The sequence below is a fragment of the Litorivivens sp. genome (assembly GCF_041624475.1).
Taxonomy (GTDB): domain Bacteria; phylum Pseudomonadota; class Gammaproteobacteria; order Pseudomonadales; family Spongiibacteraceae; genus Litorivivens.
This window is the reverse complement of record NZ_JBFJUX010000019.1, coordinates 1-45458: the sequence shown is the minus strand read 5'-3', so window position 1 is coordinate 45458 and position 45458 is coordinate 1. Positions and strand designations below refer to the sequence as shown.

The window sequence follows — 45458 nt, the reverse complement described above, 5'->3', positions numbered from 1 at the left end:
TGGTGCAGCCAGCGTTTGCGTTTGGCTGGCATCTGGTCAACATGAAACAGATCAATGACGTCCATCACCGGCAGGTCGGTGGCCCACTGTTGGGTGACGAAGGCGGCGCGCATGGCGAACTGGTCTTCTTCGGAGTTCCACAGGCTCATATCGTGCATGTGGCGGAAGGGGCCAAAGGTTTTTTCGTCCCAAGCCTGGAGTTTTTTCAGTAGCGGGCTGCCAAAAAGGGCGTCGAGTTTGCCCAGCAGGCGAATGGTTTTTTTCTGCAGCAGGGAGGGAAAGAAGGTCTCCCAGTAGAGAAAGTAGCTAAAGCGATCGCCGTCGGCGGACATCAGGCGGTGCATCAGGGTCGTGCCACTGCGGGCATGGCCGACGATAAATACCGGGGTTTTGATCTTTTGAGCCCACAGACGCGGAAACAGCAGATAGTCCAGCATAAAGCACAACGCGTTGAAAATAGTCACGGGCGGGGTGATAACCAGCAAGCGGAACAGCAGCTGGCGGCGTTTGGGCCATTGCTTTAGCCCCCAGACGTAGCGGGTAACGCGCCAGTAATAGTCAAAGTCGAAGTACATGGTTTACCTTAGTGTTGAAGCGTTCGCTACAATCTAGAGTGCTTGCCGGAGGCTGACAACTGCGGTTTCTGATCGATTGCGTATATCTAACGCTATGAATATAAAGGATTTATTTTTTGGTGATGGAAAGGCTTACATTTTTCGGCCGAGCGAACGCCAGTGACTGAACTGCCGCGCCCGCGCAAGCGCCCCAAGCAGAGCCGCTCTGCTGAGCTGGTCCGTGCCATACGCGAGGCCTGTTTGCAGATTCTGGATCAGGAGGGGGCCGAGCGCCTGACCACCCAGCGAATCGCCGACGTGGCCGGCGTGAATATCGCCTCGGTTTACCAGTATTTCCCGAACAAAGAAGCGGTGCTGGCCGAAGTCTACGAAAACCAGCTGGCCGAGCTGGCAGATCAGGCGAGCGCCGAATTCCGGCGCATATGGAAGCTGTCCTCGGAATCCTTCGAGGGCACCTTGCGGGCCATTATCGCCATGGAAGCGGATTTCCTTTATCAGCTCTACCGCATGAACCCGGACTTCTATCAGCAGTACCATCAGGCGCTGGATGTGCGCGAGCGGGTCAATCAGCGTACCCAGGCCGAATCTAACCCTTCCTGGGCGGACTGGTTTAACCAGTTTCTGGCACAGCATGCCGGGCAATTGCGGCCGGGTGACCGGGAAACCCAGGCCTTTCTGGCCCGGCACACTCTTGAGGGGGCGTTAACTGCGGCTTTGCGGGAGCGGCCGGAAGCGCTTGGCGAGGCTACCTTTCATGAAGAACTGCTGGTGCTATTGCTGCGTTACCTCTTGCCCGAGCGATAGCCCCAATTTAGTTAATGAACTGCAGTGTTGCTTAGTTGGTAGTTTCTATTGATATTGTCGGCGACGCTGCCTGCCGGGCCAGCGAAGTGACTTAACAGAATTCAGGATTTTCCAATGAAAGACATGGTGCAACCGGGAGAGGAGCAGTGCCCCTTCTCATTTAACTTCGATGAAGCCACCTTCAAGCCCGGTGACGTGGTCAGCTACCGCGTCGACGGTAGCCTCGGTGATATGCCCTTCGTCGGTGTGCTGGTGGAGGTGCACGAGGATTACGTGATTCTCTGTCACGACGACGGCAATCGCCCGCCCAAATCTGATCCTATGCGCGGTACACGCGAAAGTCGGCCTGTGGTCAGTGAAGAAGACGCACTGAAATAAGGCGCTTTTCGACAGTCAGTATAATCAGCAACACTAAGGCGCACTCACGCGATTAAATTTTCTCCATTCCGCCGGCAATCCTTTGTATTCTGCTGAGTGCCGTGCAAAATCCCCCTCAGACTGAGAATAATAGTGATAACAGGCCCAGAGCCTGATCAAAAGGGGATTTTATGCACCGCGTTTACCTGGCGCTTCCAGTGCTCATGCTGGCATCGGTTTGGTCGTCTGCGCAGCCCGCCGAAGGGCGTGCCGCACGTAACATCATCGAAGAGGTGGTGGTTACGGCCCGGAAACGGGAAGAAAACATTCAGGAAACCCCGCTGGCGGTTACCGCGCTCAGTGGCGATGATCTGCGCGAAGCGGGCATCGATAATGTAGCGGATCTGTCCAAGAGCGTGCCGTCCCTGCAGATCAACAAGGGCCAGGGAAACCAGATTTATATTCGGGGGATTGGTGAGCGAACGGGTTTTGTGCGGGTCGACCCCACTGTAGGCGTATATCTCGATGGTCTGTTTCTGCCCCGGGCTGATGGTCAGTTGCTGGATACGGTTGATGTAGAGAGTCTGCAGGTGCTGCGTGGCCCGCAGGGCACCCTGTTTGGCAAGAACACCACTGGCGGCGCATTGGTGCTTACGCTGGCCAAACCCCATGAAGAATTTGAAGGCTACGTGGAGGGCGGTATTGGCAGCTACGACACCCGGAAACTGCGCGCTGGCTTTAACTTCCCTCTAACGGATACCTTTTATACTCGTGTAGCTTTCAACGGCATCTACAACGAAGGCTATATGAAAGACGTTGGCGACGATTCGCGCAGTAATTCCGAAGAGGGCTTGTCCGCTCTGTTTCAGACGCGCTGGGATGCCAGTGAAACCCTCACTCAGGAAAATCTGCTGTTTATCGGCAGCTCCAGTGGCAAATTGACCAATACTAACTGCAATATCGTGCGCGATGAGGCCTTGTTTGTCGATGGTTTGGCGCTTCTGTGGGCGGGTGATACGGATGCCTCTCAGGGACGCGCCTACCGGGAAAACTGTGAGTCCAACAGCCGTGAGCGCCAGGGTGACCTGACGGCCAACAAGGGGCCGAACCCCATGCTGGAGCAGAACTTTGAATCCGTGCTGTTCGGTTCTACGACTACCTGGGATTTTACGGAAAACTACACACTCAAAGCTATTCTAGGTGTGCGGCGCGCAGTGGAAGGGCCGGTTCAGACTGCGGACAACGACGGTGGCCCGGCGGAGTACTCCGAAGCCTACAACAACGAGGACAGTATTCGGCGATCCTACAGTTTAGAACTGCAACTCAATGGTTCAGCTTTGAACAATCGACTGAATTTTACCACGGGGCTTTTTGCGGCAGCCGAACGAAATACCGAAACCTTTACCCTCCTCACCAACCTGATCGGTATCGATAACAGCAGTCTGCTTCAGCTGGCTTCAGGGCAAGATCCGACTCGTCCCAATTCCCCGTTGGGCACAACACCGGTGGTGGGAGCGCTTACCGGTGATCCGCTGTTGCAGTCCGATTTTGAGCTAGACAATGCCACCTATGCGGCCTTTGTGCAGGCTTCTTATGATTTGACGGAATCCCTGCAGCTGACACTGGGTGTGCGTTACACCGAAGAGATCCGCAAGTCGGGTCTGAAAGTTATCGGAACAGATTTGCAGGATCTGGCCGCCCGCCTGCAGGCGGCCGATCCGCGCTTTACGCCATTGACCCCGCCGGGCCCGCTGGGGCCACTCGCTGGCGGCCAGACCGATGGGCTGTTTTCTTTCGCCGGGTCCTGGCTGGAAAATCCCGTGGGGATCGCGACGGATGTTTTTCGTGATCGAGATGGCGATGGCATCGTCGATTACAAAATGGATACGGATAACCCGAGTTTCTTCGAGGCCGATGAGCGCTTTAGTCAGGTCACTCCGATGCTGTCCCTGAGTTATGTGTTCGACGAGTATCAGCTTGGCGGTACGCCCTTTGATGCACTCACGTCTTACTTTACCTACAGCGACGGTTTTAAATCCGGCTTTTCCGAGCCGCGCGGTGTTGACGGTCTGGCGCGGATTGAACCGGAAGAGGTCACTAACCTGGAGCTTGGGCTCAAGATGGACCTACTTGATCGCCGCATGCGATTGAATATAGCCACCTACAATATGGGCTACGAAAATATCCAACTGGTAACGGTGTCGCAGGATAGCGCGGGAAATCTGATTGTTGTATTTACCAACGCGGGTGAGGCGACTATTCGCGGTTCGGAGATGGAACTGAGCTGGCTGCCGTTCCGGGGCGCTGTGGTGTCCCTCAACTACAGCAACAACAATTACTTCTACAGTGAGTTCGAAGACACCAACCTGAAAGAGCTGGCCTTGCGCAATACGGCGGTGCCGGTGGATCGCAGTGGCGAACCTTTTCCTGCATCCCCGGAAGAAAGCGCTTCGCTGGGGCTGCAGATGAGTTTTCCCTCGCCAATCGGTGTGATTACCCCGCGGCTCGATATCAGCTACAAAGGCGATGTGTTTTTCGGTTTGGATGCCACGTCAGCAGAGGTTTATCGAGAAGACGATGACCGATCCGGGGCTGATGAGTATGTGCTGGTGGACCTGCGTCTGACCTGGCAGAACAATGCGGGCGACTGGCGGATAACGGCTTACGGCACCAACATTCTTGACGAACGCTATATCAATAGTACCGTTGCGGTGACTGATTCGATAGGCACCTTTAACCAAGGGTACGGGAATCCACGAGTTTACGGGGTAGATGTGACCTGGGCTTTCTGATGAGAGCTTTTTTATGTCTGCGTTCAACCGAGTCTGAAGCTCGGAGCGCGGTCATATTAATACAAACTAATAGTCGTTCACCGTAGATCTTTTCGAGCCGATGACTTGCCGACGAAAACATCATAGCGCATGGGATGGATGATCCACTGTCGGCTTTCGGGCGAATACCTGGCGAGTTCTTCCTACGGCACTGTAAAAGAGACAGCTTTTCTCTCGCCGGGTTGTAGGAAAATCTTCCTAAATCCACGTAGTAGTTTTTCACGACGATCAACGGGCGATTCCGGAAAGCCGATATAAAGCTGGATGACTTCAGTACCGCTGTAAGCGCCCGTATTGTCCACGGTGAGTTCGACTTTCAGTGGGTCTCCGTCGGCGATCTTGACGGCGTTTTTTATTGAGCGAACCGAGGACGGCGTAAAGCTGGTGTAGCTCAGGCCAAATCCGAAAGGGTAGTCTACCGGGATGTTTTTCTTATCAAATAACGTATAACCGTGGTAGTAGCCATAATCAATTTCCATCGTGTACGGAGTAAAGTAGAGGTAATCTTTGTTGTTGGTTGGTATGGCAAATAGAAAATATCGAAGGCAATGACGATATATTTTTCAGTACTTTCACCCCCTTGGGTGGGCGTACAAATACCTCTACTCTGATCAATAATATTCCGCCAAGGCTGTAAGGTCTCAGTCTGGAGTTGCGTTTCCCGTGCTATCGGGAAGAAATCACGGCTCAGCAGTTCATGATTCTTCATTGAGCGGTGCCATCGCTCAATATGACTTTTTTCTGGATGGTGTCCGTGCTGGCTTCGGCAATATCCCTGCTATGGGGCGGCAAGCCCGGCTTCGCTGAGCGCGTGGAATATTATTGGATCGGGCCTAGTTGGAGGTCGTGACTGGTATACGTAGGGCAAATCTTCCTCTGTGTTCTTGCGCTTGATCGCGAGCTGCCGCCGGTTGACTACCGTCCGATAGCCATCGACATTCTTGGCAAAAACATTGAGCTAACTGGCAAAGTAGTACGCCGCAACTAGGGCCCATCGAGTTGCGGCTTAATTTGCCGGAGCGAGATTCAACTCAGCAGGCGATTAACGCTCTGTTTCTATGGGGACCCAGATTCCGCGGATAGATAATTCCCGGCCATTCACTACGATGGGAATGATCCATTCCTGTTGTGTGGTGTTCGACGTGTTTTTAAGTCTCGGATCTGGCCAGCTGTAGCGGGCTGTCGTCGAGATTTTAATCCAGGGTGTTTCTGGTTGTTGCGGTGCCCGCCCCAACGTCTTCCAGTCCTGACTATCCGTGTTAACGAAAACGCCCAGGTCGGACAATTGAAACAGTGGCTGCTTGTTGCCATCGAGAACAAACAGCTTTCCGCGGCCTTTGTATTCGAGCATGATGGCGGGTTTTGGATCCGGGATGATCCGGGCCTGAATGCCCGCGGGAAGAGCGTCCCGATTGATGCGCGGCTGCCACAGTGTGGCCGGAGGCTTCATACTCATAAAACGCCCGGTAAGTGCTATGTCCTTATCTCCCAGTCTGGCGGGAATATGCCACTGTTTTTGACTAATGTGTTGGTCTTCCTCGCTTGGGGAGAGACGCGGGTCAAACCAGACCCAGTGCGGCTGATCGCTGACGGGCTTCCATTGCGCAGGAGCATCCGGATTCTGTGCCTGCGGGGGAGTGGCCCGTTTTCCCGGGTTTTGGGTGCTATACCAGGCGGCCGCGGCGAAATCAGCTAAAACGCCCTCAGGACCGATCCGTAAAAACGGCCGGCCTTCTGGGGCTGTAACAATCAAGGTATCTTTTCCCTTATTGGCAACAACAATTTGTTTACCAAGTGGGCTGTTGTGGATTTGAACCGTCAGGCTTTCTGAAGGGGGTGGGTTGGCAACCACCCGCCAGTTTTCGGCTTCGCTACCATGCGCCCAGGCTTGGCCTGCTGCCAGGCATACGGCACACAGCAACAGGCAAGCTTTCAGGCGAGAAACGTTCCTCATCAGTAACAGGCCGCATGCGCACCGGTGATACGCATCGGCATCGATTCTGATGGAACCAGACCCTGCTCACCGCGAGCGTTGACAAACAGCATGTAGTCTCCCGGTGGAACAACAGCGGCATTCGCAGGTATACGTGCGGTAATCCGACCAGCGCTATTGCTGAGCATTTCAAGCTGAACGCTACGCTGGTCCGCGTCGACAAGATGCGTCAAATCCGTACGTCTGACGAGCATGATGGATTCGATATCCGCTGCATCACTGGGCACGGTAATTTTGATATTCTCGCCATGGGCGGCCGTGGCCGGTGCATTTGTGATAACCGGACGGGGCAGGTACATATAGGGCGGATAATAAATCTCGAATGAGGGATCGCGTCCATCGTTCGGAGAGAAGCCCGGGATCGTGACGCTATAGGCGTAGGCGGTATTGATGGGTGCGTGACCGCCGACCAGCACACTGCCATCTGGCAACAAGAGGGCGGTATTGTGGTAGGTACGAGGCTTGTTTTGAGTAGCCATCGTAGTCCACGTTCCGGTCTCTGGGTCGTATAACTCGGTTTGCAGAATCGGAGTCGCTCCTCCAGGGAACTGAACTTCATCGCGGTCGGCGCCAGAAAATACCATCGCCTGTCCATTGGGCAAAAGGACACCTGTTCCATACCAGCGTCCCTGGCTCAGTTCACCGGTAATTTTGGAACTGTATCGCATGCTCCCATCGTCACTAATGTCGACTGTGTCGATGCGAGCCAGTGCGGTACCAACATGACCGCCGGGGCTAGTCAAGACGGCTGCACCGAGAACACCACCCGCCGTCAGAAAACTGGCCTGATTGTATTGTCCGTTAGCATTAGGACGCAGAGGCATCATCAGTGAAAAGGTCGACCCGCGGAACCCTGAACCCAGAACCAGGCTGGTAGCATTTAGGGGGTCGGTATCGAGGAACGGAGCAACCAGTGACGCGGGGTCCTCAATCAGCGTACCCAAAGCCCCTTCGAGAGCGGCCTGCAGGTCTGCTGCAGCTTCATCATTGGTGGGGTTGAGTCCGCTGACCAGCGTTTCCATGCCCACCTCATTCAACCGCAGAGGTAGACCCGCATAGCCCAGATCGGACCAGCTTTTGGTGACCGGGTCGTAGGCGGCAACTATATTCCACAGCGCCTGATCATAAGCCTGACCGAAGGGGTTAAAGGCTTGGCCGGCGCCATTGTAGTAGACCTGCCCATTGGGCAATAAATGCAAGCGGGGATAGAGAGGTAAGGAGCGTTCAGCGCTGGGACCATTTTCCGCCCAGTTGCTGCAGTTTGTGAAATAGGTTTCAGTTTGCGTGACATTGCGACCCGATGATTCGGGGTCTTCTGGGTATAGTGGTTTGATCAGCTTGGTGACACCACTGGCGACAAAGACGTTACCCTCTGCGAGGGAAATCGCTGTGGGATACCAGCGACCGTAGGTCATGTCATCGGTTTTACGCCAGGTATTGTTGTCAGGATTGAAAATACGGGCGTTGCGAAGCCCTTCAAGCTCACTGACACCGAGAGGTATGGGGTCTGTAACGCCAGGTTCGGCGTAATAATCGGTTCCACCCACCGCCATAATCTCACCATTGGGCAGGCTGACCACATCGGCGCAGAACAGGGCGCCGTCACTGTAATCATCGTCGTTGGTGGTATCCAGCAGGCCACCATCAAGAAGCGTGGTCGAGTCATAGCCGTCCTCGTTAGCACCGCCATCCACCGGTGAGGGTTCGAGCCAGGTTGCTTTGTCTTTACCAAGGCTCAATACCCGGGTCTGATCGTTAATAATGGCATGTCCCGCTTCAAAGAAAATGCTGTATTCAACATTTTCAGTGCCTTCCAACGCATTGAAGTAGAGCAGACGGCCGTCGCCCAGAAGCGCGATGCTGCCCGCAGCCGGCTTGCAAACCAGCTGACCATTTTCATTTTCTTTACATTTATCTTCCGGCGATTCTTTCAGCGGGTTGTCTAGAGACCCCGTATCGGGATAAGTACCTGAGATGGTTGGTTCTTCGAAGGGATGTGAAAACTTACCCTGGCTCAAGCATGCCTGGTCGTCACAAGACGGGCGGTTTATAGGCGAGCTGGTGGTCTGAGCGATTCCGCTTTGAATAAAACCCGACAATATCAATGATATGGCAACTGGAGTTGACCTGTACATACATTATCCCCTCTGAGTGATGTTATGCCTTATTATGGTTTAGACTGCTCCTGTTCAGGTTCGCCTTACGGAGCGTGTAGCGAACTGGATTTCACGCGGGCTCTTTTTTTTTAATTTGTTGAAGTGGTGCTTATTCGGTGGAGGCCCCAGCTTTTGGAGCCACTTTAAATCGGGTGAATCAAAAGTCTCACATTGGTAGTTTGGTCACTCGGGATAAGGCTGCATTTATTCATGAGCCCGCCGCGTTGTATGGCGCGATTTGTATCGGCGTGCGAAGCAATATTCAGGATGTGGATACTGTGTTGAATTGCATCAAAATTTGAACCACGTGTACCACTCCACTGCGACCAAGTCGCGGGAGTATTTTGGAGTGACAGACTTGGCATTATTATCGCAGTCGGTAACAGTTTTCGATTCTTCCCGCCACTCAATGCCCTACCATCAAAACGCTTACTAATTTCGTTGCGAGGTTCAACCCCGCGCGCATGGTGGTTCCGATGAATTCGGGTAATTTCGGAGGCTGGCGGGTCCAAGTTTAGGTTAACTACTTGGATTTATCGGTAAAATAACTAATTGACGGATGACGCTCTGCCCCGCAGATTCTGCAGTGGATAGAGTCCTATAACAATATTGGGAAATGTGAATGAAGGGATAACTTGTCGCTAATTGGCAGGGATAAGATGTCATAGTCCCGTTTTGAATCTGGTTTTATCTTTGTGTCGATTCACCCATAACATGGCCAGTCATTTCACCCATAAGCTGGTCAAATGCGGGGATGCCAGGTCGCACTTCGGGCTATTTGTAACGGCGTTTAACTCAGAAGCTGGCCGCACCACGCTCATATAATGGCCGGAGAATATACAAAGCGGACAGTCAGTTGCGGTGATGCAGAAGGTGCTCTTAGCTCATACCGGTCACTCTGAGGGCCTTAAACGTTGGTATAAAAAACCGCCAACCGACACTTTATTTCGTAATTCTTGCCCAAGATCAGTAGCCTGAGTCTTTATAACACCCCAGCAACCGCCGTAAGTCATTGATTTTGCAGAATTCGAATATGTGTTAGTGTGCCAGTATAAGTAGCCGATAAACACGACTCAGGCGCGTTTTGTCGGAATACGTATACACTGGTGCAGATCTAACTTGCTGAAATAAAATGAAAATAACAAAAGGGGGCTTCATGAGTTCGGATGTTATAAGGCCAAAGTGTTATGAAGCCCAAGTCTCTATAATTCGCTGTTAGGTTTCCCCGCAATGTCGGTCGAACTTTGTTGGATTTGCCAGCTCAATGAAGCGAACTCTAAAGAGCACCTTCTTAAGGCATCTGATGTGCGAGCCGTCTATGGCAAAGTCTCGCCGAGTGAACCCATATATTTCCACAACCATCGCACCCGAAACATCCCAGTCGCCAGCGCCAAGACAAACCGACTAAAGACTAAGAATGTTATTTGTAGAAGGTGCAACGACACTGTCACCCAACCATTCGATCGTGCTTGGGAGCGGTTTCTGGCTTACACCCTGAAAGAATGGAAGGCTATACGAACTACTCGGCGCGTGAAGCTGCACAAGGCTTTTCCTGGGAGCACTCGTCATAATGCAATCTTGATGCACCTGTTTTTTGTGAAATTGTTCGGGTGCCGAATCCAACATGAGAAACTCGCCATCGACCTGCAACCGTTCCGAGAGTCCATCGACGCTCAGAGGCCACATCCTCAGCTTTTTCTAATATTCACGGCGAGCAGCATTCATGAGCGCGGGCTGCCCTATTCTGGGGTATCAGAGATTCATGCATTAACGGCCGGCACAAACGGCACACCACTTTTTGCCACCTGGTATTACAGCCTCTCGGAGTTCTGCATCCAGGTTGTTTGGCATCACCATTTGTATGATGGTGGTGCGTTGCCATACCAATGGCACCCGTCCCAGAAAGGGAAGATGGTCAATGTTCGTGCCCGGTAAACCTAACAACACGTTGCAGGCGACGTTTGACCCGCTGCGCACCTTTGCTCCCGCAAAGGCACGCATCGCCTCAAACGCGCCTGAACGTGGGCGTTAATGTCCGCTTCAGAGAAATTTGAACCTTGCTTGGCTGACCGCTTTTTATCGTAGATGGCAGCTAGATAGTCATTTTGACTGTCCGCTTATTACCAAAAATGGCCGTTGCAGATTTTCACCATAAGTTGGCCAAAGCGGCCATCTTATGGGTTAATCGACAGGAAAGCTGTAAGGGGGGTAAAGGTGGTGGGCCCGGACAGACTTGAACTGTCGACCTGCCGATTATGAGTCGGATGCTCTAACCAACTGAGCTACGGGCCCTGTACTGGAGAGCTGGGCATTGTATATACCCCGGCATCAATCGTCCATAAGGCCTTGAAATTTAAGTCTCGTCACCCCGTGGTATTACTGGTTATACTCCTGTTCTTGGCCGATGACATTGCATGAACGGGGCGGCGGTGGCGGATCCAATAACAAAAAATCAGCAGGATTTGTGTAGTGCGCTGCGGAGCTCCGCCGAGCTGATTATTCGCCATGCATCAGAATTGATCCGTCTATTTACGGACAAACAGCAGCGCGAACACAAGGAGGATGCCGAGCGCATCCTCGAGGCGGGGCGAGACCTGAATGTCTTTGTATCCGACATGGTGGAGCTGCTAGAGAAAGGCGAGAGTTTTGCCCCCCTGCGTCATGACATTCGCAATACTGTGGGACTGGTCAGCGGCTACGCAGAAATCCTTGAAGACGAAGTTGCCCACCAGGCTAAGTCGCTGGCAGAACTGCGTGCCATTCAGAAAGCCACCGGTCGTTTCCTGAGCAGTCTCGATGAGCTGTCGGCCCTTGTCAGTGATGAGGAGCAGGCCAGCTCGGTGGACGAGCTGATCAGTACCTTGAGTACCACCGCCCGCAGCCGCACCGAGGCGACCCTGGGGCGCAAGGTGCTGCTGGTAGACGACAATGACAGTAACCGTGAACTGGTCGGTCTGCAGCTCAATCGCTTGGGGATTGAAGTGGCCGAGGCGCGTACCGGCCACGAGGCGCTGTCAGCGTTGGCGGCAAAGTCCATCGATCTGGTGTTGTTGGACCTGATGCTTCCAGATATCAACGGCTACGATCTGTTGAAGCGCATCAAGCGGGACAAAAACTGGCGCCACTTGGCGATCATTATCATCAGCGGGGTCAAGGACGAGCAGAGTGCCCTGCGCTGCCTAGAGGCAGGCGCTTCGGATTATATCGTCAAACCCGTCAACGCGACCCTGCTGCGTGCGCGGGTGACAGCTTTGCTGGAGCGCAAGGTCTGGGAGGACAAGGAGTCGGCCTACCTGTCCAATCTTGAAGCCAGCTACGATTTCATTCGCAAGGTCTTCGGCCGTTATCTGTCGAATGACGTTATGCAGCGGCTGCTCTACGACGGCGACGGATTGACTCTCGGCGGTGAGCGCCGGGAAGTGACTATCCTTCTTGCCGATATCCGCAGTTTTTCGGTGATCAGTCAGCAGCTTAGCCCGGAAGACTGCGTGCGCCTGCTGAACAACTATTTTGCGGTGATGACCGACATCATCATGTCTTATCAGGGAACGGTGGACGAGTTTATCGGGGACGGCATTCTCGCGATTTTTGGTGCTCCCCTGTCCGATGCACTGCACAGTGATCACGCGGTAGCCTGTGCCCTGGCGATGCAGCAGGCGATGCCGCATGTCAATGAATACAACGTAGCGAGCGGTCTGCCTGCTATCGACATTGGTATCGGCATTAATACTGGGCCGGTGGTGGTTGGCAATGTGGGCTCCGAATTACGCACCAAGTATGGTGTGGTGGGGCACCACGTGAATATCGCTTCACGCATTGAATCCTGCACGGTGGGGGGGCAGGTGCTGGCTTCGGCCGATACCCTGGCCAAAATGCAGGCCAGGCCGCACTGGCGCAAAACGCTGGAAGTGAATGTGAAGGGCTCCACCGAGCCGCTGCAGATTTATGATCTGACGGGTATTGGCGTGCCTTTCGACATTATCCTGCCGGAACGCGATGTGCCGATGGAGTTTCTGGCCGAGCCGGTGGCGCTGTCAGTCCGGCTTATGCAGGGAGAGCGTCTGTCGCAGAGCGCCGGTGTCGGCCACGTTATCGCGCTGAATGGGCGCGAATTGCTTTTGGATCTGGATTTGGGCCTGTCAGCCCTTGAAGAGGTGCAGTTAATGCTGCCGGATGAAGGCGAGGATTCGCTGGCCTACGCCCGGGTTATGGGCCTGGATGAAGCCAGTCGCTACCACGTCACGCTAACGTCGAGCGTCGGTCGGCTGCGAAATCTGCTTGAGCAGCGCCTGTCCCGGAAATCCTGAATTGACGCGTCGGAGGTAACAGTTTGTCGACTATCCTCTTGGTTGAAGACAATGAAATGAATCGCGACATGCTGCGCCGGCGATTGGAGAAGCGCGGCTTTAAAGTGCTTACTGCCGAAGACGGCGCGCAGGCGCTGCATACGGCCAAGGGTCACCCCCCGGACCTGATCCTGCTGGATATGAGCCTGCCACTGGTAGATGGCTGGACGGCCGCCGCTGAGCTGAAGGCTGATGAGTCCACGCGCTCCATTCCCGTTATCGCTCTTACTGCGCACGCTATGGACGGTGACCGCCAGAAGGCCATGTCGGCCGGTTGCGACGACTACGACACCAAGCCGGTTGACCTCCAGCGACTGCTAGTCAAGATTGCGGCTCTCTTGGAAAAGGAGAGTGGGCAGTGAGCCTTAAACACCGTTTAGCGCTGTCCTTTGCGCTGCTGTTGGTGCTCGGTTTGGTCAATATCATCGCACACACCTGGGGCAGTTCGATTCGCTCGGATCTGTTCAAAGAGCTGCAGATTGTGATGCGGGATCAGGTCAGTGTGCGTGAGCTGGAGCAGAAGTTAGATGCCATGCACAGGAAAATCCGCGTTATCCAGACGCTGGTTGATGCGGGCAACTCACGTCCGGTCACTGATACAGAGGTTTCCGAGCAGATCAATTCGCTCAATGCCCTGTTGTCCCGCATCGATATGTTGGAGCAGCGGGTGCAGGAGGCTTTCGGCAAAACCCACACGATTGACCAGGCCAAAACGCTGGTCACGTCCTGGGTAGCCTACCTGGAAGGTCTTACCGCCGGTGAGCCGCCCGTGGCGAGCCTGGAAGACACGACGTCCGTTTATCGGTCCGCGATGCAGTCTCTGGTGACTCTGGAGCTGTCGTTGGTGGAGCGAGCCTCCCGCATCAATATGGATTTGAACACAGCGGTGGATACCACCAACCGAATCACGACGCTGGTGTTTCTGGCGACTCTGCTGGCCACCGTCTTATTGGCTTGGCACATCGTCACCTTTACCTCGCGTTCGATTCGCGCCCTGCATCGCGGCACCGAGCAGTGGGGCGGAGGCAACCTTGCTTATCAGGTACCGCCGCTGGAAGGTGAATTAGGACATTTGGCCGAAAGCTTCAACCATATGGCCCGGAACCTGCGAGTGGCGATGAATGAAGTAAAGGCAGCCAGCGCGCGCGCAGATGCGGCGAATCAGGCTAAAAGTAGTTTCCTGGCGAATATGAGTCACGAATTACGCACGCCAATGAATGCAATCATCGGCTACAGCGAAATGCTGATTGAGGAGGCCGGTGACGATCCCGCCATGCCTGTGGGTGATTTTGTACCTGATGTGGAGAAGGTGTTGGCGGCGGGCCAGCATCTTTTGGCCCTGATCAATGATGTACTGGATATCTCCAAAATCGAAAGCGGGAAAATGACCGTGTACCGTGAAGTCACGGACCTGGCACAGTTGCTGTACGAGGTTATTGTGACTGTTCAGCCGATGATCGACAAAAACGGCAACAAACTGTTGTATCAAAATGAGTTGAAAGACTTGCAGACCGTTACTGACGTTACCCGGTTCCGACAGGTTGCGTTGAACCTGTTAAGCAATGCGGCCAAATTTACCCGCAACGGTGATATTACGCTGACGGTGCGCGATGCCAATCACGACGGCAGGGATTATATCGAGGTGTCGGTTCGAGACACTGGTATTGGCATGACGGAAGAGCAGATGGCGCAGGTGTTTGAAGCCTTTATCCAGGCGGACCTCTCGACAACCAAGGAATATGGCGGCACCGGGCTTGGCCTCACCATATCCAAAAAGTTCGCCGAGCTGCTGGGCGGCGGCATTCTGGTAAGCAGCGAAGTGGGGAAAGGCTCCTGCTTTACCCTTCGCCTGCCGCGGATTACCCTCGATCGCAGCACAGATGGGGCGGCGCACAATGGGGGGCGTAGCCCAGAGTCGATTCAGATCCTACTGGTGGATGATAATGAGAGCGCCCGAGAGTTGTGCTACCGGAATCTGAAACAGACGGGTTACAGGGTTGCGTGTGCAGAATCTGGCAGCAGGGCTCTGGAGCTGATTAGCAAAATTGAGCCGGATCTGATTTTGCTCGACGTAATCATGCCGGAAATGGATGGCTGGCAGTTTCTTGAGGCGCTGCGCAATCGCCCCGAGACGGCCGATACGCCGGTGATCATTCAGTCCGTGGTGCATGAGCGGGAAATGGCTGATCTGATGAAGGTGACTGCGTATCTGGTTAAACCGGTAGATCGTGAGGCGTTGGTCCATACCGTAAATAAAGTGCTGGGTGTTGTTGCGGAAGAGGTGGCAGCAGCAGATTGAGATCACCGTTGCCTTCGGCCCCCCTATTGTATTCTCTGCGTCTATTCCAGCGAAAGGGCGCGAAGTTTGGTGACTGTCTGCTCCAGAACCCTATTCTCGCTCTTAACCCTGGTCAGCTCACGCTCGCAGGCGCTGGCTTCGCTGGAAGCCTGTTGGGTGATGTTTAAGCCGACTTCCAGAGCGCGCTTCAGTAGCATAGGCTTAGCATTGTCGCCGTCCTCCAGTTGTGGCAGCAACTTTTCTGCAGCCTGCAGGCTGTCGCGATGACCGTTTTCCAAATGAATCAGAATGGCCAGTGCAAGCGCGTTTTGTTTTTCCTGAGGGGGAGTTATGTCGGCTTCATACTGCTGCTCCAGTACCGCCAATGCCTCTGTGGGATTGCCGGTCAGGTAATACTGGTGCGCCATCTGCATCTGCGGCGTTGGCTCCGGCGGTCGCTGCGGCAGCAGTGCGTCGCAACCCGTGAGTAAAATCGACACGGTGAGCAGTGAGGCGATACCTTTCATCGGTCTGTCCCTTATTTTTTCAAATAGCTGCCGAATCATTCGGCTCTGGCGGCCGGATAGCAGGCAAAAAAAAGGCCCGTTGTCGGGCCTTTTATTATCCGCTATGCGGTGCTATTCGTCGAGAAAGCTGCGCAAGTGATCGGAGCGGGTGGGGTGGCGCAGCTTGCGCAGCGCTTTTGCTTCAATCTGGCGGATGCGCTCGCGAGTGACATCGAACTGTTTGCCGACTTCCTCAAGGGTGTGGTCGGTGTTCATGTCGATGCCGAAGCGCATACGCAGCACTTTAGCTTCGCGTGCCGTCAGGCCGGCCAATACGTCGCGGGTAGATTCGCGAAGGCCTTCGCCGGTGGCTGAGTCGATCGGTGAGGAAATGGTGTTGTCCTCGATAAAATCGCCCAGATGCGAATCTTCGTCGTCGCCGATCGGCGTCTCCATGGAGATTGGCTCTTTGGCGATTTTCAATACCTTGCGCACCTTGTCTTCCGGCATGTCCATGCGCTCGCCCAGTTCTTCAGGCGTGGGTTCGCGACCCATTTCCTGCAGCATCTGGCGAGAGATGCGGTTCAGCTTGTTGATGGTTTCAATCATGTGCACCGGAATACGGATGGTGCGGGCCTGGTCCGCAATAGAGCGGGTAATGGCCTGACGGATCCACCAGGTTGCGTAGGTTGAAAACTTGTAACCGCGGCGATACTCGAATTTGTCGACCGCTTTCATCAGGCCGATGTTGCCTTCCTGGATCAAATCCAGGAACTGCAGGCCACGGTTGGTGTATTTCTTGGCGATGGAGATAACCAGACGCAGGTTGGCTTCTACCATTTCCTTCTTGGCGCGACGGGCGCGCGCTTCGCCAATGGACATGCGCCGATTGATTTCCTTGATATCGGAAATGGTCAGGTCGTAGCCAGCCTCAACCAGAGAAATCTTTTTCTGCAGCTTGATGATGTCATCGCTGATTCTGGTGAGATCGGGGTTGGCTTTCAGGTGCGAGCTCAGCCACTCAATATTGGTTTCGTTGCCCTGAAAGTCGCGGATAAAGACCTTGCGATCCATCTTGCCTTCAACCACACACAGGCGCATCACTTCGCGCTCAAGTACGCGAATGTCATTCAGCGTTGTGCGCACTGACGCGGTCAGCGGCTCAAAAATCTGCGGCGTCAGCTTCAGGTACTTAAAGGACTCGGCCAGCTTGGCGAGTTCTTTGGCGGTCTGCTTGCTGTAGCGGCCGTGCTTGTCGATAGACTTGTTGACCGCATTCAGGTTTTTGCGGATTTCACCGAAGCGGCGCGCGGCTTCTTCGGGGTCGGGGCCATTGTCGCTGCTGTCGTCGTCATCGTCAGTGTTGGCTGCCGCGGCCGCATTGGCGGCTGCGACTTCTGCGGGGGTGGGGACTTCATCGGCCGGGTCGAGATAACCGCTGATAATGTCCGCCAGACGACGCTCTTCCAGAGCGACCCGGTCGTATTCTGTCAGTACGCTGTCGACCGCGCCGGGGAAGTAGGCGAGGGCGGACATGACTTCGCGAATGCCTTCTTCAATACGCTTGGCGATAACAATTTCGCCTTCGCGGGTGAGCAGCTCGACGGTGCCCATTTCGCGCATATACATGCGCACCGGGTCGGTGGTTCGCCCGGCTTCGGATTCAACTGCAGCCAGTGCCGCTGCAGCCTCGGCTGCAGCGATGTCGTCCGGGGAGTCACTGCCGGCCATTAACAGGGTATCGGCGTCCGGAGCGTTCTCGAACACCTGAATACCCATGTCATTGATCATCTGAATGATTTCTTCAACCTGATCAGGATCCGAAATGTCCTCCGGCAGGTGGTCATTCACTTCGGCATAGGTGATGTAGCCCTGTTCTTTGCCTTTGGCAATCAGGTGCTTGAGTCTGGATTGTCGTTGAGAGTTGCTCATTAGTCCTCGGTGCCCGTTATTTCGTACTTGCGCTGCTACTGGCTACTTACGCACTGTCGCGTCATGCAATTTCGTGTCCATGTTCGGGCATTATCGAAACTGCGGCTGCTTGCTGGCTTTTGGCGGCGCGCACACGGCAAATAGCCGCGCATTATACCTGATAGGCGCGGCGGCCCACTAGTGCGAATACTGACTTTCTCTATGGGGCTGGCGACTGGAAGTTCAATCCCCCTGTGCTTTCTGTCGCATCAGGGCGCGCAGGTTTTCCTTGTCTTCCTCGCTTAGGTCAGCGTAGTTGGCATTGCGAAATTTGTCGACTGTGCCCTGAAAGCTGCGCTGGGTGATTTGCCTGCGCAGGTGCTGCAGGCTTTCGAGGAGCGCGGCCTGGGCTTTTTCCGCGTCGTAGCGGGGTTTGTCCAGGCTCAGGGCCAGGGTGAGAACCTCACCTTCGGGTTGTCCCTGCCAGTGGCCGAGGAGCATGGCGGTACTGGATTCCGGGCGTTTGCGCAGCAGTTCCAGCAGGCTGTTCAGGGTGCCCAGATAGGGGTTGTCGGTGACTGGCAGCGCTTCGTCAAACAGCACCGAGGCACTGCCCGGGTGCAGCAATACCAGGCTAATCATGTAAAGCACCGGGTCGCGCTTTGAGCTGGGCAGTGGCGGTGCGCTGACTTTTTGTTTCGGGGGTGGCGGAGCGGGGGCTGGGCCGGCCTCGGGTTTCGGTGCCGGGGAGGTCTGCTCCAGCACGTTCTGCAGCGCTCCGGCGCTCAAACCAGTGCGCTGGGACAGTGCGTCCATCATCAGCGCGCGATAGACGCCGCGCGGCAACAGCTGGATCAGCGGGGCTGCCAGCTTGCTGAGCCGGGCCTTGCCTTCAAGGGAATCGCTGTTCAGCCCGCTGCTGAGGGTGTTGAAAAAATGCTCCTCCAGCGGGGTGGCTTTCAGGATCATCTGTTCAAAGCGGGCAGTGCCGATGGCCCGCACCTGGGTGTCAGGGTCTTCGCCCTCAGGCATAAAGAGAAAGCGCGCCTGGCGCCCGTCTTCCATCAGTGGCAGTACGGTTTCCATGGCGCGGCGGGCGGCTTTGCGGCCGGCCTCGTCACCGTCAAAACAGAACACCACTTCCGGGCAGTAGCGAAAAACCTTGCGCAGGTGGTCTTCACTGGTGGCGGTGCCCAGCGTGGCAACGGCGTAGGGAATGCCGTGTTGGGCCAGAGCGACGACATCCATGTAGCCTTCGACGATGATCAGTCGCTCCAGGTTGCGCACCGCTTTGCGGGCCTGGTAGAGGCCATAGAGTTCGCGCCCCTTGTGGAAAATGTCGGTTTCCGGGGAGTTCAGGTATTTCGGTTTGTCATCGCCGAGAACGCGACCGCCAAAGGCAACAGTTTGACCGCGGTTGTCCAGGATCGGGAACATGATCCGGTCGCGAAAGCGGTCGTAGAGTTTGTTGTCGCCGCTGACCAGCATGCCAGCGTCAATCAGTAGCTGGCGGGATTCTTCATCGTCGCCCAGCGCCTTGAGCAGGTTGTCCCAGCCCGGCGGGGCAAAGCCGATCTGAAAGGCCTTGGCGATTTCGCCGGACAGGCCGCGATTAATCAGGTATTCCCGCGCCCGAATGCTGTTGTCGTGCTGTTTGAGCTGGCGCTGGTAATACTGGGCGGCCTGCTCCATCAGGCTGTGTAGGTCCTTGCGACGGCTGACTTTCTCAGGATTTTCGATCCGTTCGCGCGGAACTTCCAGGCCGGCGACAGTGGCGAGACTTTCGATGGCCAGCGGGAAATCCAGGCGCTCGTACTCCATCAGGAAACCGATGGCGTTGCCGCCGGCGCCACAGCCAAAGCAGTAATAGAACTGTTTGTCCGGGTTGACGCTGAAGGAGGGGGTTTTCTCTTCGTGGAAGGGGCAGCGGGCGGTGTAGTTTTGCCCTGTTTTTTTCAGGGGGACCCGGCGATCAACGACCTCGACAATGTCGACGCGCGACAGCAGTTCGTCAATGAAATGTTGTGGGATCAGGCCCTTCATGGTGCATGCAGACGAGTGATAACAAGGCTGCAGAGAATAGCACGATTACTGCAGTCGGGCTTTAACTCGCTGGCTGACCTGGCCAACATCGGCCCGGCCCTGAATCTGGGGTTTGACGATTGCCATCACCTGGCCCATGGCCTTGATGGAATCGGCGCCGCTGTCGGCGATGGCGGCATCGATCAGTGCATCGATCTCTGCTTCGCTCAGGGGTTGTGGCAGAAAGGTCTGGATCACCTCGATCTCGGCCTGCTCTTTGGCGGCCAGCTCGAGACGACCCGCGTCGGTAAACTGCTTAATGGAGTCGCGACGCTGCTTCACCATTTTATCAAGCACAGCAAGGCCGCGAGCGTCATCTACTTCGATGCGCTCATCAACCTCAATACGCTTAAACTCGGCGAGAATCAGGCGGATGGCAGCCAGACGTTCCTTTTCCCTGGCTTTCATGGCGGCCTTCATGGCCTCCGTCAGCTCAGCTTTTAGCGTGGAGTCTGCCATCGCGGGGGAGTAGCTTAGTACAGACGCTGCTGTTTCTTCATTTCGCGTGACACCTTCTTGGCGTGACGCTTAACAGCAGCCGCAGCTTTGCGCTTGCGAACAGAGGTCGGCTTCTCGTAAAACTCACGACGACGGACTTCTGCCAGGACGCCAGCTTTTTCGCAAGAGCGCTTGAAGCGGCGCAGTGCGATATCAAATGGCTCGTTTTCTTTGACTTTAACAAAAGGCATTCACGGTACCTGTTTCTGGATCAATACGTGTTCAGTGCCCGCCTGCAACAAGGCGAGCTTCCAAGGGCGACGAATTCTAAACGCACAGAACCCAAAAAGCAAAGCAAAAACTGGGTGTTGGCTGGTTCTCAGGGCCTTGAGCCAGTAAGATGCGCGCATTCCATGGCCGCAAGGCCGACAAAGCGGAGACCAGTGTGGCAGCAAGGCAGGTAGTGGGGCGAGTCCTGGGTATCGAAACCTCCTGTGACGAGACCGGGGTGGCAGTGTATGACGCCGACCGGGGCTTGCTTGCGCACCGGCTCTACTCGCAGATCGCACTGCATGAATCCTTTGGTGGCGTAGTGCCGGAGCTGGCCTCACGCGACCACATCCGCAAACTCTCACCACTGGTGAAAGAGGTGTTGGCGGCGGCGGGCAGTTTACCCAAAAACATCGACGCCGTGGCCTATACCCAGGGGCCGGGTCTGGTGGGCGCTTTGATGGTCGGAGCCTGTTTTGGTCGCGCGCTGGCCTATGGCTGGGGGGTTCCTGCTCTGGGTGTGCATCATATGGAAGGGCATTTGTTGGCTCCGATGCTTGAGACCGATCGCCCTGAATTCCCCTTTATCGCCCTGCTGGTGTCCGGTGGCCACACCCAGCTGGTGCGGGTAGACGGGGTGGGGCAGTACAAAATGCTGGGCGAGTCCCTCGACGACGCCGCCGGCGAGGCCTTTGACAAGGCCGCCAAAATGCTGGAGCTGGGTTACCCCGGCGGACCAAAGCTGGCGGCACTGGCAGCCCAGGGGCGGCGCGATCGCTTTGATTTTCCGAGGCCGATGGTCAATCGGCCGGGGCTGGACTTCAGCTTCAGCGGCTTGAAAACCTATACCCTCAATACCGTGGCAGCCTGCCGCGAAGCCGGTGAGCTGAGCGATCAGGACAAGGCCGACATTGCCGTCGCCTTTCAGGATGCGGTGGTCAGCACGCTGGTTATCAAGTGTCGCCGGGCGCTGCAGCAGGAAGGGCTGACGCGTCTGGTCATCGCTGGCGGCGTGAGTGCCAATACCCAGTTGCGTGAGGCTCTGGCGGCCGAAATGCAAAAGCTGCGCGGCCGGGTGTACTACCCGCGCCCGGAGTTCTGCACTGACAACGGCGCGATGATCGCCTATGCCGGTTTTTGCCGCCTGCAGGCGGGCATTCAGGACGATCTAGGCATCCGGGTGCGGCCGCGCTGGCCGATGACCGAGCTGGAGGGTGTGGCCTGAATATGGACAAAATTCTGATTCGCGGCCTGAAAATTCGCGCCATTGTCGGCATTCTGCCCTGGGAACGGAAAATCCCGCAGACCCTGCTGCTGGATGTGGACCTGACGACGGATATCCGGGCGGCTGCGGCCAGCGAAGATATCAGCAAAACCGTCGATTACAGTGCGGTGGCCGAGCGCTTGACCGTCTTTATTCAGGAAAGCCGGTTTCAGCTTATCGAAACGCTGGCTGAGCGCTGCGCAGGCCTGATTCTCGAAGAATTCGGGGTGCCGGAAGTGAGGTTGCTGGTGAGCAAACCGGAAGCCGTGCCCGCTACCGACACGGTCTGTATTGAGATTAGCCGGTCCCGCAATGCCTGAGGTTTTTATCGGTATTGGCAGCAATGTCGATCGCGACGTGAATGTTGCTCGCGGTCTTGCTGCACTGGAAGCGCATTTTGGTTCCCTGCGTCTGTCGCCGGTCTACCTGAGCGAAGCGGTGGGTTTTGCAGGAGACGATTTTCTGAATCTGGTGGCTGCATTCCACACAGAGTTGACGGTTGCCGAGCTGAGTGTTGCCCTGAGAAATATCGAACGGGATCACGGCCGTCTGGATAATGCGCCGAAATTCAGCGCCCGGGCGCTGGATCTGGACATTCTGCTCTATGGTGATGCCTGCGGCGTGATCGACGGTGTGCAGCTGCCCCGGGCCGAAGTGCTTTACAACGCCTTTGTACTGAAGCCGTTGTCTGATCTGGCGCCGCAGGGGCGACATCCAGGAGAGGGGCGAACCTTTCTGGCGTTGTGGCAAGAGCTGTCAGCCGAAACCCGACAGCGCCTGGAGCCTTATGACTTTAGCGCTACTGAGACAGGGTCCGACCACCGTCCACCGCAATAATCTGCCCCGTTATATAGGGCGCGTCGCACACCAGAAAGGCGATGGTGGAGGCGATATCCCGCGGCTCGCCAATACGGCGCAGCGCTACCTTTTGCTCAATATTTCGTTTTTCCTGTTGGGCGAAAGCCGAATCTTCGCTGGGCATCAGTATCGCGCCGGGGGCAACGCCGTTGACGCGTACCTCGGGCGCCAGCTCTAGGGCCAGTGACTGGGTCAGCATGGCGACGCCGGCCTTGGCGCAGCAGTAGGCGGTGTGCTCGGCCAGTGGGCGCTGGGCGTAAATATCCACCAGGTTGACGATACAGCCCTCGCGGGCTTTCAACTCAGGCGCCAGGGCTTGGGACAGAAACAAGGGCGCGCGCAGGTTGCTGGCCAAAAGCGTGTCGAAATCCGCTTCGGTGATCGAGCCGATAGGGCCGGCGTGAAAATCCGAGGCGTTGTTGACTAGCGCATCAATGCGGCCAAACTCCGCTTTTGCGCTGTCAGCCAGCTGCTCGGCAGCGCCGCTTTGGGCAAAATCCGCCGCCAGCGTGGCGGCTGAATTGGCGCGCTCGCGGTTCAGTTTGGCGGCCAGGGCATCTGCGGCGTCACGAGAGCGGCGGTAGTGAATGATTACCCGGTAGCCTCGCTGATGCAGGGTCTCGGCAATCTGCCCGCCAATGCGCTGGGCGCCACCGGTTATCAAAGCCACGGGGGAGTCGTTCATGGTGCTGTCTCTTTTAAGGAGTCACTGACGGCTTGCAGCCGCGCTTCGCGCAAGGCCTCGCCCAGCGCCTTGCCACTGAAACCCTGCGCAATAAGCGCATCGCTGGTAACGGCGCGCATGGCGTCTGCGGCGTTAAGGAGATGCTGGTAGTCGCCACCGGTGCGCACACTTTCCAGCGCACAAAGTTGTTCGATCAGCTCCGGGCGGCGCAGCGTGTCGGCCTGCTCGAGCAGCTGAAGTGTGTCTTCGGCGTTACCGGTATCGGCTTGCGGCAGGGGCAACACGCGGCGGTAAAGCTGGGCCAGATGCGAGGGCGCTTTGGGGGCATTCAGTTGCGTACAGAGTTTTTTAACCGAGTCAGCAGCTAATGCGCTGGTGGCCAGTGCAAAGCGGCAATCGACGTTGAGCTCTGTGCTCTTGGCGAGCAACGCCAGCAGCTTTTCGCCGGTGTGCTCCGCCCATTCCGGGAACAGGGCGGGCAGGGCGTCGCAGGCTTGCAGAGTGGACAGCATGATCTGCGGCGACTGCTCGCTCAGCCCTTTCTGCAGCTCCTGCCAGACGCGCTCTTTGGCCAGTGTGCCTAGCTCGCCGCTATGACTTAGCTGTCGCATCAGTTCAAGGGTTTCATCGGCCACCCTGAAACCGAGGTAGTGGTAGCGGGCGGCAAAGCGCGCGGTGCGCAGTACGCGCAGGGGGTCTTCCGCAAAGGCCGGGGATACGTGGCGCAGCAGCCGGGCCTCGAGATCGTGCCGGCCGCCGTAGGGATCGATGATCTCGCCGTCTTCGGTCATGGCCATGGCGTTGACAGTCAGATCGCGGCGCTGCAGGTCTTCCTCAAGGGTGACATCCGGGTGGGCGTCGATGTCGAAGCCGTGATAACCGCGGCCGCGCTTGCGTTCGGTGCGCGCCAGGGCATATTCCTCGCGGGTGACCGGGTGCAGAAAGACCGGGAAGTCTTTGCCCACCTGGCTAAAACCTGCGTCGAGCATGGCCTGTGGGGTGCTGCCCACCACCACCCAATCCACTTCGGATACCGGGCGGCCTAAAAGCGTATCGCGAACGGCGCCACCGACTTTGAAGCACTGTGCATCGGTGCCGATAGTCATGGGGCAGGCTCGCAGTCACAGCGGTGAAACTCCCGCGTATCCATATTGAACAGGGTCATATGCCGGCCCCACACGCAGCCGGTATCCAGGGGGATATAGGCGGGATCATCGAGCTGCCCTTCAAGCGCCGCCCAGTGGCCGAACAGTTGGGTTTCCCGGCGCGGGGTTTGCGGCGGCCAGCTGAACCACGGTGCAAAGCCCTCAGGCGCATCTTCCACCCGGCCTTTGAATCGCAGGTCCAGTTCGCCATCGGCGCGACAGATACGCATGCGGGTAAAGATATTGGTGATGGCGCGCAGGCGGTCGAAATCTTTCAGTGAATCATCCCAGCGCGCCGGTTCGTTGCCATACATGGTCGTCAAAAAGTCATCGATCCGGCTTTCGTCACGCAACACGGCTTCCAGCTCGGCGCTGCGGGCCAGAGCGGCTTCAGTCGACCACTGGGAGGGAACGCCGGCGTGACTCATCACATAGTCGCCGGCCTCACTGCGAACACAGAGCGGCAGCTCCCGAAACCACGCCATATAGGCCGGCAGCTGGGTTGAACTCAGCAGGGGTTCGAGACTGGGGTGGTGGCCCTGAGTGGTTGCACCGCGGGCCAGTGCCAGCGTGTGCAGGTCGTGGTTCCCCAGCACCACGGTGAGGGCGTGGCGCATGGGGTAGAGGTAGTCCAGTACTTCCAGCGAGTGGGGGCCGCGATTGACCAGATCACCCACCAGCCAGAGCTGATCCACCGATGGGTTGAAATCAACCTCTCGCAGCAGACATTGCAAGGGTTTCAAGCAGCCCTGCAGGTCTCCGACGGCGTAGCGGGTCACCGTTGCGACCTAGTGCAGGGCGGACGGTTCAACCAGCGAAAAGGTCTCTATGGGCGCGATAAACGGGCGGCCGGATTCGCTGATCATTTCGTAGCTGCCTTCCATGGTGCCGACAGCGGTTTCGATAATGGTTCCAGAGGTGTAGCTGAAGCTTTTCCCCGGTTCGATCAGGGGTTGCTTGCCAACAACGCCCTCGCCGCGCACTTCGGAGATACGGTTGCGGCCGTTGGTGATGATCCAGTGACGGTTCAGCAGGCGCACGGCTTCCTGGCCGCTGTTGGTGATGGTGATGGTGTAGGCAAAGGCGAAGCGGTCTTGGTCGGGCGCGGACTCGTCTGCCAGGTATTGGGTGGCCACCTGAATATCCACGTGATCGTGCTCGTTAGCCGTATGCGTCATAGTTCCTCTTTTTACAGGCCCCGCAGTCTGGCTTCAGTCTGCCGGGCAAAGTTGATTCGATAAGTTTACAAAGTCTGTCAGCGCCAGAGTTTCCGGGCGGGCGCCCGGGTTAATGCCGGCGGCTTCGATCTGCTCTGCATTGGCGACAGCTTTCAAAGCGTTACGCAGGGTTTTGCGGCGCTGGTTAAAGGCGTCGCGTACCAGTACCTGCAAGTGCTCCGCGCTGTGAGCCGGGCAGGGCAGTGGGTCGAATGGCGTCAATCTTACCACGGCTGAGGTCACTTTGGGGCGCGGCGAGAAGGCTTCGGGGGGCACTTCAAACAGCGATTCCACCTGACAGTAATACTGGGTCATCACGCTGAGACGGCCGTAGGCCTTGGTGTTTGGCTTCGCCGCGAGGCGATCGACCACCTCTTTCTGGAGCATGAAGTGCATATCTTTAATGCGCTGGTGCTGGGCCAGCAGATGAAAAATCAGCGGCGTAGAAATGTTGTAGGGGAGGTTGCCGACCACGCGCAGCTTTTGCTCGGGGTAGAGTCTGGCGAAGTCGGTTTTCAGGGCATCCCCCTGAAACAGGGTGATCTGGGGCTGATCGCTGAACTTGCGCTGCAGAATGGGTATCAGGTCGCGATCCAGCTCAACCAGTGTCAGCGGTGCGCCGCTGGCGACTAGCTGCTCCGTCAGTGCACCCTGGCCCGGACCGATTTCCACCAGCGCATCGCTGGTGCGCGGAGAGATAGCCCGACCAATGCGGTCGATGATGTTCGGATCGTGCAGGAAGTTCTGACCAAAACGCTTGCGGGCGCGGTGTTCGTTGCTCATGAGCTAGCCTGTGCCATAACAATGGCCTGATTGAGGGCTTCTTCCAGACTGCCGGTATCGGCACCGCCGGTTCCGGCCAGATCCAGCGCGGTACCGTGGTCAACGCTGGTGCGAATGATGGGCAGCCCGAGCGTGATATTCACGGCGCGACCAAAACCCTGATATTTCAGTACCGGCAGGCCTTGATCGTGGTACATCGCCAGCACCGCATCCGCTTTACCGAGATGCTTGGGGGTGAAAGCGGTATCGGCGGGCAATGGCTCGCTAAGTTTGAGCCCTTCCGCGCGCAAGGCGTCCAGAGTTGGGATAATGACATCCAGCTCTTCTCGGCCCAGATGGCCGCCTTCCCCTGCGTGGGGGTTGAGCCCCAACACTAGAATGCGGGGTTGCGCAATGCCGAACTGCTGCTGAAGGCTTTGGTGAGTAATGCGCAGCACCTGCCTCAGACTCTCGGCGGTGATGGCATCAGGTACCTGTCGCAGTGGCAGGTGGGTGGTCGCCAGCGCCACTCGCAGTTCACGGGTCGCCAGCATCATCACCACTTTTTCGACACCACAGCGCTCTGCTAGGAATTCGGTGTGACCGCTAAAGGCAATGCCCGCGTCGTTGATCACCGATTTCTGCACCGGCGCAGTGACCAGCGCCTGACAGTGGCCGGCCAGGCAGGCATCGGTCGCGGCTTTCAGGGTGTTCAGCACGTAGTGGGCGTTGTCGGTATTGAGTTGGCCAGCAGTGACCGGGCTAGCCAGTGTTACCGGCAGTACCTTCAGCGAGCCCGCGCGATGGGCTTGCTGCGAAGCGCTGAAATCAGCTTCGGTCAGGTTGATTGCAAGGCCAAGCGCCGCCGCGCGAGCTTGTAACAGCTCAGGGTCACAAACCGCCACCAGCTCGGCGGGCCAGTCGCGCTGGGCCAGCGCCAGCAAAATGTCCGGCCCGATCCCGGCGGGCTCTCCGGGGGTAATCGCGAGTCGCGCGATGTTCATAGGGTCTTACTTGATATCGACGTAGGCTTCGTCGCGAATCTTGCGCAGCCAGATATCCAGCTCTTCGCCGAATTTGCGCTCGTGCAGGATATTGCGGGCCATATTGCGGCGAAGATCCATGGTCACGTCCTGCATGCGGCGGTCTTCTACTTTAACAATGTGCCAGCCATAGCGAGATTTAAAGGGCTCGCTGATCTTGCCGATGGGCGTGGCTTCCATGGCATCCTGAAATTCCGGTACCAGTTGTCCCGGATTGCTCCAGCCGAGATCGCCCCCTTCCTGGGCCGAGCCGATATCTTCGGAGAAGGCCTTAGCCAGTTCGTGAAAGGACTCGCCACTCTGGGCGCGCTTGCGCAGATCTGCCGCCAGTTTGCGCGTGGCTTCTTCGTCGCGAATCGCTGAGGGCTTGAGCAGGATGTGACGGGCGCGGGTCTGGGCAATCACTTCATTATGGCCGCGGCTTTCCAGCAGGCGAACCACGTGGAAACCGCTGGCACTTTCCAGCGGCGCCAGCACTTCACCGTCCTGCACAAGACTGGCTTGGTCGGCAAACAGGCTGGGAAGATCCGGTTGCTTGCGCCAGCCCAGATCGGTGGCGCGCACGTTGTCGGCTTTCAGCAGGGCGTCAATTTCTTTCTGTTTGCCACCCTGCAGGGCGCTGTAAATCTTGTCTGCCTGCTGACGCGCCTGGGCTTTCTGGGCACTGCTGGCATCGCTCGGTACCGCCACTAGAATGTGGGCAAAATGGTATTCAGGCGCGGTGCGCTTGCGACCTTCTTCCGATTCCAGGTAGTTGGCAATTTCCTGGTCGGTGATCTGGATGCGCTGATTGACGTTGCCGCGTTGCACCTGCTGCAACACCATTTCCCGACGAATCTGCTCGCGGGCGGCGGTATAGGAGGTGCCGGAGGCATTCAGGGCTTCGCGAAACTGCTCCAGCGACATGTTGTTCTGGGCGGCAATGCGCGCCATGGCAGCGCTGAGCTGTTCATCGCTGATGCGCAGGCCCACGCGCTCGGCCATCTGCATCTGGATGTTCTCCAGAATCATCATGTCCATGACTTCCCGGCGAATACGCTCTTCGGAAATGTCCTGGCCTGATTGGGCGATATTGGCCCGCACCTGCTGCATGCGGGCATCGAGTTCGCTGCGCAGAATGACGTTGTCATCCACGATGGCGACAATTTCGTCCAGAATCTGCACATCTGCAAGAGCAGACAGCGGGAGGGTGGCCAGGGTCAGCAGGCCAATCATGCGCTTGAAAAACTGTTTATTCATCGCGGTAACCAAAAATACTCTCTTCCAGGACGCCGTTTAGTTTGTCGCCAAGTCCGCCGAGACCTTTGAGCTGGAATTCCAGCAGAATGGCTTCGTCGTGTTCAAGGTCGTTAGACAAGGTTTCGTCGTCGGGTTCCAGGGCACGCTGATAAAGCGTACGCACCGTCCAGCAGCAGCTCTCGTAAGCTATGCCAAACAGGGCTTCCAGTGATCTGTCCATTTCCAGGTCGTAATGCCAGCGGCCAAAGAGCTGCCATTGGCGGCCGACGGGCATGCTGAATGACGCATCCAGTTGTTGCAACTCCTGGCGATCGTCGCTGTCGACCACGGTCAGGCGGCGCTGACTGTAGCCGAAATTGTACAGGGTCTGCCGGCCGTCGCGATAGTGCCAGCCCAGATGACTCTGGTTGACCCGGCCGTCATCACGATCCAACACCAGGTCGGCTTCGAGCCAGTGATTATCGGCGGTGCGCCAGCGCAGGGTGGTGGCCACATCGGAATATTTCTCCTCGCGCTGTTCCTGCGAGCCGTCGGCGGCCGCGGTGGCGTTACCCGGGTGGCGATAGCTGGTGGTGCCGGGGATGGCAATGCTGCTGTCGAGGAGGTTGGGGTCGGTGGTCAGAGTACCGGCGACTACCGTATCGGGCAGGCTGACCCTGCGGTCTTCAAAATAAAACGCCTGGCCGATGCCCAGGGCAAGTACTTCCTCACCGGTGAGCTTGTCAAAAAAGCGGCTGCGCAGGCCGAAAGACAGGTGTTTGGCATCGTCTACCCGGTCGTAGCCGGTGTATCGTGAGTCGCGAAACAGCTGGTTGTAGTCGAAGGTGCGCAGGCTGGTATCGAAAATCGGCTGGTCATCCTGGCCGGCTTCGAAATCGCTGTAGAGGTAGAACAGGCGGGGCTCGAGGGTCTGTCGCCAGTCGCCGCTGTTGCGCTCAAATACCAGCTGGGTATCGATACTGCCCTGAGCGGCTGTGACTTCCGGGTTCTCGTTAATGACACCGTCATCAAGCTGATACTTCAAATGGCGGGCCTTGGCGGTCGCAATAATATGACCGGCGCGACCGATAAAAGGCAGCCGCGCACCGGCTTCGGTGTAGGTGCGCTGGCCAGTGATAAACAGGCCGCCATTGTCGAGGTTGTCGTTGTGGTCAAACACGGTGATGTCGGCCCGAAAAAGCGGCTGTGGGCGCAGGTTGCGAACCACCGGCAGGTATTCCAGCGACCACTGGGGCAGTTTGCGGTAGGTGTCATCCAGATTGGCCAGCGCCTGATACTGCTGGACATTGAGCTGGGAGCGCCAGCGCTCACTTTGATAATCGATACGGGCGCGCTGATCCAGGTAGGTGGTGCGGCGAACGTTTAGCGAGGCCACGCTCAGGTCGGAAAAATAGTCGTCGTCGCTGACCCGGGTGTAGTCGACCTCGGTGCTCCAGCTTTTGCCGATGGAGCCTTGTTCGGTGACGCCGATCAGCCAGCGATCGCGGTCGGCTTCACGGTCATTGTTGAGGTAGGCGGTGGACAGCTGCCACTCGCTCCAGGTGTTCAGGTAGCGCGCTTCGGCTTCCAGCATGTCGCCGCGGGCTTCCAGAAAGCGTGGTGTCAGACTCAAATCATAATTTGGCGCGAGGTTGAGATAATAAGGCACCGAAATGTCCAGCCCGCCGTCGGTACTGGCAAAGCCGGGCCAGAGCAGGCCGGTGGCGCGACGGTCATCGACCGGAAAATCGAGCCAGGGGCTGTAGAATACGGGCACGCCTTTTATTTTCAGGCTGGTATCGCGGGCGACGCCGCGGCCGCTTTGAAAATCCAGGTGAATATCTTCAGCGTGCAAGGCCCAGGCTTCAGAATCCGGCGGGCACTGGGTGTACTCGGCGCCCAGCAGGTTCAGGGTTTGCGGGGTTGGGCGTTCAATCAGCTCCGCGCTTGCGCGCACACCGGACTTAAACGCGACAAAACGCGCCTGTTCAATGCGCCCGGTGCTGTCGGCACCGCTTAATATTGCGCTTTCACCCTGCAGCATCATGTCCGGCAGGACAATCCTGACGCCGCCGTTGAGGGCAAAGATTTGGCTGTCCCGGTCAAACTCGGCGCTGCCGGCGTTCAGCCCCAGCGGACCTTTGTAAACCACCACCTCGCCGCTCAGTGCAACGGCGCTGCCCTGCATGCTGGAACGGTCGGCGCTGGCATGCAGCGGTGCCTTGCTCAGGGGCAAGTCGGCGCCGGGCCAAGAGCGCGTCGGGGCCAGATAGCGACCGTCGCAACCGGTTGCCAGAGAGCATTGGCCGAAACTGGCCACTTCTTCCGCCGTAAACCAGTACCACGGGCGATGCGATTCTGCCGGTGCGGTACAGGCGGATTGAGCCTGCACCGCTGTCGGAATCAGCAGTGAAGACAGTAGCGTCAGTGTGCGCAGTGTTGGAAGCTTCAAGAGGATCGTTGTTATCAGTCTGGTTAAATGCAGGTGGATGATAATGGATTCTTTGATAGGATGCGCGCCTGCAGGTGTGGAAAAGGCAGGTAAATATGCTCGACAGTCTGCGGCAATGGTGTGCCGCCGAGCTTGGTGTGCCAGCGACAGCGTTGGGCGAACTGCTGCCGGTGGCCGGCGATGCCAGTTTTCGGCGCTATTTTCGGCTCTTCCCTGAAGGTCGCTCCCCCGTCATCCTGATGGATGCGCCGCCCGAAAAAGAGAACAGCCAGCCCTTCCTCGATATTGCGGAGCGCCTGCGTCAGGCGGATATTCACGCACCCGCCATTCTGGCCCACGATTTGGCGCGCGGTTGGATACTACTCGAAGATCTGGGCGATACCCTCTACAAAGCCGCCTTTGAGTTACGCGATGGTGAAGCGGTGTTCGCCGAAATTCTGCCGGTGCTGGTGAAACTGACTCGGGTCGACGCCGGGGGCTTGCCCCTGTATGACCGCAGTCGCTTGCAGGGCGAGCTGAACCTGTTTGTGGACTGGCATATTCCGGAACAGACTGATCGACCGCTGTCTGATAAGGAGCGGGTCGAGTGGCAGGCGCTGTGCGACCTCCTGATCGACAGTGCCCTGACTCAACCCCAGGTGTTCGTGCACCGGGATTTCCACTCCTGCAATCTCATGGTGCTGGACGGAGCGCCGGGGGTGATAGATTTTCAGGACGCGGTGCGGGGGCCGATCAGCTACGATCTGATGTCCATTCTGCTGGATCGCTATATCGCCTGGCCGCGAGATCAACTGGAGCGCTGGATGGAGGCATTCCGACAGCAGGTGGCACCGTCGGTGGCCTCGGAAACCTGGCAGCGCTGGTGCGATTTTATGGGCCTGCAGCGCAACCTGAAAATCATCGGTATTTTTGCAAGACTTGCCCACCGGGACGGAAAAACGGGGTATCTTTCTCTGGTTCCGCGCTTTGCCGACTATGTTCGCGACGTGCTAATACGTTATAACGAGCTGAAGCCCTACCAGGCGCTTCTGGAGCCGCGACTATGAAAGCCATGATCCTTGCCGCCGGCCTGGGAAAGCGGATGCGCCCACTGACCATGGTGCGACCCAAGCCGCTGCTGAAAGTAAACAATAAAGCCCTGATCGACTATCACCTTGAACGCCTCGCCGCCGCTGGGGTGGTTGATGTGGTGACTAATCATTACTGGCTGGGCGAGCAGATCGAGGCGCATATTGGCGACGGGGCCGCCTATGGCCTGAACGTGGTTTATTCTCCCGAGGCTGAGCTGCTCGATACCGCCGGCGGTATGATCAATGCCTTGCCGCTGCTGGGTGATCAACCCTTTTTGCTGATCAATGGCGATGTCTGGTGTGATTTTCCCGTCGCAAACTTGCTGACCCGCAAACCCTCCGGTGCCCACCTGGTGATGGTAGACAACCCCGCGCACAACCCCGATGGCGATTTCTCGCTGCACGGTGAGCAGTTGAGTTTGGTTGCAGGCAATGCACTGACCTACGCCGGGATCGCAGTGATCAATCCGGCTCTGTTTGCAGGGGCGGAGCCCGGCTGCCTGCCACTGAAGCCCTTTCTGGTGCGCGCCATTGAGCGCGGCGAGCTGACCGGTGAGCATTTCACAGGAGAGTGGGTCGATGTTGGCACGCCCGAGCGCCTGTCGGAGCTGGATGCCCGGGTTTCGGCGGTGTTGGCCTGAGCCGTGTTCACATAGCCCCGGGCCCGCTTAGCCGGTAAACTACGCGCTTTCAAATTTCCGATTCGCGAGTTTGCCGTCAATGTCTGATTTCTGGATTGCTCCTTCCATTCTTTCTGCCAACTTCGCCCGTCTCGGCGAAGAAGTGGACAATGTTCTCGCCGCCGGTGCCGATGTGGTGCATTTCGATGTGATGGACAATCACTATGTACCCAACCTGACCATTGGTCCGATGGTGTGCAAGGCCCTGCGCGATCATGGCGTGACGGCGCCGATTGACGTGCACCTGATGGTGCAGCCGGTGGATGCCCTGATTGGCATGTTCGCCGAGGCCGGCGCCAGTTACATCACCTTTCACCCCGATGCTTCCGTGCATGTGGATCGTTCCCTGCAGATGATCCGCGACGCCGGCTGCAAGGCCGGGCTGGTGCTGAACCCGGCAGTGTCTCCCGACTGCCTGCGCTATGTCATGGATCGACTCGATATGATTCTGCTGATGTCGGTCAACCCGGGCTTTGGCGGGCAGAAGTTCATCCCGTCGACCATTGATAAGGTGCGCGAAGTGCGCCAGCTGATCGATAACAGCGGCTTCGATATTCGGCTGGAAGTTGACGGTGGCATCTCCGCGAACAACATTGCCGAAGTGGCTGCTGCCGGTGCGGACACCTTTGTAGCAGGTTCGGCCATTTTCAACGCCGACGACTACAAGACGGTCATCGACGATATGCGTCAGCAACTGGCTTCCATCTGACCGTGCTTCTCGAACAACTGCTCGGGCGTCAGCCCGAGGCCCTCTTGTTTGACCTCGATGGCACCCTGATCGACAGTGTGCCTGATCTTGCCAGCGCGGTAGATCACACCCTGAAAAGCGCAGACTTGCCTGTGGCGGGAGAGGCGCTGGTGCGCGGCTGGGTGGGCAACGGGGCACGCAAACTGCTGGCGCGGGCTCTTGAGCATTGTTGCGGACGCGCTGACGAGGCCGAACTGGATCGCCTGTTACCGGTGTTCTTTGAGGTTTATGAGCAGTGTTGCGCGGAGCACACCGTGGCTTATGCGGGTGTTGAAACAGCTCTGCAGCACTGGCATCAGGCAGGGATCAGACTTGCCTGTGTAACCAACAAGCCCGAGCGTTTTGCGCTGAAAATTATTCGTCACTTTGCTTGGGCTGAATGGATGCCCGTGGTGCTGGGTGGCGATAGTCTTGCTCAGAAAAAGCCCTCTCCTGAGCCTTTATGGGAAGCCTGCAGGCGCCTCGGTGTAGCGTCGACCGGTGCCATTATGGTGGGAGATTCGGTAAACGATGTGCAGGCGGCCCGCGCAGCGGGAATGCCGGTCATTGCCGTGCCCTACGGCTATAACTATGGCAGCGATATTCGCGAGGCAGGGCCTGATCTGGTGGTCTCACAACTGGATGAGCTGCTGACCTAGCCGTCCCGCAAGCCCGTCAATCGAGCTTTTTATAGGCGCAGCGCCGGCTCTGCTCGCGCCAGGCATTTTCCAGACATTCCTCTTCTCCGGTCAGCATGTCCGGCACGATCCCTGTTTCGTCCATCAGCCTTCGAGCCAGCGCGGATTCGCTTTCCAGTTCGCCATCGTGGTTGATATGGGCGATATCCAGGCCGTGCTCACGCTTCAGAAAATGCGCAATCAGCAGGCTGCGGTGACAGACCGCCGGATCTTTCTCGGCGCAGGTCAGGGCGATCGAAAAACCTTTGTCGAGTCCATCGAGCAGGCGTTCCACGCCGCGCAAAAATGGGCTTGAGCGCTGCAGGCGATCAAACTGTACCTGGCCGTTTTCATAGTGCGCGTCGCAGGGAGAGCGCGGGCCGAGCTCCTCGCCGAGATATACGTAACGTATACCCGCCTTGCGCAGGTGTTCTATCAGGTTTTTCCGGTGGTAGTCGTGAAAGGCCTTGCTGTAGGGCACTGAACGCACGTCAGCCACCACATCAATCCCGTAAGAGTGCAGGTGGGCGATAAAGGTTTCGATGGCTTTGGTGGCGTAGCCGATACTGAACAGAGCGGGCATGAAAGGGCGGAGTCGCAATGCTGAAATGTTAACAGGCGCTGAGTGTAGCGGTGCCTCCGGGTCGCCGCAAATCCGCAGTTTTACAAAGCCGGGCGCTGGGGTAGAATGCGCCTTTGTATTTATCCTTTCATCTGGAGAAAACGGTGATCTGCTCCGCTCACACAGCGCTGCAATCTGATACCCGCCGATGGCGATGGTAGGCCCCTGCGTACGTGCAAGCACGCCCTTGAACATCGTTATTCACCGTTTTTGAAGGAAAGATCCGTGACTCCCGAACAATTTGCCGAACTGGCCCAGCAGCCCTATAACCGTATTCCGGTCTATCGCGATGTGCTGGCTGACCTCGATACCCCCCTCAGCGCCTATCTGAAACTGGCGCGCGGTCCCTACAGCTACCTGTTCGAATCAGTGGAAGGGGGCGAGAAGTGGGGCCGCTATTCCATCATTGGCCTGCGTGCTTCCACCGTGCTGACCGTGCGCGGCAATGCGATTACTGTCACTGAAAATGGTCAGGAAATGGAAAGCCTGAATAGCGAGGATCCGCTGGATTTTGTTGAGCAGTTCCAGGCCCGCTATCAGGCGCCGGACCTCGACGCTCTGCCGGCCTTCAACGGCGGGCTTGTCGGTTACTTCGGCTACGACACGGTGCGCTACGTCGAGAAGAAGCTGGCGGCCACCTGCCCACCGGACAAGCTCGGCAACCCGGATATACTGTTGATGGTCTCCGACGAGGTGGTGGTATTCGACAACCTCGCCGGCGTTATCACCCTGATTGTGCACGCCGACCCCGCCGACGCCGATGCCTATAACAAGTCGCAACGGCGGCTGGATCAGCTGGAAACGCTGATGGCGGGTCCCGCGCCTGAACTGGCACGGCCCGCAACGGTGCCCGGCGAACTGCCCGAATCGGCCTTTGAATCGGAAGTGGGCGAAGCGGGTTACAGCGCGATGGTGGAGCGGGTAAAAGAATACACGCTCGCTGGCGATGTCATGCAGGTGGTGCCATCGCAGCGCCTGTCCACGCCGTTTAATGCCGAGCCGATCAATCTCTACCGCGCCCTGCGTCGGTTAAACCCGTCGCCCTATATGTTTTATCTGGATCTGGACGATTTTCATATCGTTGGTTCCAGCCCGGAAATTCTGGCGCGGGTAGAACACGGTGAAATCACCTTGCGCCCGATTGCCGGTACTCGCCGTCGCGGCCATACCGAGGCTGAAGACCGGGCGATGGAGGCCGAACTGCTGGCCGACCCGAAAGAGATTGCCGAGCATTTGATGCTGATTGATCTGGGGCGCAACGATGTTGGCCGGGTCGCGGAAACCGGCAGCGTGGTGGTGACCGATCAGATGGTGGTCGAGCGCTACTCCCATGTGATGCATATCGTGTCCAACGTTACCGGCAAACTGAAAGCGGGTTTCAGCGCGATGGATGTGCTGCGTGCCAGCTTGCCGGCGGGTACTTTGAGCGGCGCGCCGAAAGTACGGGCGATGGAAATCATTGACGAGTTGGAGCCGGTCAAGCGCGGTGTCTATGGCGGCGCCGTGGGCTATCTGGGCTTCAACGGCAATATGGATACGGCCATTGCCATTCGCACGGCGGTCATTAAGAACGGACGACTTTATGTGCAGGCCGGTGGTGGCATCGTTGCCGATTCGGTACCCCGTCTGGAATGGAAAGAAACCATGAACAAGGCGCGGGCGATGTTCCGGGCTGCGGCTATGGTGCTGGATGGTAAGGGAGATCACTGAAATGCTGTTGATGATCGATAACTACGATTCCTTTACCTACAACATCGTGCAGTATCTGGGCGAACTGAAAGCCGAGGTCAACGTGGTGCGCAACGATGAGGTTTCCGTCGACGACATTCGCGCGATGAAGCCCGAACGCATTGTGGTCTCTCCCGGCCCCTGTACTCCCAATGAAGCGGGTATTTCCATGGAGGCGATCAAGGCCTTCGCCGGAGAGCTGCCAATCTTGGGTATCTGTCTTGGTCATCAGAGTCTGGGGCAGGTTTTTGGTGGTAAGGTTGTGCGTGCCCGGCAGGTGATGCACGGCAAAACCTCGCCCATCTACCACGCCAATAAAGGCGTGTTTTCGGGTTTGAAAAACCCTTTGATCGCCACCCGCTATCATTCACTGGTGGTGGAAAAAGACAGCCTGCCGGATTGCCTGGAAATCACTGCGTGGACACAGACCGACGCAGGTGAGGTCGATGAGATCATGGGACTGCGACACAAAACCCTGGACGTGGAAGGGGTACAGTTTCACCCGGAATCAATCTTGAGCGAAGAGGGTCACGCCATGCTGGCCAACTTCCTTAAACGCTGAGGGACAGCTTATGGATATCAAGACCGCCCTGGGGCGCGCCATTCAGCATTTAAGTCTGAGCACCGACGAAATGGCCGCCGTGATGCGTGACATCATGACCGGCCAGTGCACCGACGCCCAGATCGGCGCCTTTCTGGTGGCGCTGCGGATGAAAAGTGAAACCATCGACGAGATTGAAGGCGCCGCCAGAGTCATGCGCGAGCTGGTTACGCCAGTGGATGTTGCTGATCTCTCTCACGTTGTGGATATCGTTGGTACTGGGGGCGACGGCGCCAACCTGTTCAATGTGTCTTCAGCCGCTACTTTTGTGGCCGCTGCGGCGGGCGCGGTGGTGGCCAAGCACGGCAATCGCTCGGTGTCCTCCAAAAGCGGCAGCGCCGACCTGCTCGAGAGTGCCGGTATTAATCTGGGCTTGAGCGCCGAGCAGGTGGAGCAGTGCATTCGCGAAGTAGGTGTGGGTTTCATGTTTGCGGTTAATCACCACAGCGCCATGAAGCACGCTATCGGTCCGCGCAAGGAAATTGCCCAGCGCACCATCTTTAATATTTTGGGGCCGCTGACCAATCCGGCGGGCGTAAAGCGACTGTTGCTAGGCGTATTCAGTGCTGAACTGTGTCGGCCGCTGGCTGAAGTGCTCAAGCGCCTGGGGGCCGAGCATGTGATGGTGGTGCATGCCAGCGACGGCCTGGATGAAATCAGTCTGGCCTCTCCCACTGAAGTGGCTGAACTTAAAGACGGTGAAATCAACGAATATCGGATTACACCGGAAGACTGCGGTTTGAAAAGCCAGTCACTGGTCGGTTTGGAAGTGGCCGACAGCGCGGCCTCACTGCAGCTGATTCGCGATGCCTTTTCCGGTGTGGAGAGCGAGGTCGCTCGCAAGGCCGCCGATATGGTGGCGCTCAATGCCGGTGCCGCGTTGTATGTAGCAGGTAAAGCCGATTCGCTTAAAGCTGGTGTTGCGTTGGCGCAGCAGACTCTTACCAGCGGCGTGGCACTGGAAAAAATGCAGCAGCTCGCTCAGTTTTCTCAGGGCTTGAAGTAATGTCGACACCAACTGTTCTGAAAAAGATTCTCGAGCGCAAGGCAGAGGAAGTAGCCGAGCGTTCACAGAAGGTTTCGCTGGATACCTTGCGTGAGCAGGCCGCATCGGCGTCGCCCGTGCGTGGCTTTGTCGCGGCGATGGAGCGCAAACTGGCGGCGGGTCAGTCAGCAGTAATTGCTGAATGCAAAAAGGCCTCGCCTTCCAAAGGGGTTATTCGCGCTGACTTTCAACCTGCGGCAATCGCCCGCAGTTACGAGCAGGGCGGAGCGGCTTGCCTGTCGGTACTGACCGATCGGGATTTCTTTCAGGGCAGTGAAGCTTATCTGCAGGAAGCGCGGGCAGCCTGTTCATTGCCGGTGATTCGCAAGGATTTTATTATTGACAGCTATCAGGTGCTGGAAGCCCGCGCCATTGGTGCCGACTGTATTCTTTTGATTGCCGCGGCCCTCGATGATGCACAGATGCGCACCTTGTACGACGAGGCTCTGGCCCTGGGTATGGATGTGCTCATTGAAGTACACGACGAAGAAGAGTTACTGCGCACGCTGCCCCTGGGTGCCAAACTGGTGGGTATCAACAATCGCAACCTGCACAATTTTGAAACCTCGCTCGACAATACTTTTTGCCTGCTCGACAAAATCGGCGATGACCGGATTGTAGTGACCGAGAGCGCGATTCACACGCCCGCCGATGTGGCAGCCATGCGTGAGCGCGGGGTGAATGCCTTTCTGGTGGGTGAGGCGTTTATGCGGGCTGAGGAGCCCGGGGAGAAATTGGCGGAGTTGTTTTCAGTTTAAGAGAAAGTCTGCCCTCACCCTAACCCTCTCCCAGAGGGAGAGGGAACTTGCAAGCCAGCGTCTGTGCGTCCCCTCTCCCTCTGGGAGAGGGTAGGGGTGAGGGTTAGCGCGTCCCAAACACCACCATCGTTTTGCCTTTAACCGACACCAGCCCCTGTTCTTCCAGAGTTTTCAGTACCCGGCCAACCATTTCCCGAGAGCAGCCGACAATGCGACCGATTTCCTGGCGGGTGATCTTGATCTGCATGCCATCGGGGTGAGTCATGGCGTCGGGCTGGTTGCAGAGGTCGAGGAGGGTGCGGGCAACGCGGCCGGTCACGTCCAGGAAGGCCAGATCGCCTACCTTGCGCGTAGTCTGGCGCAGGCGCTTTGCCATCTGTGTGCCCAGCGCAAACAGGACTTCCGGATACTGTTCTCGGAGTTCATGAAATTTGCTGTAACTGATTTCAGCAACTTCGCACTCAGTTTTTGTTTTGACCCAGGCCGAACGGGTTTCTTCGTGATCAAAAACGCCCATCTCGCCGAAGAAATCACCTTTGTTGAGATAGGCGACGATCATTTCCCGGCCTTCATCGTCTTCGATCAGCACGGTGACAGAACCTTCGATAATGTAATACAGCGCGTCACTGTCGTCGCCCGCGTAGATAATGGTGCTCTTGGCAGGGTAGCGGCGGCGCCGGCAATGGCTTAAAAAACCATCGAGGTTTGGAATCGCAGGCTTTGGTGCACTGATCACAATGGGTCCTCTTGGAAAGGTTTTCTCAAATTATTCGGCCTATTATGCCGTGTGGAACCTCCAATGGCGACCCCTGCGAGCTTTGCGGAGCTTGTGGTAGGATGCGTTTCTCAAAAAACATCGCAATAGGGTTATCGAATGGAAGCTACCGTTAAGTGGAAGGACGGTGTCAGTTTCGAAGCGGAGTCCGGTTCCGGGCATTCTGTGGTAATGGATGGGCCGCCGGACCTCGGTGGTCGCAATCTGGGGCCGCGTCCCATGGAGATGCTGATTATGGGAATGGGGGGCTGTGCCTCGTTTGATGTGCTCACCATACTGCAGAAGTCGAGGCAAAACGTCACTGGCTGCGAAGCGTGCATTAGTGCAGAGCGCGCCGACGCGGTGCCTGCGGTTTTTACCAAAATTCATATGACGTTCAAGGTAAGCGGCGATGGCCTTAAGGAGTCCCTGGTCAAACGCGCGGTTGCCCTGTCGGCTGAAAAATACTGCTCCGCATCGATCATGATGGAAAAGGCCGGCGTTGAAGTGACCCACAGCTACGAGATTGTGCCCGCATGACTGCCAAGCGGCCTCCGCCGACCGCAGGCCTGCGGCATATCGCGCTCTTTGTGGAGCGCTATGAAGAGACCCTGGCGTTCTATCAGAACCTGATGGGAATGGCCCTTGAGTGGCAACCCGACGCCGATAACAGTTATCTCTGTTCCGGCAATGACAACCTGGCATTGCATCGCTATCAGGGCCCTGCGCGCGATCCAGCGACACAACGACTCGATCACATCGGTTTTATTATCGATACGATGGACGGCGTGGACGAGTGGTTTGCCTTTCTGAAGACCGAGGGCGTCAAAACCTTGTCTGAACCTCGGACCCATCGCGACGGGGCGCGCAGTTTTTACTGCCTTGACCCCGACGGCAATACGGTGCAGATCATCTATCACCCGCCGATCAGCGGCCAGCAGTTTACCCGCCCCTAGGGCCGCTTGTTCGACACGGCGTCAGAGATAATAGGTCGAGCGCGTCATGACCTTTGACGCCAGCGTCATGACCTCCTTGATGCCGGGTGCAAAATCCTGTCCGCCTGCTTCAATCGCCTTACTGGCGTGGGCGGATTCGTCTTCCAGCATTTGCTGCAGAATCGCTCGCGACTTGTGATCTTCCGGTGGCAGCTGTGTCAGATGGTCGCGCAGGTGTTTGCAGACCTGCTCTTCCGTTGCCGCCACAAAACCCAGACTGATTTTGTCCCCCAGTGTGCCGGCCAGTGCGCCGAGGGTGAACGAGGCAGCATAGAACGCCGGGTTCAGACGGCTGGTATGACTGCCCAATTCATTAAGCCGCTGCTCGCACCAGGCGAGATGATCCACTTCTTCGTCGGCCGAGTGCTGCATGGCCTCACGCACGGCGGGGTCTTTAGCGGTGAGTGCCTGGCCGTGATAGAGCGCCTGGGCGCAGACTTCGCCAGTGTGGTTGATCCTCATCAGGCCTGTGGTATGACGGGGACTGTCGTCGAGCAGGGCTTCGCCGTAGGTATCGGCGGGATTGCTGCGGCGCGGGCTGGCGCTGCCCGGCACCAGCGTTTTAAGACCCCGGTCGAGCGATATGACCAACTTGTCGATCAGTGAAAATCTGCGGTTCATGCGGTTCTCCTTGCCGCCATTTTACCGGAAAACCGTCGCTTGAGTCTGTGCGGAGGCCGCTTCTGTGGTTTCCAGCAGCTCGACGATCAGACGTTTAAGCGTTTGCCCGGCTGACGGACGCGCCATGACTCGAAAGGGGGCGTTCGCTGCCGCCGGCAACTCACGGCTACTCTCCTGAAGGAAAATAGTAGCCGGTGGCGGCAATTGACTCGCACTGGCCTCTTCGTGCAGGCGATGGTTCAGGCTGATGGGCTCGTCGATAGTGTCGCTGATCAGCACGATGTCGATCGGTGTCTTGAACAGGCATTGATTACGGCTCAGGGCGATGGCTTGTTGTCGGGTATGGGCGACAAAGCAGATCATTCCCCACTGTTCGCACAGTTTTTTCTGCTGCATGGCAAAGGTGCGGTTGGGTTCGACAATCAGAATGCGTCGGAAACGAAGCTGCAGCAGTTTTGGCAGTCGTTGCTGGTGCTTCCACTCCGACAGGGGCAGAGATATTTCAATAATCTGAGTTCCACCGTTGGAGTGCAGCCGCAGATCGCCGTTCAGCGCCTCCAGCAACTGGCTCGCCAGTTCTGCCCGCGTGTGGATGGCGCGGTCGGCGGTGAGTGCCGGGGCGAGAGGCTGAATCAGGCTGAGAGCTTTTTCGCCCCGGTAGCGCAGCTCGAGCCAGAGACCATTGCGCCATTGGATTTGCAGTGCCAGGCCGGTTTCCCGGCTGTGGTGGCTGGCGACCAGGATGATATGCAGCAAAAACTGGCGCAACCGCCCCGGGTCACCGATAACCTGCTCGGGCAATGTTACTTCGGGGTTCTGCCACAGCAATTCTGATTGATGGGACTCGACAATGTCCTTTAGCAACGGGCGAAGCTCGTACAGCAGCTCGGGGGTGGTGGCGGACACGGTCGCTAGCGGAGGGTGAGACAGCACGTTTTCGATAAAACCCAGCATTTCCTGGCTGGCGCTTTGCAGACTGTTGACGTAGTCCCGTTGCTGGGGCGTGAGCTGCGAGTTTTTGAGCATTTCAGCGGTGCCAAAAATGGCGCTGAGGGGTGTCATCAAATCGCGGTTTATACGACGCAGAGATTCATTGCCTCCGCGGCTTTCTGCTTCCAAGGTAGCCACATGCAGGCGGTGCTCAAAACGCTGCTGGGCCCGATTCTGCCGATACACGCTGTAGATAGTGGTGAGCATCAGGACTTCCACTGCCGTGCCCAATAGCATGATCAGGTTGATGGTTTCCAGACTGGCGTCCACATGAAGGTAAATCAGCACGACCAGAGCCACAAAGAGGATTAGCCAGGCTCGGGTGAGCAGATAGTAATAGGTGACGGTGTCCTGATATTTCAGATAGGTTTGCAGGGCGCGCAGCGTGACTGTGGCAGAACTCAGGCCCACGACAATGAACATTATGGGAAGGCTGCTGCTCACTGGCAGGAAGATGGCTGTGACTCCGGCCAGTGCATTCACGGTCAGCAGGGTTATGAGTGTGGCATCCCGGCGTTGGCGTCGTCGTGAGGGCTGAAACCTTTCAGACAGCAGAGTGGCCAGAAGCATGCTGAGATGGGTCAGACTGATAAAGGCCGGGTTTCCAAACAGGGAAGACGCTTGGGAGTGCAGGGCAATATAGCCCCACGAGGCCCCAATGGTCAGCATATTGCAAATGGCATAAAGGCCCATCAACAGGAAAATACGCGAGGGCGGTAATACCAGAGCCATCGCCAGATTGGCAATGGCCAATGCCAGCAACAGGCCCACCCCGACGCCATTGCCGAATAGCTCATAGCGAAATTCAGTCAGGAAAGGGTGGAGGTCCGTAAGCTTGGGGGTCAGCAGCACCTTGCCCTGATTTTCGAGCGCTAGGTAATAAATCTGCTGGCTGTGCGGCTCGACGCTGAGAATAAATAATTGCGGTGTGCGCAGAATCCCGGCGTTGTAGACCTTGGTAATTTCAGTGCCGTCTTGGCGGAAAAGCCGCGCCGAGTCAATTTCAGCAGGAGTGAGGTGAAAAATAGCGTAGTGCTGTTTGGCCTGATCATTGGCAAGGCCAAAACGGAGCCAGTAGCGGCCCTTGCTGAAGTCCAGCTTTAGATCACCGGTTTGTGCCTGGCGGAAGCGGGGGGCATTGTCGCTGAGGTCGGCCACTGTCAGTGTTGCGTCTGTATCGAGCAGGATATCGACCTGCTCTTTGATGGGCAGGTCGAAAGTGCCCGAGCCCAGGCGCAATAGATCAGCGGCCTGCAGCGAGCCGGGCAGAAACGGCAGCAGGAAGAGCCAGAAAAACCTGGTTTTGTTGGTCCCAATCAACCGCCTGATAGATAATTTCCCTATAGCATCTCTCACCATTCTTGGGATTCGTTCTCGAGTGTTTACTGGTCGTTGGTCTTAATTATTGTCTCAGTGAGATTCTGAAACCTAGGCTGTGACTCTACTCAAGTGTTATGTTCTGCGATAGTGATATTTTGATCCGAGGCAGCCCCTGGCTGGGATATTCCCCTCGCTGCGGTCTTCATATACGGGTGTGTAGATAGCCACTCGATGAAAACGAGTCTACTATCCTGTGGGGAAAAAGGGGAAGCACGCGGTTATTATTATTTCAACTGTGCTCAATCTGTAAGTAAAGAGGCGCGCAGCTCTGCGCTCCTCTCACCGGTTTGCAGTTGATGTAATGCTGCCACTTCAGTCAGCTTGGTGACGAGTTCAGATTAGTCGGCAAACAATGATTTGATATATCGACCGTTTGAATTCTCCTGTAGATTGCTGGATGCAGGGCTTTCTCTTTTTCCAAATTCAGTGTGACGCTGTGCGAGAGCGCTCATATCTCGAAAACTAGCTCTAATCTGCGCATCAGTAGACTGTAGCTGGTAATGCCCTGTTACTAACAAAATGGCTAGCTCTGCGTAAATTTCCAGAGGAGCGATGTTCACTTTTTTGTTGTGGGCGGCTTCCGTATGATTGCGGTACGGTTTGCGCAATAGTCTCACCCAGCGCGACAATTGTTCGTCGTGAAATTTTCGTCTCGCGGCGTCAAAACTTGCTTCGTCGGCTTTTTCCTCGTCAAGACCAAGCTTGGATTTAAAGCTCGCCACTACAGTCAAGCCGCTTACGCCGAGTACAACAGCCTCTTCGAGGTAGGCAAAAAAATCGTATTGATAAGGGCTAGCTTTGCTTTCTATGCTGAGAAATGTCTTATCCTCAATATACATGGTTACTTCGGATATTAAGTTGCGTTTGGACTGAAAATATCGATGCACAGTTCGTCGGCTAATCTGTGCCTCCTCGGCTATTTTCTGCATCGTGGTTAGCTTTAAGCCATCCCTTGAGATGCAGTTTACTGCCGCGTTTAGAAGGATCTCGCGGCCTCTGTTTGCATCATGTACCCGAGTTTTTGTACCCCAGCGAGTCGTTCTTTCCATGACATACCCCTGTTAATACATTATTAACTAATTGTAATGATCCATCCTTAGCTAACGTTCGTGTCCCTGCTGATATTTAGGCGTATTTAGGGCGAAAATTGCTCGGTATTTTGAGACAGGTTTTAAGCTTATGGAGACTACTTCGGGCGTTTTTACTTGCTATGTCTCTTATTTTAGGTTCTAGAAAAAGTCTTCGCGCAATGACTATTGAGCCGCTCGGATTTCTGGATTCGTCAGACCGGCCTATATAGAACAGCGCTATCCCCCGGCAACCCGTTAAAGTATCTCGGTAATTACGCATATTCCCCCGTTTGATTTCGTTTGCTGCCTGCACACTGCCGTGTGTCTCGTAGAGCCTGTGATTGAGCAGTAACTGACGTCTGTCGACACAAATTTTTCCTGTGTGTGACGCAGCCCTGAACCAGAAAATTTCGCGGCATCAGGGTTTTATTCACAGACCAAAATGAGTAGAGACAACAAAATGTGACTCAGGTCACGCTTTTTTGAACAGGCAAAAAAAATCAAATTTTTGGTCTGGTCAGGAGGCGCATCGTGATTTTTATTAAACCT

42 protein-coding genes and 1 tRNA gene are annotated in these 45458 nt (G+C 56.7%); 20 read left to right on the top strand and 23 right to left on the bottom strand.

The window, feature by feature from the left end:
- Positions 1-575: sulfotransferase (locus ABY734_RS15175; protein WP_372780167.1), on the bottom strand; the 575-nt coding region annotated here is incomplete at its 3' end.
- Between the two features lie 159 nt (positions 576-734).
- Here ABY734_RS15175 and ABY734_RS15170 point away from each other — a divergent pair.
- The 3 genes from ABY734_RS15170 (at position 735) to ABY734_RS15160 (ending at position 4528) form a co-directional block, all read left to right on the top strand.
- Positions 735-1379, top strand: a complete 645-nt coding sequence (locus ABY734_RS15170; protein WP_372780166.1) for a TetR/AcrR family transcriptional regulator — start codon at positions 735-737, stop codon at positions 1377-1379.
- Between the two features lie 114 nt (positions 1380-1493).
- A complete protein-coding gene (locus ABY734_RS15165) occupies positions 1494-1757 on the top strand; it encodes a hypothetical protein (protein ID WP_372780165.1) in 264 nt (87 codons plus the stop codon).
- 170 nt (positions 1758-1927) lie between these two features.
- Positions 1928-4528: a TonB-dependent receptor gene (locus ABY734_RS15160; RefSeq protein WP_372780164.1), complete on the top strand. Its 2601-nt coding sequence runs from the start codon at positions 1928-1930 to the stop codon at positions 4526-4528.
- A gap of 182 nt (positions 4529-4710) precedes the next feature.
- On the opposite strand, the gene ABY734_RS15155 is transcribed toward ABY734_RS15160, so the two are convergent.
- The 3 genes from ABY734_RS15155 to ABY734_RS15145 all read right to left on the bottom strand — a co-directional run bounded on the left by ABY734_RS15155 (position 4711) and on the right by ABY734_RS15145 (position 8578).
- The gene (locus tag ABY734_RS15155; RefSeq protein ID WP_372780163.1) at positions 4711-5046 is read right to left on the bottom strand and encodes a fibronectin type III-like domain-contianing protein; all 336 of its coding nucleotides are present in this window, start codon (positions 5044-5046) and stop codon (positions 4711-4713) included.
- 563 nt (positions 5047-5609) lie between these two features.
- A complete protein-coding gene (locus ABY734_RS15150) occupies positions 5610-6521 on the bottom strand; it encodes a hypothetical protein (protein ID WP_372780162.1) in 912 nt (303 codons plus the stop codon).
- A complete protein-coding gene (locus ABY734_RS15145) occupies positions 6521-8578 on the bottom strand; it encodes a galactose oxidase-like domain-containing protein (RefSeq protein WP_372780161.1) in 2058 nt (685 codons plus the stop codon). Before ABY734_RS15145 ends, ABY734_RS15150 begins: the two co-directional genes overlap by 1 nt.
- Before the next feature lie 1368 nt (positions 8579-9946).
- Here ABY734_RS15145 and ABY734_RS15140 point away from each other — a divergent pair.
- Complete coding sequence (locus ABY734_RS15140; protein WP_372780160.1) at positions 9947-10651, top strand: hypothetical protein; 705 nt, start codon at positions 9947-9949, stop codon at positions 10649-10651.
- Positions 10652-10931: 280 nt separating this feature from the next.
- Here ABY734_RS15140 and ABY734_RS15135 read toward each other — a convergent pair.
- Positions 10932-11008: transfer RNA gene (locus tag ABY734_RS15135), tRNA-Ile, on the bottom strand.
- A 137-nt stretch (positions 11009-11145) separates the two neighbouring features.
- On the opposite strand from ABY734_RS15135, the gene ABY734_RS15130 reads away from it, so the two are divergent.
- Genes ABY734_RS15130 through ABY734_RS15120 form a run of 3 tightly spaced genes read left to right on the top strand, consistent with a single transcriptional unit; the run spans position 11146 to position 15361 of the window.
- A complete protein-coding gene (locus ABY734_RS15130) occupies positions 11146-13023 on the top strand; it encodes an adenylate/guanylate cyclase domain-containing protein (protein ID WP_372780159.1) in 1878 nt (625 codons plus the stop codon).
- A 23-nt stretch (positions 13024-13046) separates the two neighbouring features.
- On the top strand, positions 13047-13424 hold the full coding sequence (locus ABY734_RS15125) for a response regulator (RefSeq protein ID WP_372780158.1): 378 nt from the start codon (positions 13047-13049) through the stop codon (positions 13422-13424).
- Complete coding sequence (locus tag ABY734_RS15120) at positions 13421-15361, top strand: ATP-binding protein (RefSeq protein WP_372780157.1); 1941 nt, start codon at positions 13421-13423, stop codon at positions 15359-15361. The genes ABY734_RS15125 and ABY734_RS15120 overlap by 4 nt, the downstream gene beginning before the upstream one ends.
- 41 nt (positions 15362-15402) lie before the next feature.
- Here ABY734_RS15120 and ABY734_RS15115 read toward each other — a convergent pair whose 3' ends face one another.
- From ABY734_RS15115 to rpsU, 5 genes are all read right to left on the bottom strand, one after another.
- Positions 15403-15867: a hypothetical protein gene (locus ABY734_RS15115; protein ID WP_372780156.1), complete on the bottom strand. Its 465-nt coding sequence runs from the start codon at positions 15865-15867 to the stop codon at positions 15403-15405.
- A gap of 111 nt (positions 15868-15978) precedes the next feature.
- A complete protein-coding gene (rpoD, locus tag ABY734_RS15110) occupies positions 15979-17778 on the bottom strand; it encodes an RNA polymerase sigma factor RpoD (protein ID WP_372780155.1) in 1800 nt (599 codons plus the stop codon).
- Between the two features lie 222 nt (positions 17779-18000).
- Positions 18001-19800, bottom strand: a complete 1800-nt coding sequence (gene dnaG, locus ABY734_RS15105; RefSeq protein ID WP_372780154.1) for a DNA primase — start codon at positions 19798-19800, stop codon at positions 18001-18003.
- A gap of 45 nt (positions 19801-19845) precedes the next feature.
- Positions 19846-20298: a GatB/YqeY domain-containing protein gene (locus ABY734_RS15100; RefSeq protein WP_372780153.1), complete on the bottom strand. Its 453-nt coding sequence runs from the start codon at positions 20296-20298 to the stop codon at positions 19846-19848.
- Between the two features lie 14 nt (positions 20299-20312).
- Positions 20313-20528, bottom strand: coding sequence for a 30S ribosomal protein S21 (gene rpsU, locus ABY734_RS15095; protein ID WP_372749014.1), 216 nt, complete (start codon positions 20526-20528; stop codon positions 20313-20315).
- Between the two features lie 149 nt (positions 20529-20677).
- Here rpsU and tsaD point away from each other — a divergent pair, with 149 nt between their 5' ends.
- Genes tsaD through folK form a run of 3 tightly spaced genes read left to right on the top strand, consistent with a single transcriptional unit; the run spans position 20678 to position 22648 of the window.
- Positions 20678-21772 (top strand): tRNA (adenosine(37)-N6)-threonylcarbamoyltransferase complex transferase subunit TsaD, encoded by a 1095-nt coding sequence (gene tsaD / locus ABY734_RS15090; protein WP_372780152.1) that lies wholly within the window; start codon positions 20678-20680, stop codon positions 21770-21772.
- Positions 21773-21774: 2 nt separating this feature from the next.
- Positions 21775-22131: a dihydroneopterin aldolase gene (gene folB, locus ABY734_RS15085; protein WP_372780151.1), complete on the top strand. Its 357-nt coding sequence runs from the start codon at positions 21775-21777 to the stop codon at positions 22129-22131.
- On the top strand, positions 22124-22648 hold the full coding sequence (gene folK / locus ABY734_RS15080) for a 2-amino-4-hydroxy-6-hydroxymethyldihydropteridine diphosphokinase (protein WP_372780150.1): 525 nt from the start codon (positions 22124-22126) through the stop codon (positions 22646-22648). The genes folB and folK overlap by 8 nt, the downstream gene beginning before the upstream one ends.
- Here the strand turns inward: folK and ABY734_RS15075 are convergent.
- The 8 genes from ABY734_RS15075 to ABY734_RS15040 are packed head-to-tail and all read right to left on the bottom strand — an operon-like array spanning position 22611 to position 31191.
- Positions 22611-23354 carry a pteridine reductase gene (locus ABY734_RS15075; RefSeq protein ID WP_372780149.1) on the bottom strand — a complete coding sequence of 248 codons (744 nt, stop codon included), beginning with the start codon at positions 23352-23354 and terminating at the stop codon, positions 22611-22613. The genes folK and ABY734_RS15075 overlap by 38 nt on opposite strands.
- Positions 23351-24460, bottom strand: a complete 1110-nt coding sequence (locus tag ABY734_RS15070; RefSeq protein ID WP_372780148.1) for a hypothetical protein — start codon at positions 24458-24460, stop codon at positions 23351-23353. Before ABY734_RS15070 ends, ABY734_RS15075 begins: the two co-directional genes overlap by 4 nt.
- On the bottom strand, positions 24457-25278 hold the full coding sequence (locus tag ABY734_RS15065) for a symmetrical bis(5'-nucleosyl)-tetraphosphatase (RefSeq protein WP_372780147.1): 822 nt from the start codon (positions 25276-25278) through the stop codon (positions 24457-24459). Before ABY734_RS15065 ends, ABY734_RS15070 begins: the two co-directional genes overlap by 4 nt.
- A 9-nt stretch (positions 25279-25287) precedes the next feature.
- Complete coding sequence (gene apaG, locus ABY734_RS15060; protein WP_372780146.1) at positions 25288-25677, bottom strand: Co2+/Mg2+ efflux protein ApaG; 390 nt, start codon at positions 25675-25677, stop codon at positions 25288-25290.
- Positions 25678-25710: 33 nt separating this feature from the next.
- Positions 25711-26499: a 16S rRNA (adenine(1518)-N(6)/adenine(1519)-N(6))-dimethyltransferase RsmA gene (gene rsmA / locus ABY734_RS15055; RefSeq protein WP_372780145.1), complete on the bottom strand. Its 789-nt coding sequence runs from the start codon at positions 26497-26499 to the stop codon at positions 25711-25713.
- The gene (pdxA, locus tag ABY734_RS15050) at positions 26496-27482 is read right to left on the bottom strand and encodes a 4-hydroxythreonine-4-phosphate dehydrogenase PdxA (RefSeq protein ID WP_372780144.1); all 987 of its coding nucleotides are present in this window, start codon (positions 27480-27482) and stop codon (positions 26496-26498) included. Before pdxA ends, rsmA begins: the two co-directional genes overlap by 4 nt.
- A gap of 6 nt (positions 27483-27488) precedes the next feature.
- Complete coding sequence (locus ABY734_RS15045) at positions 27489-28760, bottom strand: peptidylprolyl isomerase (RefSeq protein ID WP_372780143.1); 1272 nt, start codon at positions 28758-28760, stop codon at positions 27489-27491.
- Positions 28753-31191 carry an LPS-assembly protein LptD gene (locus tag ABY734_RS15040; RefSeq protein ID WP_372780142.1) on the bottom strand — a complete coding sequence of 813 codons (2439 nt, stop codon included), beginning with the start codon at positions 31189-31191 and terminating at the stop codon, positions 28753-28755. The genes ABY734_RS15045 and ABY734_RS15040 overlap by 8 nt, the downstream gene beginning before the upstream one ends.
- 95 nt (positions 31192-31286) lie before the next feature.
- Here ABY734_RS15040 and ABY734_RS15035 point away from each other — a divergent pair, with 95 nt between their 5' ends.
- The 4 genes from ABY734_RS15035 (at position 31287) to ABY734_RS15020 (ending at position 34327) form a co-directional block, all read left to right on the top strand.
- Positions 31287-32237, top strand: a complete 951-nt coding sequence (locus tag ABY734_RS15035) for an aminoglycoside phosphotransferase family protein (RefSeq protein WP_372780141.1) — start codon at positions 31287-31289, stop codon at positions 32235-32237.
- Positions 32234-32902: an N-acetylmuramate alpha-1-phosphate uridylyltransferase MurU gene (murU, locus tag ABY734_RS15030; protein WP_372780140.1), complete on the top strand. Its 669-nt coding sequence runs from the start codon at positions 32234-32236 to the stop codon at positions 32900-32902. The genes ABY734_RS15035 and murU overlap by 4 nt, the downstream gene beginning before the upstream one ends.
- A 79-nt stretch (positions 32903-32981) precedes the next feature.
- Entirely contained in the window at positions 32982-33650 is a 669-nt protein-coding gene (gene rpe / locus ABY734_RS15025) for a ribulose-phosphate 3-epimerase (RefSeq protein WP_372780139.1), read from the top strand.
- Positions 33651-33652: 2 nt separating this feature from the next.
- Positions 33653-34327 (top strand): phosphoglycolate phosphatase, encoded by a 675-nt coding sequence (locus ABY734_RS15020; RefSeq protein ID WP_372780138.1) that lies wholly within the window; start codon positions 33653-33655, stop codon positions 34325-34327.
- Positions 34328-34343: 16 nt separating this feature from the next.
- On the opposite strand, the gene ABY734_RS15015 is transcribed toward ABY734_RS15020, so the two are convergent.
- A complete protein-coding gene (locus ABY734_RS15015; protein ID WP_372780137.1) occupies positions 34344-34928 on the bottom strand; it encodes a DUF488 family protein in 585 nt (194 codons plus the stop codon).
- A 264-nt stretch (positions 34929-35192) separates the two neighbouring features.
- Between ABY734_RS15015 and trpE the strand changes: the two genes are divergently transcribed.
- From trpE to trpC, 4 genes are read left to right on the top strand one after another with little or no spacing between them, the layout of a single operon-like run.
- Positions 35193-36677 (top strand): anthranilate synthase component I, encoded by a 1485-nt coding sequence (trpE, locus tag ABY734_RS15010; protein WP_372780135.1) that lies wholly within the window; start codon positions 35193-35195, stop codon positions 36675-36677.
- Position 36678: 1 nt separating this feature from the next.
- A complete protein-coding gene (locus ABY734_RS15005; protein WP_372780134.1) occupies positions 36679-37257 on the top strand; it encodes an aminodeoxychorismate/anthranilate synthase component II in 579 nt (192 codons plus the stop codon).
- A gap of 10 nt (positions 37258-37267) precedes the next feature.
- Positions 37268-38302 (top strand): anthranilate phosphoribosyltransferase, encoded by a 1035-nt coding sequence (trpD, locus tag ABY734_RS15000; RefSeq protein ID WP_372780133.1) that lies wholly within the window; start codon positions 37268-37270, stop codon positions 38300-38302.
- Positions 38302-39099 (top strand): indole-3-glycerol phosphate synthase TrpC, encoded by a 798-nt coding sequence (gene trpC / locus ABY734_RS14995; protein ID WP_372780132.1) that lies wholly within the window; start codon positions 38302-38304, stop codon positions 39097-39099. Before trpD ends, trpC begins: the two co-directional genes overlap by 1 nt.
- 103 nt (positions 39100-39202) lie before the next feature.
- On the opposite strand, the gene crp is transcribed toward trpC, so the two are convergent.
- Positions 39203-39835, bottom strand: a complete 633-nt coding sequence (gene crp / locus ABY734_RS14990) for a cAMP-activated global transcriptional regulator CRP (RefSeq protein WP_372780131.1) — start codon at positions 39833-39835, stop codon at positions 39203-39205.
- 138 nt (positions 39836-39973) lie between these two features.
- Here crp and ABY734_RS14985 point away from each other — a divergent pair, with 138 nt between their 5' ends.
- Together ABY734_RS14985 and ABY734_RS14980 are read left to right on the top strand one after the other, a co-directional pair.
- Positions 39974-40393, top strand: a complete 420-nt coding sequence (locus ABY734_RS14985; protein WP_372780130.1) for an OsmC family protein — start codon at positions 39974-39976, stop codon at positions 40391-40393.
- Positions 40390-40809 (top strand): VOC family protein, encoded by a 420-nt coding sequence (locus ABY734_RS14980; protein WP_372780128.1) that lies wholly within the window; start codon positions 40390-40392, stop codon positions 40807-40809. Before ABY734_RS14985 ends, ABY734_RS14980 begins: the two co-directional genes overlap by 4 nt.
- A 21-nt stretch (positions 40810-40830) precedes the next feature.
- Here ABY734_RS14980 and coq7 read toward each other — a convergent pair whose 3' ends face one another.
- The 3 genes from coq7 to ABY734_RS14965 all read right to left on the bottom strand — a co-directional run bounded on the left by coq7 (position 40831) and on the right by ABY734_RS14965 (position 44888).
- Positions 40831-41469, bottom strand: a complete 639-nt coding sequence (gene coq7, locus ABY734_RS14975) for a 2-polyprenyl-3-methyl-6-methoxy-1,4-benzoquinone monooxygenase (protein WP_372780127.1) — start codon at positions 41467-41469, stop codon at positions 40831-40833.
- Between the two features lie 21 nt (positions 41470-41490).
- Complete coding sequence (locus ABY734_RS14970) at positions 41491-43779, bottom strand: 7TM-DISM domain-containing protein (protein WP_372780125.1); 2289 nt, start codon at positions 43777-43779, stop codon at positions 41491-41493.
- Positions 43780-44177: 398 nt separating this feature from the next.
- Entirely contained in the window at positions 44178-44888 is a 711-nt protein-coding gene (locus ABY734_RS14965; RefSeq protein WP_372780124.1) for a helix-turn-helix domain-containing protein, read from the bottom strand.
- Between the last annotated feature and the right edge of the window lie 570 nt (positions 44889-45458).

Coding starts and splice junctions, on each gene's coding strand:
- ABY734_RS15165 (WP_372780165.1), top strand. CDS start 1,494: ATGAAAGACATGGTGCAACCGGGAGAGGAGCAGTGCCCCTTCTCATTT.
- ABY734_RS14965 (WP_372780124.1), bottom strand. CDS start 44,888: ATGGAAAGAACGACTCGCTGGGGTACAAAAACTCGGGTACATGATGCA.
- ABY734_RS15160 (WP_372780164.1), top strand. CDS start 1,928: ATGCACCGCGTTTACCTGGCGCTTCCAGTGCTCATGCTGGCATCGGTT.
- ABY734_RS15015 (WP_372780137.1), bottom strand. CDS start 34,928: ATGCCCGCTCTGTTCAGTATCGGCTACGCCACCAAAGCCATCGAAACC.
- trpD (WP_372780133.1), top strand. CDS start 37,268: ATGGATATCAAGACCGCCCTGGGGCGCGCCATTCAGCATTTAAGTCTG.
- apaG (WP_372780146.1), bottom strand. CDS start 25,677: ATGACGCATACGGCTAACGAGCACGATCACGTGGATATTCAGGTGGCC.
- coq7 (WP_372780127.1), bottom strand. CDS start 41,469: ATGAACCGCAGATTTTCACTGATCGACAAGTTGGTCATATCGCTCGAC.
- ABY734_RS15115 (WP_372780156.1), bottom strand. CDS start 15,867: ATGAAAGGTATCGCCTCACTGCTCACCGTGTCGATTTTACTCACGGGT.
- ABY734_RS14985 (WP_372780130.1), top strand. CDS start 39,974: ATGGAAGCTACCGTTAAGTGGAAGGACGGTGTCAGTTTCGAAGCGGAG.
- ABY734_RS15005 (WP_372780134.1), top strand. CDS start 36,679: ATGCTGTTGATGATCGATAACTACGATTCCTTTACCTACAACATCGTG.
- rpsU (WP_372749014.1), bottom strand. CDS start 20,528: ATGCCTTTTGTTAAAGTCAAAGAAAACGAGCCATTTGATATCGCACTG.
- dnaG (WP_372780154.1), bottom strand. CDS start 19,800: ATGAAGGGCCTGATCCCACAACATTTCATTGACGAACTGCTGTCGCGC.
- rpoD (WP_372780155.1), bottom strand. CDS start 17,778: ATGAGCAACTCTCAACGACAATCCAGACTCAAGCACCTGATTGCCAAA.
- rsmA (WP_372780145.1), bottom strand. CDS start 26,499: ATGAGCAACGAACACCGCGCCCGCAAGCGTTTTGGTCAGAACTTCCTG.
- ABY734_RS15100 (WP_372780153.1), bottom strand. CDS start 20,298: ATGGCAGACTCCACGCTAAAAGCTGAGCTGACGGAGGCCATGAAGGCC.
- pdxA (WP_372780144.1), bottom strand. CDS start 27,482: ATGAACATCGCGCGACTCGCGATTACCCCCGGAGAGCCCGCCGGGATC.
- murU (WP_372780140.1), top strand. CDS start 32,234: ATGAAAGCCATGATCCTTGCCGCCGGCCTGGGAAAGCGGATGCGCCCA.
- ABY734_RS15070 (WP_372780148.1), bottom strand. CDS start 24,460: ATGACTATCGGCACCGATGCACAGTGCTTCAAAGTCGGTGGCGCCGTT.
- ABY734_RS15035 (WP_372780141.1), top strand. CDS start 31,287: ATGCTCGACAGTCTGCGGCAATGGTGTGCCGCCGAGCTTGGTGTGCCA.
- tsaD (WP_372780152.1), top strand. CDS start 20,678: ATGCGCGCATTCCATGGCCGCAAGGCCGACAAAGCGGAGACCAGTGTG.
- ABY734_RS14980 (WP_372780128.1), top strand. CDS start 40,390: ATGACTGCCAAGCGGCCTCCGCCGACCGCAGGCCTGCGGCATATCGCG.
- ABY734_RS15150 (WP_372780162.1), bottom strand. CDS start 6,521: ATGAGGAACGTTTCTCGCCTGAAAGCTTGCCTGTTGCTGTGTGCCGTA.
- rpe (WP_372780139.1), top strand. CDS start 32,982: ATGTCTGATTTCTGGATTGCTCCTTCCATTCTTTCTGCCAACTTCGCC.
- folK (WP_372780150.1), top strand. CDS start 22,124: ATGCCTGAGGTTTTTATCGGTATTGGCAGCAATGTCGATCGCGACGTG.
- ABY734_RS15045 (WP_372780143.1), bottom strand. CDS start 28,760: ATGAATAAACAGTTTTTCAAGCGCATGATTGGCCTGCTGACCCTGGCC.
- ABY734_RS15155 (WP_372780163.1), bottom strand. CDS start 5,046: ATGGAAATTGATTATGGCTACTACCACGGTTATACGTTATTTGATAAG.
- folB (WP_372780151.1), top strand. CDS start 21,775: ATGGACAAAATTCTGATTCGCGGCCTGAAAATTCGCGCCATTGTCGGC.
- ABY734_RS15140 (WP_372780160.1), top strand. CDS start 9,947: ATGTCGGTCGAACTTTGTTGGATTTGCCAGCTCAATGAAGCGAACTCT.
- ABY734_RS15075 (WP_372780149.1), bottom strand. CDS start 23,354: ATGAACGACTCCCCCGTGGCTTTGATAACCGGTGGCGCCCAGCGCATT.
- trpC (WP_372780132.1), top strand. CDS start 38,302: ATGTCGACACCAACTGTTCTGAAAAAGATTCTCGAGCGCAAGGCAGAG.